Annotated in this window: 48 protein-coding genes (2 of these 48 cut by a window edge); 11 read left to right on the top strand and 37 right to left on the bottom strand. The window is 36.2% G+C overall.

Annotated elements, in window-relative coordinates; genetic code table 11:
• Positions 1–244 carry the 3' portion of a GTP-binding protein gene (locus DS745_RS08115; RefSeq protein ID WP_129077771.1) on the top strand. 944 nt of this gene lie to the left of the window's left edge, so 244 of the gene's 1,188 nt are visible here — the last part of the coding sequence; the start codon falls outside the window, past its left edge; it ends in the stop codon at positions 242–244.
• Positions 245–286: 42 nt separating this feature from the next.
• Here DS745_RS08115 and DS745_RS08120 read toward each other — a convergent pair whose 3' ends face one another.
• Positions 287–1,579: a globin-coupled sensor protein gene (locus tag DS745_RS08120; protein ID WP_129077772.1), complete on the bottom strand. Its 1,293-nt coding sequence runs from the start codon at positions 1,577–1,579 to the stop codon at positions 287–289.
• Between the two features lie 254 nt (positions 1,580–1,833).
• Here DS745_RS08120 and DS745_RS08125 point away from each other — a divergent pair, with 254 nt between their 5' ends.
• The 3 genes from DS745_RS08125 to DS745_RS08135 are packed head-to-tail and all read left to right on the top strand — an operon-like array spanning position 1,834 to position 6,942.
• Positions 1,834–4,539 (top strand): PAS domain S-box protein, encoded by a 2,706-nt coding sequence (locus DS745_RS08125; RefSeq protein WP_129077773.1) that lies wholly within the window; start codon positions 1,834–1,836, stop codon positions 4,537–4,539.
• Positions 4,529–4,831 (top strand): STAS domain-containing protein, encoded by a 303-nt coding sequence (locus DS745_RS08130; RefSeq protein WP_129077774.1) that lies wholly within the window; start codon positions 4,529–4,531, stop codon positions 4,829–4,831. The genes DS745_RS08125 and DS745_RS08130 overlap by 11 nt, the downstream gene beginning before the upstream one ends.
• 35 nt (positions 4,832–4,866) lie before the next feature.
• Positions 4,867–6,942 carry a methyl-accepting chemotaxis protein gene (locus DS745_RS08135; RefSeq protein WP_129077775.1) on the top strand — a complete coding sequence of 692 codons (2,076 nt, stop codon included), beginning with the start codon at positions 4,867–4,869 and terminating at the stop codon, positions 6,940–6,942.
• A gap of 124 nt (positions 6,943–7,066) precedes the next feature.
• Here the strand turns inward: DS745_RS08135 and DS745_RS08140 are convergent, their stop codons facing one another.
• From DS745_RS08140 to DS745_RS08225, 18 genes are all read right to left on the bottom strand, one after another.
• Entirely contained in the window at positions 7,067–9,184 is a 2,118-nt protein-coding gene (locus DS745_RS08140) for a methyl-accepting chemotaxis protein (RefSeq protein WP_129077776.1), read from the bottom strand.
• A gap of 100 nt (positions 9,185–9,284) precedes the next feature.
• Positions 9,285–10,268: an aldo/keto reductase gene (locus DS745_RS08145; RefSeq protein ID WP_129077777.1), complete on the bottom strand. Its 984-nt coding sequence runs from the start codon at positions 10,266–10,268 to the stop codon at positions 9,285–9,287.
• 12 nt (positions 10,269–10,280) lie between these two features.
• Entirely contained in the window at positions 10,281–11,324 is a 1,044-nt protein-coding gene (locus DS745_RS08150; protein ID WP_129077778.1) for an aldose epimerase family protein, read from the bottom strand.
• Between the two features lie 86 nt (positions 11,325–11,410).
• Positions 11,411–12,898 carry an arabinosylfuranosidase ArfA gene (arfA, locus tag DS745_RS08155; protein WP_129077837.1) on the bottom strand — a complete coding sequence of 496 codons (1,488 nt, stop codon included), beginning with the start codon at positions 12,896–12,898 and terminating at the stop codon, positions 11,411–11,413.
• Between the two features lie 38 nt (positions 12,899–12,936).
• The gene (uxaC, locus tag DS745_RS08160) at positions 12,937–14,343 is read right to left on the bottom strand and encodes a glucuronate isomerase (protein WP_129077779.1); all 1,407 of its coding nucleotides are present in this window, start codon (positions 14,341–14,343) and stop codon (positions 12,937–12,939) included.
• Between the two features lie 51 nt (positions 14,344–14,394).
• On the bottom strand, positions 14,395–15,039 hold the full coding sequence (locus tag DS745_RS08165; RefSeq protein WP_129077780.1) for a bifunctional 4-hydroxy-2-oxoglutarate aldolase/2-dehydro-3-deoxy-phosphogluconate aldolase: 645 nt from the start codon (positions 15,037–15,039) through the stop codon (positions 14,395–14,397).
• 17 nt (positions 15,040–15,056) lie between these two features.
• Positions 15,057–16,010, bottom strand: a complete 954-nt coding sequence (locus DS745_RS08170; RefSeq protein ID WP_129077781.1) for a sugar kinase — start codon at positions 16,008–16,010, stop codon at positions 15,057–15,059.
• 12 nt (positions 16,011–16,022) lie between these two features.
• The gene (locus tag DS745_RS08175) at positions 16,023–16,871 is read right to left on the bottom strand and encodes an SDR family oxidoreductase (protein ID WP_129077782.1); all 849 of its coding nucleotides are present in this window, start codon (positions 16,869–16,871) and stop codon (positions 16,023–16,025) included.
• Complete coding sequence (uxuA, locus tag DS745_RS08180) at positions 16,871–17,947, bottom strand: mannonate dehydratase (RefSeq protein WP_129077783.1); 1,077 nt, start codon at positions 17,945–17,947, stop codon at positions 16,871–16,873. The genes DS745_RS08175 and uxuA overlap by 1 nt, the downstream gene beginning before the upstream one ends.
• Positions 17,948–18,027: 80 nt before the next feature.
• On the bottom strand, positions 18,028–20,094 hold the full coding sequence (locus DS745_RS08185; RefSeq protein WP_129077784.1) for an alpha-glucuronidase family glycosyl hydrolase: 2,067 nt from the start codon (positions 20,092–20,094) through the stop codon (positions 18,028–18,030).
• 48 nt (positions 20,095–20,142) lie between these two features.
• Positions 20,143–21,144 (bottom strand): endo-1,4-beta-xylanase, encoded by a 1,002-nt coding sequence (locus DS745_RS08190; RefSeq protein WP_129077785.1) that lies wholly within the window; start codon positions 21,142–21,144, stop codon positions 20,143–20,145.
• 216 nt (positions 21,145–21,360) lie between these two features.
• Positions 21,361–22,287 carry a carbohydrate ABC transporter permease gene (locus DS745_RS08195; protein ID WP_129077786.1) on the bottom strand — a complete coding sequence of 309 codons (927 nt, stop codon included), beginning with the start codon at positions 22,285–22,287 and terminating at the stop codon, positions 21,361–21,363.
• Between the two features lie 15 nt (positions 22,288–22,302).
• On the bottom strand, positions 22,303–23,310 hold the full coding sequence (locus DS745_RS08200) for an ABC transporter permease (protein ID WP_129077838.1): 1,008 nt from the start codon (positions 23,308–23,310) through the stop codon (positions 22,303–22,305).
• A gap of 180 nt (positions 23,311–23,490) precedes the next feature.
• Entirely contained in the window at positions 23,491–25,188 is a 1,698-nt protein-coding gene (locus DS745_RS08205; RefSeq protein WP_129077787.1) for an ABC transporter substrate-binding protein, read from the bottom strand.
• A 194-nt stretch (positions 25,189–25,382) separates the two neighbouring features.
• The gene (locus DS745_RS08210) at positions 25,383–27,125 is read right to left on the bottom strand and encodes a sensor histidine kinase (protein ID WP_129077788.1); all 1,743 of its coding nucleotides are present in this window, start codon (positions 27,123–27,125) and stop codon (positions 25,383–25,385) included.
• Between the two features lie 9 nt (positions 27,126–27,134).
• A complete protein-coding gene (locus DS745_RS08215; RefSeq protein WP_129077789.1) occupies positions 27,135–28,715 on the bottom strand; it encodes a response regulator transcription factor in 1,581 nt (526 codons plus the stop codon).
• A 67-nt stretch (positions 28,716–28,782) separates the two neighbouring features.
• Positions 28,783–29,433 (bottom strand): YesL family protein, encoded by a 651-nt coding sequence (locus DS745_RS08220; protein WP_129077790.1) that lies wholly within the window; start codon positions 29,431–29,433, stop codon positions 28,783–28,785.
• A 42-nt stretch (positions 29,434–29,475) separates the two neighbouring features.
• The gene (locus DS745_RS08225; RefSeq protein ID WP_129077791.1) at positions 29,476–30,015 is read right to left on the bottom strand and encodes a hypothetical protein; all 540 of its coding nucleotides are present in this window, start codon (positions 30,013–30,015) and stop codon (positions 29,476–29,478) included.
• Between the two features lie 536 nt (positions 30,016–30,551).
• On the opposite strand from DS745_RS08225, the gene DS745_RS08230 reads away from it, so the two are divergent.
• Positions 30,552–31,694, top strand: a complete 1,143-nt coding sequence (locus DS745_RS08230; protein ID WP_129077792.1) for a family 8 glycosyl hydrolase — start codon at positions 30,552–30,554, stop codon at positions 31,692–31,694.
• Positions 31,695–31,822: 128 nt separating this feature from the next.
• Positions 31,823–32,011, top strand: a complete 189-nt coding sequence (locus DS745_RS08235; protein ID WP_129077793.1) for a hypothetical protein — start codon at positions 31,823–31,825, stop codon at positions 32,009–32,011.
• A gap of 273 nt (positions 32,012–32,284) precedes the next feature.
• Here the strand turns inward: DS745_RS08235 and tkt are convergent, their stop codons facing one another.
• The 5 genes from tkt to DS745_RS08260 all read right to left on the bottom strand — a co-directional run bounded on the left by tkt (position 32,285) and on the right by DS745_RS08260 (position 39,333).
• Positions 32,285–34,294, bottom strand: a complete 2,010-nt coding sequence (tkt, locus tag DS745_RS08240; protein WP_129077794.1) for a transketolase — start codon at positions 34,292–34,294, stop codon at positions 32,285–32,287.
• A gap of 23 nt (positions 34,295–34,317) precedes the next feature.
• Positions 34,318–35,199: a 6-phosphofructokinase gene (locus DS745_RS08245; protein WP_129077795.1), complete on the bottom strand. Its 882-nt coding sequence runs from the start codon at positions 35,197–35,199 to the stop codon at positions 34,318–34,320.
• Positions 35,200–35,266: 67 nt separating this feature from the next.
• On the bottom strand, positions 35,267–36,769 hold the full coding sequence (gene xylB, locus DS745_RS08250) for a xylulokinase (protein WP_129077796.1): 1,503 nt from the start codon (positions 36,767–36,769) through the stop codon (positions 35,267–35,269).
• 81 nt (positions 36,770–36,850) lie between these two features.
• Positions 36,851–38,182: a xylose isomerase gene (gene xylA / locus DS745_RS08255; protein WP_129077797.1), complete on the bottom strand. Its 1,332-nt coding sequence runs from the start codon at positions 38,180–38,182 to the stop codon at positions 36,851–36,853.
• A gap of 32 nt (positions 38,183–38,214) precedes the next feature.
• Complete coding sequence (locus DS745_RS08260) at positions 38,215–39,333, bottom strand: M24 family metallopeptidase (RefSeq protein WP_129077798.1); 1,119 nt, start codon at positions 39,331–39,333, stop codon at positions 38,215–38,217.
• 325 nt (positions 39,334–39,658) lie between these two features.
• Between DS745_RS08260 and DS745_RS08265 the strand changes: the two genes are divergently transcribed.
• Complete coding sequence (locus tag DS745_RS08265; RefSeq protein WP_129077799.1) at positions 39,659–40,828, top strand: ROK family transcriptional regulator; 1,170 nt, start codon at positions 39,659–39,661, stop codon at positions 40,826–40,828.
• A 336-nt stretch (positions 40,829–41,164) separates the two neighbouring features.
• Here the strand turns inward: DS745_RS08265 and DS745_RS08270 are convergent, their stop codons facing one another.
• Positions 41,165–41,818 carry an SGNH/GDSL hydrolase family protein gene (locus DS745_RS08270; protein ID WP_129077800.1) on the bottom strand — a complete coding sequence of 218 codons (654 nt, stop codon included), beginning with the start codon at positions 41,816–41,818 and terminating at the stop codon, positions 41,165–41,167.
• Positions 41,819–41,839: 21 nt separating this feature from the next.
• Positions 41,840–42,451, bottom strand: coding sequence for a polysaccharide deacetylase family protein (locus tag DS745_RS08275; protein ID WP_421721806.1), 612 nt, complete (start codon positions 42,449–42,451; stop codon positions 41,840–41,842).
• 194 nt (positions 42,452–42,645) lie between these two features.
• Between DS745_RS08275 and DS745_RS08280 the strand changes: the two genes are divergently transcribed.
• On the top strand, positions 42,646–44,007 hold the full coding sequence (locus tag DS745_RS08280) for an MATE family efflux transporter (protein WP_129077801.1): 1,362 nt from the start codon (positions 42,646–42,648) through the stop codon (positions 44,005–44,007).
• A 59-nt stretch (positions 44,008–44,066) separates the two neighbouring features.
• Here the strand turns inward: DS745_RS08280 and DS745_RS08285 are convergent, their stop codons facing one another.
• The 4 genes from DS745_RS08285 to DS745_RS08300 all read right to left on the bottom strand — a co-directional run bounded on the left by DS745_RS08285 (position 44,067) and on the right by DS745_RS08300 (position 47,787).
• Positions 44,067–44,321, bottom strand: a complete 255-nt coding sequence (locus DS745_RS08285; RefSeq protein ID WP_129077802.1) for a hypothetical protein — start codon at positions 44,319–44,321, stop codon at positions 44,067–44,069.
• Positions 44,322–44,346: 25 nt separating this feature from the next.
• Positions 44,347–45,960, bottom strand: a complete 1,614-nt coding sequence (locus tag DS745_RS08290; protein WP_129077803.1) for a glycoside hydrolase family 9 protein — start codon at positions 45,958–45,960, stop codon at positions 44,347–44,349.
• Positions 45,961–46,132: 172 nt separating this feature from the next.
• Entirely contained in the window at positions 46,133–47,122 is a 990-nt protein-coding gene (locus DS745_RS08295; protein WP_129077804.1) for a Gfo/Idh/MocA family protein, read from the bottom strand.
• Positions 47,123–47,130: 8 nt separating this feature from the next.
• Entirely contained in the window at positions 47,131–47,787 is a 657-nt protein-coding gene (locus DS745_RS08300) for a phosphatase PAP2 family protein (RefSeq protein WP_241657760.1), read from the bottom strand.
• A gap of 396 nt (positions 47,788–48,183) precedes the next feature.
• On the opposite strand from DS745_RS08300, the gene DS745_RS08305 reads away from it, so the two are divergent.
• Positions 48,184–49,251, top strand: coding sequence for a metallophosphoesterase (locus tag DS745_RS08305; RefSeq protein WP_241657763.1), 1,068 nt, complete (start codon positions 48,184–48,186; stop codon positions 49,249–49,251).
• A gap of 110 nt (positions 49,252–49,361) precedes the next feature.
• On the top strand, positions 49,362–50,651 hold the full coding sequence (locus DS745_RS08310; protein ID WP_129077806.1) for a hemolysin family protein: 1,290 nt from the start codon (positions 49,362–49,364) through the stop codon (positions 50,649–50,651).
• Positions 50,652–50,728: 77 nt separating this feature from the next.
• Here DS745_RS08310 and DS745_RS08315 read toward each other — a convergent pair whose 3' ends face one another.
• From DS745_RS08315 to DS745_RS08335, 5 genes are all read right to left on the bottom strand, one after another.
• Positions 50,729–51,541: an undecaprenyl-diphosphate phosphatase gene (locus DS745_RS08315; RefSeq protein ID WP_129077807.1), complete on the bottom strand. Its 813-nt coding sequence runs from the start codon at positions 51,539–51,541 to the stop codon at positions 50,729–50,731.
• 68 nt (positions 51,542–51,609) lie between these two features.
• Complete coding sequence (locus DS745_RS08320) at positions 51,610–52,845, bottom strand: hemolysin family protein (protein WP_129077808.1); 1,236 nt, start codon at positions 52,843–52,845, stop codon at positions 51,610–51,612.
• Between the two features lie 82 nt (positions 52,846–52,927).
• Positions 52,928–53,533: a lytic transglycosylase domain-containing protein gene (locus DS745_RS08325; protein ID WP_129077809.1), complete on the bottom strand. Its 606-nt coding sequence runs from the start codon at positions 53,531–53,533 to the stop codon at positions 52,928–52,930.
• A gap of 57 nt (positions 53,534–53,590) precedes the next feature.
• Positions 53,591–53,869: a YkvA family protein gene (locus tag DS745_RS08330; RefSeq protein ID WP_129077810.1), complete on the bottom strand. Its 279-nt coding sequence runs from the start codon at positions 53,867–53,869 to the stop codon at positions 53,591–53,593.
• Positions 53,870–53,890: 21 nt separating this feature from the next.
• On the bottom strand, positions 53,891–54,016 hold the full coding sequence (locus tag DS745_RS08335) for an FbpB family small basic protein (RefSeq protein ID WP_129077811.1): 126 nt from the start codon (positions 54,014–54,016) through the stop codon (positions 53,891–53,893).
• Positions 54,017–54,646: 630 nt separating this feature from the next.
• Between DS745_RS08335 and DS745_RS08340 the strand changes: the two genes are divergently transcribed.
• Complete coding sequence (locus DS745_RS08340; protein WP_129077812.1) at positions 54,647–55,456, top strand: DUF368 domain-containing protein; 810 nt, start codon at positions 54,647–54,649, stop codon at positions 55,454–55,456.
• A gap of 44 nt (positions 55,457–55,500) precedes the next feature.
• On the opposite strand, the gene DS745_RS08345 is transcribed toward DS745_RS08340, so the two are convergent.
• Entirely contained in the window at positions 55,501–57,363 is a 1,863-nt protein-coding gene (locus tag DS745_RS08345; protein ID WP_129077813.1) for an LTA synthase family protein, read from the bottom strand.
• A 157-nt stretch (positions 57,364–57,520) separates the two neighbouring features.
• Positions 57,521–57,671: the 3' end of a class I SAM-dependent methyltransferase gene (locus DS745_RS08350; protein WP_129077814.1), read on the bottom strand. 455 nt of this gene lie beyond the right edge of the window; only the last 151 of its 606 coding nucleotides appear in the window; its start codon lies beyond the right edge, outside the window; the stop codon is at positions 57,521–57,523.

A 57,671-nucleotide genomic window follows, 5' to 3' on the forward strand; every position in this document is an offset into this window, starting at 1 on the left:
ATGGGTAGCAGCTTATCCTGAGAAAGAAAAGGAACAAGCACTTCAAGAAGATCCTGAATTATTAGCCAAATGGGATCCAGAGTTTGGCGATCGATTAAATGAACTAGTGTTTATAGGCATCGATATGAACCAAAACAAAGTAAAATCTTCTTTAAATGATTGTTTATTAACAGAAGAAGAAATGACTCAAGATTGGACAAGCTTCACTGATCCACTTCCAGAGTTCGTTGAAGTCGTTAAGTAATTTTAGTAAGAGGATGTGGATTTCCACATCCTCTTATTCTTGCTATTTCTGCATTTCTTGTGTGATCGAGGTTAGATTATCTGCAGATGTTGCCACCTCTTCAAAGGCTTCTCCCAACTCGTTTATAACTCTAATGAATTTTGAAAGTTCCTGATTAATCTCATAATTTTGCTTTTTCGTTTGATTCATAGTAGTTAAAATTTCTTCAAAGTAATTATTGGTTTCTTTCATACTAATGCTACTTTGCTCTACCTCTATTTGAATAGTATCAAGTGAAAGTTTTAGCTTATCAACTTGAGTGTTCGTATTCAAAATCAAATTAGCAACATTACTGACCGATTTTTTTGTGTCATCTGACAGCTTTCTTACCTCATCAGCTACGATGGCAAAGCCGCGACCAGCTTCTCCAGCTCTAGCTGCCTCAATAGCTGCGTTTAAAGACAGGAGGTTTGTTTGGTCTGCTATTCCTGTAACAATATTAACAATTTCTTGCATCTGTGTCGAAATATCATGCAAGACCTTTACATCTTCAGTTATATCAGAAACTGATTGTTGAATGTTTGTTAGATTGATATCTTGATTATTAATTTGCTCTTTACCTTTTTGGGAACGTTCCTCGGCTAGAGTTGATAATTTATTTGCTCTATTAGCCAAACTAGTGATTTGTTCTGACTTATTAATAATTTCCTGAAATGAGGCATTCGTCTCTTCAGAAACAGCTGCAAGATTTTGAGACGATTCACTAATACTCTCTCTAATCATCTCTTTTTCTTTTTCAACCTCTTGTTTAAGTCTTTCGGTTTCAAGATCATACGCTTCTAAAACTAATTGTTGTTCTAGATTTAAAATCTTTGTTACCGACCTAACTGATTGAAAAATTTCTTCTCTATCAGTTAAACTTTCTTCAATAATTGTAATTAACGATAATAGTAAATCTTGAAATGCACACATGTACCACTTTGTTTGTAAACCGATCTTGACATGTACATGGGCAATACGTTTTCTCTTTTCAAAATAATGACTATTAATTACCCCAGCAAACATTTCGCTGATATGTACTGTAAGCGTTTGTTTCAATCTAGTTATCGAACTATGATCATTAATAATGTGTAGCAATGAAGGTTGATTTTCTAAGTTCTGATAAAACCTCTCCACTAATACAGCGAGATTTTTCTCAACAAAGGGTTGTAAGGCCTTTGCAATTTCCAGGTCTTCTTCTGTTAAATGGATCATCTTAATCTGCTTCTCGACTTCCAAATCCGTTCCTAAAACCAACGAAGCATTTCCACTCTGAACTAACTTTCTTGTGTCCTTAGCCTTATTTTTAAACAACATGCCTGCTTCCCCTTTTTGAAAAGAATATATACACTATTTAAATAGTATTATACCAGAAAAATTCCATTAAGAAATTTTTAAAAATACTAATTAGGGTATATATATATTTTACTTTTAATTACAATCTCTCCTTTTATTTGATTTGTATAATAAACTGTTTTCTATTGATGGCTTAAATGCTAAAATTAAATTGTAAACACACAAAAAAACATTATTAAAAAATAACAATATATACCTATTCCAAGGAGAGCATCATGTCTATACATACAGGTGACCTAGAAAAAAATCGCTTAGAAGAACTATATTCTCTAAATATACTTGATACAGAAAAAGAGATTGCTTTTGATCGAATTACAAAGATTGTAAGTAAGGCGTTTAACGTCCCTATATGTTTAATATCACTAGTTGAAAAAGATCGTCAATGGTTTAAAGCATGTGTGGGTTTAGAAGATATAACTGAAACCAGTCGTGAAGTTGCCTTTTGTCACTACGTAGTAGTGGAGGAAAAACCACTTGTTGTTGAAGACGCTACCTTAGACCATAGATTTGCTCAAAATCCGTTAGTAACAGGTGCATTACACTTAAGATTTTATGCAGGCGCGCCACTACGAACTAAACAAGGAAACATTTTAGGAACTCTTTGTCTTATAGATACAAAACCCCGAAAGTTTTCCTATGAGCAAATGAGTCTTTTGAAAGAATACGCTTCTCTTGTTATGTCAGAAATAGAGCTAAGAAGTATGTTAAGAAATAACCTCATACTTTCCACAGCTATCAACAAGACAGCAACAGGAGTAACGATTACAGACCCTACCCTTCCTAATAATCCACTTATTTTTGTAAACGAGGCTTTTACCAACATAACCGGATATTCTGAAGAAGATGTACTAGGAAAGAATTGCAAATTCCTTCAAGGTTCTAGTACGGATATAAAAACACTAAAAGAAATATCTGAAGCAATCAGAAACCGAAATAGCCTACATGTAGAACTACTAAATTATCGAAAAGATGGTAGTGAATTTTGGAATGAACTAAAAATTGATCCTATTTATGATGAAAACGCGAAGCTTACACATTTTGTTGGCTTTCAAACGGACATAACAAGTAAGAAGAACGCAGAGCTAGAAATATCATTAAGAAAACAACGCTACCAAGCATTATTCCACAGTAATAATGATGCTGTTTACATGATTGATACATTTGGATATTTTATTGAAGTAAATGAAGGTTGTGAAAAGCTTACTGGATACACTGCTTCCGAATTTGAGAAACTACATTTCATAGATTTAATTGTTGATAAACACAAAACAAAAACAATGGAACAATTTAACAGGATTATACATCAATTTGATCATGTCCAGTTTGAGACACAACTCAACCATAAGGATGGTACTGCCAAGTATATAAACATACAGGCTAGTCCCATTACTATTGAAGGAAGAGTTGTTGGTCTATATGGGATATCAAAAGACGTTACACTTATTAAAGAAAGCGAGAAGCAATTAAAAATTACAGCAAAACTATTTGAAAGCATGAAAGAGGCTATTCTTATTCTTGATGAAGAATTCAACATAATTTCTACTAATAATTCTTTTCAAGCCTTAATTGGTATTACCAAAGAAAAACTCATTAATCAAAATTTATTTTCCTTGTTAGATGATCAAATCATAAGTCCAACTATTAAAAAAGATATTCTCTCAAATATTAAGCATGGTAACATCCCTTGGGAAGGCCAGATAACCGTAAAATTACACCGTAATGAACTAAAGACTTTGTGGCTAAGTGTTGATACCATTTTAAATAATGATGATGGTACACCTTCCAACGTCGTTTGCATGCTCAGAGACATATCCGAAAAAGAACAAATACAAAATGATGTTAAACTTGCTGGCTTAATGCAAAAAAACTTCTTACCTCAAGATCTTAACAATGAATTTCTTAGTGTAACTTCTTTATTTAAACCAAATCAGTATGTGAGTGGTGATTTCTTTGAATACAATTGGATAGAAACCGATAATAGACTAGTAGGGATTTTATATGACGCTATGGGGCATGGAGTTACTACCGCTCTGCAGACAACAGGACTTAGAGTCTTATTTCAAGATATTTCAAAAAGAAACCTTCCTTTACCGGAAAAAGTTAAATGTCTTAATACTGAAATCCTAAATTATCTTTCCGAAGAAACATTTGTAGCTGCTTTGTACTTTGAGTTTAATCTTGATAATCAAACACTTTACTATGTCCCATGTGGCATTAATGAATTCTTCTTAGAAAGGAAAGGAGAAATTAGTAAATATACCACACCAGCCTTTGTGATAGGCATGTTTGAAGACGCAGAATTTGAATTATTCTCTTTAAAACTTGAGGAAGAAGATAGTCTCCATTTTATTACCGATGGTATTATGGATGTTCTTCCTCGGAATTTTTCTAATAAGGACTTAGCCTCTAAAGATTTCTTCTACTATATTGAGGAAGTCTGCCGTTCAAGAATGTTGGATGACGATGCAACAGCCATAAAGATAACAGTAAAACCACAAAACAAAAGGTTATTCAACGATACAGTGGCAAGTGTTAACACTAAAGATATTGATCAAATGAAACAAAAAATAGCGGTTATTCTCCAAGAGAAATATCTAACAGAGCATCTTTTTGTAGAGCTCGCTTTTAACGAAGCCCTTAATAATGCAATACGTGCTTCAACTAGTATAGAAGTGACTCTCTTCTTAAAAAGTGGTTATCTTGGGATTACAATTACAGATGATGGGCCAGGTTTTGATGTGAGAAGTAAGTTGTGTGAACTAATGGCCAAAAAGGATTCTATGATGGATGAATTAATCTGGTCGGAATCAGGAAGAGGAATTTATTTAATGCATAAGTTTATGGATAAAATTGAATACAATTTAGTGGGAAATCAAGTAACACTATTAAAAAAATTTGGAGGAACAAATAGTGAAAATTAATACAAAGGTACTTAATAATATTGTTCACCTTACCTTAGAAGGTAAGATGTATGTTCAAGAATCAATCATCGTTAGAGAAGAAGTACTTAGTCAGTTTGAAAAAGGTTACAAAGATTTTTACTTTAATATGAAAGACCTTGAATATATTGATAGTTCAGGTTTAGGTGTATTGGTCGGTTTGCATAAAAAAGCAATAGAACAAAATGGTAAAGTTTCGATAGAGAACTTACAGGGACCGGTAAAAGAGTTATTTGAACTTACAAGATTAAATCTTGTTTTTGATATTCGCTAAGTAAATCTAATCAGAAATTTGAGAGGTTGTGCATTATGAAGATTTCCAACATGAAAATTACTACCAAGTTAACAGCCCTTTTCTTATTATTAAGTTTAATCCCTATGGCCATCCTAAGCTTTATTAGTATTACAAGCTCGACAAAATCATTAGAGTTAGAAAAAGAAAGTAAACTTACGGCCATTAGAGATATTAAGAAAAATCAAATTGAGGCTTATTTTAATGAGCGTTTCGGAGATATTAACATACTCTCAAGAAGGAATACAGTTATTGATGCCATGATTGATTTAGAAAAAGCTTTTACTGAATTTGGTAAGGATAGTAGAGACTATCAAGTATTAAACTCACTATATCACAACGATTTTGAATACTTTATAGAGACATATGATTACTACGATATGTTTCTTATAAGTAATAAAGGTGACATTATTTATACTGTGACTAGAGAAGCTGACTTCGGTGAGAATGTTCTAACTGGCTCCCTTAGCGAATCAAATATAGCACATGCATTTACCGAGGCTCAAAAACAAGGACAAGCTGTTTTAGAAGATTATGCGTTTTATGAACCTTCTCAAGCGTATGCAGCATTTATAGCTGCACCGGTAAATAATAATGGTAGATTTATAGGGACAGTGGTTCTCCAACTATCTGATGAGGCGATTATGACCAAAATGTCAGAACGAAGTGGTATGGGAACAACGGGAGAAACATATCTTGTTGGTGCAGACATGACTATGCGTTCAAATTCGATTTTTACCGAAGAGTCAGATATTGGACTAACCAAAATTGATACAATAGCTACCCAAGAAGCTTTATCAGGGATTACAGCCAAAAACCTAATTAAAGATTATCGCGGTGAGTATGTTTACAGCGCATACGCCCCACTTTCCATACCTGGTTTAGATTGGGTGATAATTGCCGAGATTGACGAAGCAGAAGCAAAAAGGTCTATTAACGTCCTTATAAGAAACTTGCTACTATTGTTACTCGCTACTTCAATAGTTTGTGCAATGATTGGTATTTTCTTTGCTCGTAGAATGAGTAACCCGATTGTTGAAGCTAGTACACGTGTGAAGCAAATTGAAAGTGGAATTTTATCTAATAATCCTTTAAAAGTAACAAGTAATGATGAAGTAGGACAGTTAATAGTTGCACTTAACGGAATGAACGCTAAAATGCATGAGCTAGTTAGGGGAATCCGAAATTCCGCAGAGGAGTTAAGTGCAGGTTCTGAAGAAACTTCCGCTTCTGTTGAAGAAGTGACAGCTTCTGTTGAAGAACTAAATAAAGTAGTACAACAATTAGCAGAAGATGCCTCTAGTGGTAAAGACGCTACACTTGAAGCTTCGCAGTCACTTATTCAACTTTCATCTTTAATTCAATTAGCAAAAGAAAAAGCAACAAATGGTAATATTAGTTCAAAGAATACCATGAACTCTGCAACATTTGGTGTTAAAAAGGTTGATGAAACAATCGAAAAAATGGGAGAAATTGAATCAAAAACAGAAGAAACACAAAAGCTAATAAAAGAGTTAGAAATGTATTCCAGAGAAATTGGGAATATTACCGGAACAATAACTTCTATTGCCGAACAAACTAACTTATTGGCCTTAAATGCCTCTATTGAAGCTGCTCGCGCTGGAGAACATGGAAAAGGGTTTGCAGTAGTTGCCGATGAGGTTCGTAAGTTGGCGGAACAATCAAATCGTGGTGCTGCAGAAGTTTCAAAATTAACACAGAAAATAGCAGAACTCTCTCAAAAATCTGCTATTTCTATGGAGGATAGTCGAAGTATTGTCAGTGAAGGGACTAACGTTGCTAAAAATGCTGGAGAGGCACTAGATGAGATCCTTGATGCTGTAAATATTACGGTTAAATTAATCAATGAAATTAATGATATTACGAGCGACGAAGTAGCAACTTCAGATGCAATCGTTCAATTGATTAACAATCTTGCTTCAGTTGTTGAAACTACAGCTTCAAGTGCTGAAGAAATGATGGCTTCATTTGAAGAAACTACCGCTGCCATGCAGAATGTAAGTGCCGTATCCGAACAAACATCTGGAATGGCTAATGAGCTAACAAATTCGGTTGAAAAGTTTAAATTGTAAGATTAGATGTGGGCATCTAAAACAGTGGAACCTATTAAATTACCCTAAACGTCTTTAGTAGCCAATGTATAATTAACATAAGAAAGAGGTACTCAAATCCGAGTACCTCTTTCTTATATTTAATCTAGTTACTTTGTTCAGTTTTCGTGTTCTTTTCCACATCTTCGCTCGACTCAGTTTCTTCGATATCCTCGGTTACATTCGTTAGTTCATCCTCTACATCTTCCACTTCATCTGTAGCTTCAGAGGCCTGTAAAATAAACACCTTCATTTCTTCGGTTAAAGCTTGTGCCAATTCGTTAAGCTCTTTTGCTGACTCACTAACTTTCATCATCGTAGAAATTTGGTCATCACTTGAAGCTGCAACTTCCTCTGCTGTGGCTGCAAATTCTTCGGATGCTGCTGAGATGTTCTGAATTTTATCATTAATGTCTTGCGACGAGTTACTAAGCGTTGCTAACGTTCCATGAATTTGGCCTGTAAATGATGAAATTAACTCAATCTGTTTCATAATGGCATCAATTGATGTGACTGTTTGGTTAACTGCATCATTTTGTTTTTCACTGTATTCATCTAATGATTTTGCGCCGCTAGCTAACTGTTGCATCTGGTTGTTCATTTCAGAGATAACGTTATGAATGTGTTTCGCTTCTAGCTTTGACTTTTCAGCTAACACTTTTACTTCATTAGCTACAACTGCAAATCCTCTTCCATGTTCCCCAGCTCTTGCTGCCTCAATGCTAGCGTTTAATGCCAGTAAATTCGTACTATCGGATATTTGTTCAATGACACTGACAATCTTCCCAATTTGACTTGAATACTGAGTCACCTTTTCAACGTTTTCTACTAAAATTTCCGCTAGATTAATAAATTCAACTGATGTTTGTCCTAAATCTTGTGCAGCCTTTAGACCATCCTTTCCGGTGCGTAAAGAATTATCGACTTGTTCATTTATTCTTTGTGCTGAAAGATTTGCATCCGTTACTTGTTCTAGCATGGTTGTTATCGTTTGTGCACTAAAATCCACATCCTGCGCTTGACCATGCGCGCCACTAGCAATTTGTTCAATTGCTTCACTCACTTCTTCTGTTTGAGCAAGTGTTTCAGCTGAGATATCCTCTAGTACTGAGGACGAGCTAGCGAGACGTTTGGATACATTGTCAACAATAGAAAACGAGCTTTGAACCTTTGCTGACATTTGATTAAAGACTTTTGCAAGCTCACCCATTTCATCTTTAGAGCTTTCGTCTACTCGATGAGTCAAATTACCGTCGCCGATAATCTTTGCACCCGCCTGAAGACGCTGAACAGAACTTACAATTGATCGATTTAATAAGAAGCTAGAAATAACTAACGTAAGTAAAATAATACTACTAATAATTGCAAGAGTTATATAAAGATTTTTTGTAAAACTACTTTTCTCAGCTTCGATAGCAAGAAAGTCATTTGTAAGCTCTTGGTCAATTCTTGTAACTACTCCTTGAATATCTACAACGATTGTATTAAAGGATAGATTTAAATTCTGTTGCTCAAAGTACAAAGCCGCCACCTTCTCAAGATTGTTACTATATGTGGACAACGTCATATTAAACATACCTTTTAAACCGGTTGTATCCTCAATCTTATTTAGTTCTTGTTGAACCAGATCTAATTGACGGACAAATTTTGTATAATAATTTTGATATGGGAGCATCACAAATTCGTTCTCATATGCCAACATATCCATGTAATCCTTGTGAAACTTTGCTTTATCTGCTTCATTATCGAACAATCCTTGTAGAAAGTCATATCTCGTATGAAGATTTTGCCTAGATGAGTTTATATTATAAATTAGTCCTCTTAGCGGTGAACCTATTTCATCATTAATTTCTACCATCTGATCATATAACTCAATATATTGAGCAGAAAGACTTAATAATTCCTCCGTGGACCCTTGGATAGTAGGATTGCTTGTAAGTAAAGCTAACTCCTCAATCTTAGCATTTACCAACCCAATTTGTTCCCGTGCACTGTCACTACTGCTTCCTCTGCTATTGACATAAATGTAATCCAATTCATAGGTACGAGCATTAGAAAAAAGATAAATAATTTCGGTACCTACCTTTGCAGCCAGTGATGTTCGATCAGCTCGTTCATTCATACCTTCTAAACTGTTAAGCGATACAACAAAAGCGAAGACAGAGATGACGATACCTACAATTGAAATGATTGTTAGTAATCTAATCTTTGTTTTTATTAACAAGATGAGTACCTCCCCCGATGTGAAACCTTATAAGAACATTTACCAATTTTAAACAGTGAACCTAGAGGACAGTTGCCTGTCCTCTTGCTCATAGATAATCCTAGTATACACCACGAATATGCGGATGAACGCTTTCTTGATAAAATTTTTGTAACCTTTCTAACTCTTCTTTAGTAAATGATGGTGTATGAAGCGCTGCTAAGTTTTGAGTTACTTGATGAACATTCTTAAAACCAGGAATGATACAACTAATCTCTTCCTGATCTAAAATCCAACGAAGGGCTGCTTGAGCCATCGTCTCTCTACCTTCAGCAATCCATTGTAACTCCCTGCTTAGCTCTACACCCTTAGCAAATTCTAACCCTGCGAAAGTTTCCCCTACATTGAATGCATCACCATTCCGGTTAAACGAGCGGTGGTCATCTTGAGCAAATGTCGAAGTTTCAGTGAATTTCCCTGTCAATAAACCACTAGCTAATGGCAATCGCGCTAAGATCCCAACACCTTTTTGCTTTGCAGCTGGGAAAAGCTCCTTCAACGGTTTCTGTCTAAAAATATTAAAAATCACTTGTAAAGCTCGTACATTTTCATTTTGAAGACAAAGTAGTCCTTGCTCTGCTGACTCTACACTCACACCGTAGTAGCGAATTTTCCCCTCGGCCTGTAGTTTATCTAACACCTCATAAACCCTTCCATCCTTAAGAACTTCGGTTGGTGGGCAGTGGATTTGATAAAGGTCAATATAGTCTCTTTGCAATCTTCGTAAACTGTCTTCACAATATTGGCGAACCATTTCTTCTGAATAGGTTTTAGGATCGTGAATATCTCCCTGGCGACAAAATTTTGTGGCGATATGGATATCAGCCTCTTTACCTTTTGTTGCCTTTGCCAACAATTCCTCGCTATGACCATTGCCGTAAACATCAGCTGTATCAAAAAAGTTTACACCTTCGTCCATGGCAACCTGAAGTGCTCGGAGGGATTCATCATCATGAACCTCTCCCCATGTGCCACCAATTGCCCACGTACCAAAGCTTACCTCACTAACTTTAATATCCGTATTTCCAAGCTGCCTATATTTCATCTACTCTTCCTCCTACTCAATTGTGCTGAATGTATATTTAGTTGACCTTACATACTCTTCACCTTTTTTAAGGGTCATTGTAGGAAATTGCTCATGGTGGATCGCATCTGGTGGTCCTTGTGTTTCAAGACAAATACCCAAGTGTTTACGTGATTGAACACCGTATACCTGTGTGTTTTCTTGAAGCATATTTCCTGAGTAAACGACAACAGATGGCTCGTCTGTTTCAATAATCAGTTTACGGCCACTCATAGGTTCAGTTAAGACGATCTCTTGTTGATTATTGTGACTCAACATGAACGGATGATCATAACCATTTCCTACTAAGATATTTTGGTGGTCGCTCGAGTTGACACCATCCAAAATTTTTCTACCTTTTCGGAAGTCAAACGGTGTATCATCTACATCTAGAATTTGGCCCGTTGGAATTAGATCATCACCAAGCTCTATAAATGCATTACTCTTTAATTGAAGCTCATGATGTAACACATCATCCTTCAAATCACCGCTTAAATTAAAATAAGAATGATTCGTGACATTTACTAGTGTATCCTCATCACTAGTACCATGATATGTAATGATTAGTTCATTTTCGTTTGTTAATTGGTAAGTTACTTTCATCTCCAAATTTCCAGGATAGCCTTCTTCACCATCAGGACTAGTCCTTGAAAATTGAACCGTTAACTCTTCGTCTTTCACTTTAGCATCCCAGAGAACCTTGTCAAAGCCATGGATTCCACCATGAAGATGGTTTTCGCCATCATTCTTGGCAAGAGTATAGATTTTCCCGTTCAGGTCAAATTCTCCCTTGCCAATTCTTCCTGCCACACGTCCACAAATAGCTCCAAAGAATGGTGAATGTTCAATATAATCCTCTAGTTTGTCAAATCCTAAAACAACGTTTTCGAAGCTACCTTTGTTATCAGGTACGATAATTTTGGTAATGATACATCCGTAATTCAAAACCGATACTATCATACCTTGATTGTTAGTTAATGTGTATAAGGTCACTTCTTGATTATTAATAAAACCGAATGGTGCTCTTGTTACATTCATGTACGTTCACCTTTCCTTTTAAAGAGGGACTCAAATATATCTGGCATTAACTTATCTAATATATTTGAGTCACCTATTATTTTACTTTATTTTTTTGCTAAGCGAATTACATTCCATGACGCTTTTGTTAATAAAGTTTCAATTACACCATTGTTTATTGATGAAACTCCTTTGTTGTGAGGAGCAACCCTCTCATCACCTAGACTATTTACCGCTTTTAAGTTTTCATTCTCCATAACAATGTGTTCAACAATTTGGTACCCTTCAAAACTTCTAACATCACACGATAAATCTAGACTTTCTTCAAGGTGACGGTTAAGAGCAAAAATTGTTAGCTCTTCTTTTTCTTCGTTAAATACGATCGCCGTATCTAAATATGGTACATCTGTAAAGTCCTTTGTATCATAGACTGGTGAAGATACCACTGGTTTTAAAGAAACTCCTCGCCCATAAGTTGAAACATGTTGGTATGGATAGAAGATGGTTTGCTTCCATGCTTTTCCGCCATTTTCAGTCATGATCGGTGCAATTACATTGACAAGTTGCGCCATACAAGCAATCTTCACGCGATCCGAATGACGTAATAACGTCATTAACATTGAGCCTACTAATAAAGCATCCTCAAAGTTATAGTTGTCTTCTAATTGTGGCGGAGCAATTGACCATGGTTCAATCTTCGCATCAGCATCATTGGAATGGAACCAAACATTCCACTCATCGAAGCTTAGGTTCATTGTTTTCTTGCTACGTTTTTTTGCTTTGATGAAATCACATGTTGAGATTACCGTTTTAATAAATTGTTCCATCTCTAAACCATTAGCCAAGAAGTTGGCCGAATCGTTATCGCGATTACCGAAATATTGATGAAGTGAAATATAGTCGGCAACATCATACGTATGCTCAAGAGTTGTCGCTTCCCATTGTGGGAATGTTGGCATCCCTGACCCTGAACTTCCACAAGCAACCAAGTCAATAGAAGGATCCACTTGCTTCATTGCTTTTCCAGTTTCCGCCGCTAACTTCCCATACTCCTCTGCGGTCTTTTGACCGATTTGCCACGGACCATCCATTTCATTTCCTAAGCACCAAGTTTTAATTTTATGTGGAGCTTCATACCCATGGCTTCGACGAAGATCACTCCAATAGGTACCACTAGGATGATTACAATACTCAATAAAGTTTCTTGCTTCATCTATTCCTCGAGTCCCTAAGTTAACTGCCATCATCACTTCTGCATTTACTCGTTTCGTCCAATCCATAAACTCATTGGTTCCAATTTCATTTGTTTCGATTGTTCGCCAAGCTAATTCCAGTCTGCGTGGACGTTGCTCTCTTGGACCAACACCATCTTCCCAGTTATAAGCTGAAACCATATTTCCACCAGGGTACCTGAGAATAGGAACCTGTAATTCTTTTACGAGACTAATAACATCTTTGCGAAAGCCTAGTTCATCAGCTTCAGGATGGCCCGGTTCATAAATCCCTCCATATACAGCTCTTCCTAAGTGTTCAATAAAGGAACCATAAATTCTATCATCGATCGTTGCAATTCTAAATTCTTTATCTATCACCATTTTTGCTTTTTTTATGTTTGTCAAAACAACTCATCTCCTTAGTCTATATTTACCTGAAAATACTCTTTCGCATTGTTAAAACATATATCTTGGACTATTTGTCCTAAATGCTTATAGTCTTCTGGTGCCTCTCCTTTTTCTACCCAATCTCCTATTAGCTGACAGAGTAGTCTCCGGAAATACTCATGCCTTGTATAAGATAAGAAGCTTCTTGAATCGGTTAGCATTCCGATAAACGTGCTAAGTAAACCGAGATTAGAAAGGTCTGTCATCTGGCGGAGCATGCCATCTTTTTGATCGTTAAACCACCAACCTGATCCAAATTGAACTTTCCCTTTTACCTCTGACTGAAAGTTACCACAAGCAGTGGCAATGACATAATTGTGGACTGGGTTTAATGAATAAACAATTGTTTTCGGTAGCTCGTTCGATTTATCTAATTCATTTAAGAAACCATTTAATTGTCTAGCTAAAGAAAAATCATGAATTGAATCAAATCCTGTGTTCGCACCTAGTAACGAATGCATTCTAGAACTGTTATCCCTAATTGCTCCTACATGCAGTTGCATCGCCCATCCTAATGTGTGATAGAGTCTACCTAAGAATAATAAAATATGGGTTTTGTATTTCATTTCCTCTTGTAGTGTCACTGTTTCACCAAGTCTTGCTTGTAAGAAAATCTTTGAAGCGTCCTCAAAGGTACATTCTTCAAAAGGAAATGTTTCTAGTCCATGATCAGAAATTCTGCAGCCTACTTCGTGAAAATAGTGAGCACGACTATCCAATGTAGCAAGCAAATCCTCATACGTTTTAATCGGTATTTCACTAACATCAGATAACGTATCAATATAGTCGTTAAAGCTAGACTTTGTAAGTTCAACGGCTTGATCCGGTCGGAAGGTTGGAATAACTTTTGTATTAAACTCCGGGATTCCTCTCAGTTGTTTGTGATAATGTAAATCATCAACGGGATCGTCTGTCGTACCAACGACTTTTACATTTGATTTCTCAATTAACTTTTGAGTAGTAAAATCAGCTGCTTGTAACTGTTTATTACAATGGATCCAGATCTCTTCACTTGTTTCTTCATTAAGCAATATGTCTGTATTGAAATATCTTTGAAGTTCTAAATGGCTCCAATGAAATAACGGGTTTCCTATTGTATAAGGAACTGTTTTCGACCATGCCTGAAATTTTTCGAAATCAGTTTTCTCCCCAGTGATGAACTCTTCAGAAATACCTAAACTTCTCATAGCTCGCCATTTATAATGATCACCATGTAGCCATATTTCTGCTAAGTTACTAAACGACTTATTTTCAGCAATCTCCTTTGGGCTTAAGTGACAGTGGTAATCATAGATAGGCATGTCTTTTGCGTAGTCATGGTATAAAATTTTTGCAGCTTTATTATGTAATAGAAAATCCTCAGTAATAAAAGGTGTCATAACATCCTCCTTAGTAGAGGCAATTCATAGAAGGAATTGCCTCATAATGACTTACTTATTACCTCTAGCCAATCTCACTTCATTTACAAATTGCTGTGCTCGTTCTGTTAGCTTTGCACAATATTCTTCATCAATAGTTTCTTTCGTATTAACAAGAGTACTACCAACTCCCGCAGCAACTGCACCTGCTTTTATATAAGATCCTACGTTTGTTAGGTCGATACCACCTGTTGGCATCATCGGAATGTGTGGTAGTGGTCCGCGCACATCTTTAAAGTAACCTGGCCCCATGATATTAGCTGGAAAAACCTTAATGATATCTGCGCCATGCTCGTAGGCAGTAAGAATTTCTGTTGGTGTCAATGCACCTGGTACACTTAACACGCCATATCGTTTCGTCATTTTAATTGTCTCTACATTAACAACCGGCGAAAACACAAACCTAGCCCCTGCCATTATTGCCGCTCGAGCCGTCTCAGGATCTAATACAGTGCCAACACCAACAATTGCTTCATCCTTTAACTCATCAGCGACCATTTCAACCAATGAAAGGATCTTTGGAGTTTCAACAGTTAATTCTAATGCCGTTACTCCACCTTTACTTAAAGCTTTTGCAATTGGAATGATATTGTCTTTGTTAGCCCCTCGAATAACCGCAACAATACCACTGTCTTTAATTTGTTTAATTAAATTCATATATCCTCCTTGACCTACTATCTACTAATATCTTCCCCAGTAGGTTCACACATAAATTGTCGTAACTCTTCTCGATCAGGTAACCCCTCAAAATCTCCGACTACTTGTGTCGCAAGAGCACCGACTGCATTTGCTCTCTTTACTACTTCTTCTAATGGCAGCTCATCTAAAAGACCAGAAATCACACCTGCTGCAAAGCCATCTCCTGCACCAACAGGATCGATAACTGTCTTTACTTTAAAGCCTGGGACAAATTGCATTTCGTCTTTTGTAAAATAGTACGCACCTTTTGCACCTGTCTTTAAAATGACTACTTGAGCCCCTTGGTCTAAAAATAATTGTCCTAATGTTTCTGGATCCGTTTCCCCGAACATGAATGTTCCCTCATCAACACCTGGAAGAATGATGTCTGCTAAAGCAGCTATTTCGAGCAATACCTTTCTTGCTTGTTCTTCAGACCATAATTTTTTTCGGAGATTAGGGTCAAAGACTATCTTTAATCCGTTTGCTTTTGCTATTTCGATCACACGAATAATCGTCTCGTAACAACTCTCACTTAACGCAGGAGTAATGCCTGTAATGTGTAGATATTTTGCTTTCGCAATATAGGCTTCGTTTAGGTCACTTGGGGACATCGTACTTGCAGCTGAGCCTTTTCGATAATATTGGACGCGAACGTTATCGCCGCTTCGAACTTCCTTAAAATACAGTCCAGTTTGAGCTGTTTTTTCAAGCTTTACCTCGCTAACATCTACACCTTCACCACGGACGAATGAGAGAAGTGACTTCCCGAATTCATCGTCTCCTACTTTACTAATCCAACCTACCTGGTGACCTAACCTTGTTAATCCGAAAGCTACATTCGTTTCTGCTCCACCAAACTTTCGTGAATAAGAATGTGCATATCTCATTAACGGAGAGGACTCAGGTGTTAGCACTACCATCGTTTCGCCAATCGTCACAACATCCATATTTATGTCTCCTTACACACCAGAGTAAGCCATGAACCCACCGTCAACAGGAACCGAAATACCAGTGACAAAGCCTGAAAGGTTTTCATCAGCTAACCAAAGTAAAGTACCAAACAGGTCTTCAGGTGAACCAAAACGTCTCATTGGAGTATGTGAAATAATTTTTTCCGACCTTGGCGTAAGACTGCCATCTTCATTTTGCAATAATTTTCTGTTTTGCTCTGTTAAGAAAAATCCAGGTGCAATGGCATTTACACGTACTCCAACTGGTGCCATATGAACAGCTAACCATTGCGTAAAGTTATCAATACCGGCTTTTGCAGCACTATATGCAGGTACTTTTGTCATCGGACAAGGCGCACTCATCGATGAAATATTGATTACAATTGCACCTTTTCGATTGAGCATTTTTTTCGTGAAAATTTGTGTCGGAATTACCGTGCCAATAATATTTAAATTAAATACATGGTTGAAACCTTCAAAGCTAAGGTCAAAAAAGCTTTTAACCGCAGGATTTTCGATATCTTCTATTGCTAATGTTTCGTTTGTTGTAGAACCATCAGGGTGGTTTCCACCAGCTCCATTTATTAGGATGTCGCAAGCTCCAAATTCTGATGCTACAATTTCTTCTGCTTGTCTTACACTCTCGATATCAACAACATTACAAGCAATGGCGATTGCCTCGCCACCCGCTTCTCTAATTTCTGCAGCTACCTTTTCTCCTTTTTCCACAGTGCGGTTCAGGATCGCTACCTTGACGCCATGTCTAGCAAGTTCTTTTGCCATGGCTCCACAAAGTACGCCACCTCCACCAGTAATAACCGCTACTTTTCCTTGTAAGTTACTATTTATTGTGATCATTATTTCGTCTCCTGTTCCTTCATTCTCGTTAAGCTATCCCAGATTCCCCACATATACATGATCCCTAAGCCACGATCATACAATCCGTATCCTGGGCGACATTTTTCATCCCAAATATGTCTGCCGTGGTCTGGTCTTGCATAGCCTGTATATCCTACTTCATGGTAGGCTTTTACAATTTCAAGGATATCGACTGTTCCATCTTGACTACGATGTGAAGTTTCAATAAAATCACCGTTTTCAAACACTTTTACATTTCTAATATGAGCAAACGGGATGCGATCAGCAAATTCGTGTACCATGTCGGCAACGTTGTTTTCTGGATTGGCACCTAACGAACCACTACATAAAGTTAGACCGTTGGATGGACTGTCTACGAGCTGAAGCAATCTTCTTAAATTCTCCTTGCAAGTCATAATTCTCGGTAAACCGAAGATTGGCCATGGTGGATCATCCGGATGGATCGCCATTTTAATATCATTTTCCTCAGCAACTGGAATGATCTCTTCTAAGAAATATTTCAGATTATCCCAAAGATTTTCTTCAGATACATGTTTATAGGCTTCAAATAAACCTGATAAATGCTTTAGACGTTCTGGCTCCCAACCTGGCATTGTAAAATCAGGATTGTCTGAAATCATTTCTACTAATTTCAGTGGGTCCATGTCATCAACGATAGCTTTTTCGTAAAATAATGCTGTAGATCCATCCTCTAACTCTTTAAAAAGATCAGTTCTCGTCCAATCAAAGACAGGCATAAAGTTGTAGCAGATAACCTTTACTCCTACTTCTCCTAACTTTTTAATTGTCTTTTTGAAGTTTTCAATATACTCATCTCTGGTAGGCAGACCTAGTTTAATATCTTCATGAATGTTGACACTTTCCACAACATCAATGTTTAAACCGGCTGCTTCTGCTTGCTTTTTCACTTCTAAAATTCGATCCATTGGCCACTCTACTCCAGCGGCTAAATCATGTAGAGACCAGACAATCCCTTCAACACCTGGGATATGTTTGATATGCTTTAAACTTACCGTATCATTTCCTTCACCAAACCAGCGAAACGTCATTTTCATCCAAGACACCTCCAAAAATAGTAAAAAAGAAAACTTGGCTATTCACCAAGTTTTCTCGTTATGGCGTAAGCCCCATTATGTTAATAAATTGTGCGGTTTAACTCGTCCGCAATCCCTGATTTACGATAGAAGTACGTATTAATAATGTCACGCCATTCCTTAGAATGCTCCGCTTGTTCTTCTTGTCTTGCTAGAACATGACGAAATCTTACATCATCCACTTTTCCTTCTAATGCTAACCAGCGATTTTTTAATTCTTCAGCTTCTTCAACACCTTCAAAATGAGTGTTATAAATATGTTGAATTACGGACACACCTGATTTTAATTGATGTGTATAGGGAACGTGATGGAAGAACAATAACAACTCATCTGGGCAAGTTTCAATTGACTCGTAAAAACTCGTATTTTCAGGGAAGTATTGCCCTGTATAGCCTGTTCCTGTTGCGACTGTACGATCAACACCAATCCCTTGTAAGTCCGCAAAGTGATACGTACCCCATCTGTCATACTCATAACCATCAACGTTTGGACCGTAATGATGATTTGGATTTACCATCCAACCTACTCCAAGTGGCGATGTATATTTTTCATAAATGCTCCATGATTTTAGAAGCATCTCAGTAACAGTTTCAACAACCTGAGGATCGACTCCAAACGTTGCTTTTACCCACTCATTCGTAATTTCCTCTGTAGATAAATCTGGGTTCCAGATTAAACGGCCATAACCGTAAAGATTAGCTTGTGCTAATGTATGTCCAGTCCAGTTCATATCGTTACCTACATTGACAACAGCTGTAATTCCTGAGTACTTATACTCGTACATACTGCCATCAACGACAGACTTTACTGGTGACCCTTCACCTTTTGCATACGTTTCAAAATCAAGAATTTCCTTCCACTGTGGAATCAGGTAACATAAATGTCTTTGCTGACCTGTGTATTCTTGAGTGATCTGGAATTCTAGTATTTGATTGGTACTTGGCATTGCGCCAAATAACGGTGATACGCCTTCACGTACTTGGAAGTCCATTGGACCGTTTTTAATTTGTAAAAGGACATTGTCTTTAAACTGTCCATCTAACGGTTTAAAATGATCATAAGCTGCTCTCGCTCTATCAATCGAACGGTCGCGCCAATCTTGTAAGCAATTGTAGACAAAGCATCTCCAAAGCACAATACCATCAAATGGTTCTAATGCTTCTGCCAACATATTTGATCCATCTGCATGATTCCTGCCATAGGTGAACGGACCAGGGCGATGTTCCGAGTCAGCTTTTACGACAACTCCACCGAAATCAGGAATATAGCTATAAATCTCTTTTGCTTTTTCTTTCCACCAATGACGAACATTCTCATCAAGTGGATCAGCTGTTCCTAATCCGCCTAATTGAATTGTACTAGCATAGTTAACGCTCAAAAATAGTTTAATTCCGTAAGCACGGAATATATCTGCTACTCTTGCTACGTCAGGTAGGAACTCTTCAGTTATCAGGTTTGTTTCTACCTCATGAACATTTACGTTATTAATTGTTGTCCCATTAATTCCAATCGAAGCTAATAATCTTGCATAGTCTTTAATTCTTGAGAAATCCTCCACAAATCGATTATCTTCAAAAAAGATAGACTTACCAGCATAGCCACGTTCAATGCTCCCGTCCATATTGTCCCAATGATTTAGCATCCGTAACTGGTTTTTTGGATTTTCTACAATTTCGATATCTACTAAACTCACTTCAGTTTGCACTAATCTTAGTAAGTGGAAAACACCGTATAAGACACCTTTATCTGTTTTCCCATAAACCAATACTGAGTGAGTTTCTTTATCTGTCTTAAGTATATAACCTTCTTCATTTAGCTGTGAAGAATGGTCACCTACCAATGTAGTAACTAGATCAATTTTAGTGTTTTGAGTAGCAAGAATTATATTTGATGCTTGGCCAGCTTGATCTGAACATTCCAAGCTAGTATCTAAAATTGCCTGAATACCTTTAACCAACTCTTCTTTTGCTGTCCCTAAAATTTCACTTTCTTCAGACATGACAAGTCTCTTGAAGAAAGTTCTATATTCCGCTTCTAAATTAGCATTTGTAAGTTTACTAAAACGTAACCAACCTTCATATCCTGTGTTTTCTTTAAGGGCGTTCATAGGATACCTCCAACATTCGTTTCGAAACTACTTTGAGAATGAAACGATTTATTTTATATCAGTAATTTTCCAAAAAGAATTCTTTGGTTCACCTTTTTCGTCTAAGACGAATGGCCAATTTTTTCTTCCTACTACCGGGAAATTACTTAACCACGTATAGCGATCGTTTGCTCCCCAGAATGTTACGTTCGTTATGACATCACGGTATTCTCTAAATAGTTGGAAGAATTGATCATAGCGCGTAGCTTGCAATTCTAACATTTCTTCCGTTGGTGCTGTTAAGTCAGCACGTTGGTCATCCCATTTAAATACCGATACATCCATTTCCGTTATTTGTAACTGTAAACCTAACGACGCATAGCGTTCGATGGCTGCACGGATATCATCCAAATTAGGTTCAAATATATTCCAATGAGCTTGCAAGCCAATCCCGTGGATCGGAACATCTTTTTCTAGTAAAGATTTTGCAAGGCGATAAATTCGTTCACGTTTCTCAGGATTTGATTCATTATAATCATTGTAAAATAGGGCTGCATTAGGGTCTGCTTGATGAGCAAATTCAAACGCTTTAGCTATAAAGTCTTCACCAATGATATCTAACCACTTAGACGGCCGTAAATATTCTGCATTATCATCTGAGATCGCTTCATTGACTACATCCCAGCTATAGAAACGCCCTTTATATCGTCCCATAACTGTTGAAATATGCGTTTCCATTCTCTTCAATAACGTTTCGCGATCTACTTGTGAGCCATCTTTATTTGTAAACACCCAATCTGACGTTTGGTTGTGCCAGACTAGGGTATGACCACGTAATTTCATTTCATTTGCATCAGCAAAAGCAACTAACTTATCAGCATTATCAAAAGTAAAGTTACCTTCCTGTGGTTGAAGGAGTCCGAATTTCATTTCATTTTCTGCAGTTAAACTATTAAAGTGTTTTATTAAACTTTTTTCCTCAGAAGTTAATGTATAAGTATTTACCGCTGCACCAATTGAAAAATAATCTTTATACACTTCATGAAGTGCAGGTATGTTTTTTTGTTCCATGTTTACCTCCCATTTCTACATAAAGTTTCACCCGTCTACGAGTATGGTAAGCAGACGGGTGATATTTATGATTCTTGTTCTTTTAAGATGCTAGAGATAGATAGATTCCTTTTTTAAAACAAATTAGAAATCTCTTCTTGTACACCTATCAATATAGTGATATACTTTTTACAGTTATACATAAAGTTTTTAGGATTGACAAAGCTAGGGCGATTATTATCCTTTTACTCCACCTAAAGTTAAACCTTTAACAAAGTATTTTTGTAAGAATGGGTACACACAAATAATAGGAATACTTACAATCATCGTCATCGCTGCGCGAATAGATGTTGGTGTCACTGTGTTTGCACTTACATTACCCGCATTGGCAAAGGCGTCTGCGGCCGTCCTGGAAGAAGTATTGGCACTTGACGTTTGTAAGATTTTCATTAGTTCGTATTGAAGGGTGCTTAATTCTGGTTTTGATGAGTTATATAGGAACACGTCAAACCAAGAATTCCACTGACCTACAGCAACGAATAAAGAAATTGTTGCAATTACTGGTAAACTTAATGGCAATGCGATTTTGAAGAACATTGTAAACTCGCCCGCACCATCAATCTTCGCTGATTCAAAGATTGTATCAGGTAAACCTTCAATAAATGAACGAACAACAATTAAGTTAAATACCCCGATAATCCCAGGAATGATATAGATCCAGAACGTTCCGATCAATGAAAGTTCTCTCATTAATAAATACGTTGGAATTAAACCACCACTGAAATACATAGTTAATACGAAAGCGATTGTTACAAATTTACGTAGTACAAAGTACTGACGACTAATTGTGTAAGCAACCATCGCTGTACAAAAAACTGAGATTGCAGTTCCAACTACTGTTCTTAAAACTGAAATGAGCCCTGCATGTAATAATTGAGATTCACCAAATACATGTTGATAGCTATAAAACGTAAATTCTCTCGGCCAAAGGTATATTCCTCCTCTGATTGAGTCTGTAGCGTCATTCAGTGATACTGCTAACGTATTTAACATTGGGTATAACATTACAATACATAATAAGATTAAAAATACCGTATTCACTGAGTCAAAGATGATATCATCTATAGAACGTTTACGACCTGTTAATTTAGGTAAAAATTTCATGATGCCCCTCCTCTTCTAGAATAGTCTCGCTTGTCCTAGTTTCTTAGCAATATGATTTGCTGAGAATAAGAAAATAAAGCTGACTACAGTTTTAAAGATACCTGCTGCTGTTGCTAAAGAGAAATTCCCCATGGAAATACCGTATCTTAATACGAAAATATCTAAGTTTTCAGCATAATCCATATTCATTGGGTTCATTAACAAGTATTGTGCTTCAAACCCTGAATCTAAGATATAACCCATGTTCATAATTAAAAGAATAATAATTACTGGTTTCATAGCTGGTAGAGTAATATACCAGATTTTTTGGATCCTAGTTGCTCCATCAATTTCAGCTGCTTCGTACTGCTCAGTATCAATCATAGCAATTGCCGCTAGATAAATAATTGAGTTCCAACCAACGTTTTTCCATACATCTGAAGCACCAATAATACCCCAGAAATATTCTCCTACTCCTAACCATAAAATAGGCTCTTTTAAAATTCCTAAGTTTACTAGTAAAATGTTAACAATTCCGTTTTCCATAGATAGTGAGTAAGATACGATACTTGCTGCTACTACCCATGATAAGAAGTGTGGCATGTAACTAATTGTTTGTACAACACGTTTGAACGTCAAATTCTTTAATTCATTTAATAGAATAGCCAATCCAATCGCTGTTACAAATCCTAGCACTAAGTTGATAAAACTCATCGCAATTGTGTTTCGCATTACTTCTAAAAATCTCGGATTTGAAAATAAAAATTCAAAGTGCTTAAATCCAACATACGTTTGTTCTAATATTGGTCTAGCTGGTTTAAAATCTTGAAACGCCATTGTCCAACCGTATAGCGGTACATATCTAAAGATAAATAACCAGATTAAAAACGGAAGACTCATGAGTAATAATGCTCTTTGTTCTTTACATTTGTACAAGAATAACTTAAAGCCTTTTGGTCTTTCTTTTGGCTTTAACGGACTTTGTCCGATTGATGGTTGTGGTGATGTTTGTAATGACAATGGTACTCCCTCCTTGTTGTACATCGTTGAATGGTTTAGTAAAACTAAGGCTTGCCGCCCTTTTAGTGCAAGCCTTAATTTTACTAAGAGTTGGATTTTCACATTCCACAAGGAACATTTGTTCCAAATGGGAAAAAGTGAAGCTGTGACAATCCAAGTATTCGGTTTGTCACAGCCTCGACCTTTACAGCCAGAATGTAAAGATTACCATTCTCCTCTAATTCTTTGCTTTACAACCTCAGTATAGAAGTTCTCATAAGATGCTACATCTAATTTTCTATAATTTGTTTGGAACTCATTCCATTGAGCTTCAAACTCAGCTTCATTAGCTGCAAGTACGATTCTTGGGTAGTATCTTCTTACTAACTCATCTGCTTGTTGGTTAAAGATTTGTTGAGGAGAACCTTGCTCCATGTTTGCACTCCAAACTGGGTACCAAGGACGATCGTCTGGATCAGAGAATAATTGAGCGAATGTTTCAATTCCATAAGCATTTAAATATTCTTTATCACCTTCTGTGTAAGAAGCTAGAGCAACTTCTGGTTGTCTACGCGGTTCAACAGCATTACCGTCAGAGAATGAACCGTTGATACGAGGCCAGCTCCACTCGAAGTAAGTCATACCTAATGCATCTCTCTCTTCTTGTTTTTGCGTTAAAGCAATTTGTTCTTCTGTACGGTAGAAACGACCGTTTGCATCTACTGAGTAATGTTCGCCTTCAAAGCCCCACATTACTAACTTTTGCGTTTCTTCTTTAACTAACTCATTCCAGAATTGGATGATACGCTCTGGATTTTTAGCATTAACTGTAATCCCTACTCCACGGTTGTTTGTAAACGCTGGTGGATCTAAATATTGGTCTTTAATATTTTCATCAAATACGATTGGTAATGCCATGAACTCACGATCAGGATTTCCAGCAGTTCTTAACGCGTCACGAGCTTGACCCCATTGCCAGCCGTAATCGAAGAAACCAAGTACACGTCCTGAAGTTAATTTTGCTAAATACTCATCATAGTTAGCAACGAACATTTCTCTGTCTAACATACCTTTTGCATTTACTTCATTTAACTTTTGTAAATAACGTTTTGCATAATCAGAGTCAGCATAAACACTTGCTACGTTAGTATTCATGTCGATCATTACGCCACCGTCGTTTGGATAACCAGCTAAATGGTTAGGTACGTTAGAGAAAGCGAAAAATCTCCAGTCATACGTTAAACCTGTGAAAGGAATTGCATTCATACCGTCAATTTGCGGATTAGCTTTTGCATAACTTTCGATTAACTCAAAGTATTGATCTAAAGTTTTGATTTCCGGGAAACCAGCGTCTTTAAGAATTCCACGTTGGATCCAGAAAGCACCTTGGTCAATGTTTGGATTTGGAATATATTCGTTAACAGTTGCACCAAATGGAATATAGTAGATGTTTCCGTCTGGTTGTGTCATGTGTTGAATATAGTCTCCATAAGCTGCCATAAGATCAGGAGCGTGCTCTTCTAGTAAAGCATTAAGCGGAATTAAAGCACCTGCATCTAATAATGTATCGATTGCAGCATCTGGAACAATTACGTCAGGATAATCGCCACTAGCGACCATAACCCCAATACGAGTGTTCATGTCACCAACAAGATGTTCTACTTTAAAATTAACCCCTGTTTTTTCTTCAAGGATTTTACCAATTCTTGTTGTGTTTGTATCAATGTCTTTTAGTGATGTAGCTGCATTGAAATACGAATAAGTTACTGGTGTTGTATCAATTGTAGCTGTTTCACCATCTGTAGTTGTTTCTGTGTTTGTGTTAGTTTCTTTGTTGTTTGTTGCTTCTTCTTTATTCGAACAAGCAGCAAAGATTAGGACAAATGACAACATTAATAATAACAAATAACTTCTTTTTAACATTTTGCAACCCCTCTCTTTTTTAGGTGCTCACTTCTTGTAAGCACTTTCATTATAGCGCTTTCAACGCACCAACATGACCCACTAAACTATAGTTTAAACCCTGAAAAATTTAGTTCATTTGTTCTGCTATTTTTGACCTAAAAAGGAAAAGGCTAACTCTCATTCACTAAAGAACTAGCCTCACAATTTTATTATTACTTTTCACTTTTTAACTTAATTATAATTGTCGTTCCTACATTGGGTTCACTATCAATAGTAAAATCAAAGCTATCTTTGTAATAAAGCTTTAAGCGATAGTAAACATTTTTAATTCCAACACTCTCACCCATACTATTTTCATTCTTTAATCCATTAATTAGTTGCTGTAACTTCTCTTTTGTCATACCAGCCCCATTGTCTCGAAGAGTATAGACAATGTCGCCTTCGATCAATTCGATTTTCACATGAATTTTCCCCTTGTCTTTAACGGCTTCAATCCCATGAATACTCGCATTTTCGACAAAAGGTAAGAAGGCTAGATTTGGTATAATACAATCATAAGCATCATCATCAACTTCAATTTCGTATTCCAACTTATCTCCAAAGCGATACTTTTGAATTTCTAAGAAGCATATCATTAACTTCATTTCCTCACGAACAGTTACCCATTCTTTCCCCCATGTTAGGGAATTCCTGAATATCTTGGCCATGTTTTGAATAATCTTCGCTGTCTCTTTCTCATCTTTCATAAGACTGCGCATCCTAATCGTTTCTAAAGCATTAAATAAAAAGTGTGGATTTATTTGACTTTGCAAGGCACTAAGTTGCGCTTGTTTTTCTTTTAGTTCTAAATCTTTCTTTTCAATCTTGGCTACATACACTTCATTTATTAGTTTATTTATCGTCCTTGACATTCTGTTGAATTCTTTTGTTAGTTCACCGATCTCATCCAAATCGTCTGAAGCCTTAATGATGGCAAAATCCTGATTTTTCATTTTCCTCATATGTCTAAGAACACGTGATAAACGAACATGCAGGGATCTTGAAATAAGGATAATAATTAGTGTAGGAACAATAAATGTAATACTTGCTAAAAGAAAGATAAAACGTCTCGAATTATACAGTTCTTGCAGGATTTCCTGTTGAGTAATCGTCCCAACAACTTTCCAGCCTTTAAAATAATTAGTTTGTAATAATTTTTCCTCTAAGAATATCGTGTCATTTGAAAATGACAGAGTATCCAAATTTACTATACTAGTCCTCCAGTCGATACTCATATCGTTAGAGAACTCAATGTCACCATGTTCATTTAATAAATAAATATTACCTGGAAACGAGATGTTTTCGAAGATCCTTTTAACAGTCAATTGATTAATATCAATTTTAATAATCTTCTGCATGTCCCTTTTCGTTATATAATAATCCAATTCACTGAACACACTAAATAAGTGACTTTCTACAGTGGGATTTGGTCTCATCACAACTGGGTACTTTGAATTGCTAACGCGATTGTACCAGGTTGTCTCTTTCGTTTGTTCTGATATAGGACGAACTCCTCCTGCAAAGATTACTGTAGGATTATCTGTGTAGAAGGTAATCGACTGGATTGAATAATAAAGCGGACTAAATCGATTATAATTTCTAAGGTAGACGTCATAAGCGTCAATATATTCAATAGTAGTCCCATATTCTTTTTCAAAGAAATCATAAACAGTTGAGTCTGTATAAAATCTCGTAGCAACCCCTACAGCCTGATCAATTGTCGTGATAAATTCACTTGTTACCTGATCTAGGACTAATTGAACATCGTGCATTTTTTGATTTTTTATATTGGTCATAGTCACTTGATAAAATGCAATATTGGTAAGCACTATTGGTAGGAAAACGCATGAGATATACAGGATTAACAGTTTATTTCTTAATTTAATATTGTTTAATCTGTATTTAGTTGAAAACATTTTTTATTCCTACTCTACATTATTTTTTAACAGTTGATTTCGGTATTCTGTAGGCGTTAATTTATTTATCTTTTCGAACTGAGTAACAAAGTAATCAGTACTACCGAATCCTACTTTGTCCGCTACTTCGTAGACACGCATATCCGTTTGCCTAAGCAACTTTTTTGCTTCATCAATTCTTATCTTTAGTAAAAATTCCTTAAAGTACACACCAAAAGTTTTCTTAAATAATTGTCCCATATACACAGGATTCATATAAAATTTATTGGCAATGCTTTTCAGGCTAATATTTTGGTGATAATTATTTTCAATGTACGACTTAATCTTGTGAATATCGCCTTTCATATTCTCTTTTCTCAAAGATTGAATGATTGTTGAACCTTCAATGATAAAAGAGTAAAGCCTTTGTTTTAGCTCATGTAGTGTTAAATTATCATCTTCCCAATCAAGCATTGCTTTTAGTGTACTAAAACTATCTTTGTCACCATCCATGTCGTTCACGGTTTGAATGATTCCATGAACACAGCGATCGATCGAAGTCTTTACTGATTTAGGAGTGAAAATCTTGGTTTGAAATTCAAGGAAAATTTGATCAACAGTTTTTTTAATAGCTTCAATATTATTTTCTTCAACCTGCTCCATTAGAGAAATATAAATTTTTGCATCTAATTCATTATATTTCACTTCAATATCTTTAACAGTCTCGTAATTAATCGATTGTTCCTTTGCATTTTCAAGAATATATTTATAATGACGAATTTGATTTGCAGTTTCGTATGATTTCTTAAGTTCGGAGATATTCTTAGCTTTTGCTCCAATACAAACAGTCATTTCTTTGTTAGACTTTTGCTTTAGTATTTTTTTAAACTCACTTGAAAAAACAGCAATATCCCCTTTATATGTCTTCAAGTACGATTCTGGTAGCAAGATCCCTACAGCATAGTCTGGTTGCTGTTGCACTAGCATTTGATTTTTTTGATCAGTTAACTTTAAAATGATTTCTGGGACTTCTGTGACTAACGTTTTTATAGTAGCTTCGTCATCTACATGGGTAAGATTATTTAACTCGACTAAGAGATAATAGTAGGCTTCTTTCTCAAGATTTAGATATCTCGTCCATTCAGCCTCTTCGTTTTCTTCAAAGGTACCTTCTAAAATTTGAGTAATGATTTGTTCAGCTATTACCTTTTGTTGTTTCTCACTTTCAATCTCCTCTAGTTTTAACCTTTGTGAAAGCTTATAAAGCGTTTCTTCGAGTTCGTCTTGATCCACCGGTTTTAGTACAAAATCAAGTACATTATACCTAACTGCCTGCTGCGCATACGAAAAATCATTATATCCACTAATTATAATGAACTTTGTTTCATTCTCAATTTCTCTAACTTTCTTAATCAATGTTAACCCATCAACAACTGGCATTCTGACATCGGTAATAACGAGATCCGGCTTTTCCTCGAGAATTATTTTAAAAGCATCTTCTCCATTGTCAGCCTCCCAGGAAATTTCAAAGCCATACTGCTCCCAATTAATTAAGCTACTTAAACCCTTCCGAACAAATACTTCATCATCAACTAATAACACTCTATTCATTTTATCAACCCTTCTCATTCTTGAAGAAATTCATAAAACAATTTACTAACTACAAGCAACAATTTTTTTAAGCTAGTAAACCTTCTTTATTAATAATTTTCTCTTGTTTTCTTTCCGCTCTAGAGAATGCCATTGAAGCACACCACATGATCGCCGCACCTAGCATACTTGTTCCAAAGAAAGGGATAAGCCCTGGAACTAAGTAAAATAGGTATAAAACTAGCCCTAGACTTAAGATTAGGGTTATTAACGCTAACGGATTTACAAACCCTATTATAAGGGCTACTTTAATATTTTGAAGTAATTTCAAATCATAATGAACAAATACTGGTAATACAAATAGCACTGAAATTCCATATAAAATAGTGGCAATAATTAAACCAATCATTAAAATAAGGTGCATAAGTCCATCTAATGTTCCCAAGAACAAAAAGTTAAAATAAAGCATATAGCCAAAACCAGCATAAATTAGTCCCAATACATTACTCCTAATAAATTCTTTCTTGTAAGTACTAACAAACGTAGAAAAAATCGCCACATCTGGATCTTTCATGAACCATTTTCGAATAACAGCGAACATGGCTGCTGTTGCAGGAATGATCCCAAAAACAATTAGACCAAGCAATGTAGCAAACAGCCACAGTAAATTTACGTAGGCAAATCGCCAGACCCATTCGCATACACGGTAAAACCAACTTGACATAAAACTTACTTGCATTCCATACACCCCTTTATAGTGTTTTATCTAAGTTAAATATTATTAAAGTAATTTTTCTAAAATCTCCAATGCAATTTCCGGATGGTCACTATGACTTACTATTACGGCTAACATTGGCGAAGGTACAACGAGACCTAGATCTTCTAAGAATTTGGAGTCGTTCGTGATTGGTAAAGCGTAAAGATGAACTTGACCGCTCGCATCATCTTCTAAAGTAAACTCCTCAACTAGAGAATTATTAGGCAGGAGCTCATTAAACTGATCTAGTGGAGTTAACCCATAAGGATCTAGTAAAATGTGTCTAAGCGAATAATCGACGACGAAAATGTCTGTCTGTTTGGCCACAATCTCAATCGTTAGTTTTTCGTGAGATGCTGGGTAAAGAACAAGATTAAGATCTAAATTGGCCTCATCAATTGCTGGAGTTGAAATTAGATTTACTATAGACTCTTCATAAGCTTTTGGAATTTCAGAAAGAAACATCACATTAATGTTATTGTTCTTTTCAGGCGTCTTAAAGCCACAGGAAGTGATCAAAAGAAGTACTGATAAGGTAAAAAGCATACGGATAACTTTCTTCATATACATTCTCCTCTTTTCATTTTCATTATTGAAAACGCTTTAATTTTTCGTAACTATCAAATAAAATGAGTATCAATCTTAAATTTTACATCATGTTCCACATCAGTTAAAGTAACAAAACTATACTTTATCCCCTAAAAAATTTAGATCTTAAAGAGGATGTTTTTCTAGTATAACATTTTAATCTTAACATAATTGGATGAATAGTGTTCCTACTTATTTTTCCCAATGGACAACCATAGCTATTGAGTTTCCTCAACTGAAATTTTTTCGATTTTTCTTTATTTTGTCTAGTAGATCCTTTATTTTAGGTCATTCCTCCATAAACAACAGTTTGGTAATGTAGATTTGTAATATGAAAAGGTGGGACATGTGTCGCTGATGAATCAATTACAGATTTCTTACTTTTCGCAAAAATGTAAGCGCTCCCGTAGTTCTTGTTTCCAGGAATGCTTATACATCTGAAAAGCCCACAAATCAGAACTACGAGACTTGCTAGGGAAATTAATCGTAAACATTTAGGAGGAAAATCGATAATGAAAAAATCTGAAGGCGCATTTTATACAGGTGAATACCTCAATTTATTTAAGGAATATGGATATTCTGAGGCTGAAATCGCTTCTAGAGTAGAAGAAACCTGGCAAGAGCTATTCTTCGGCAGCGGGGATATGAAAATCTACTTTGAAGTTGGCGACGATTTAGGCTATATGCTTGATACTGGGAATATTGATGTACGTACAGAAGGAATGTCCTATGGCATGATGATGGCGGTACAGATGGATAACAAAGACGTTTTTGATCGTCTCTGGAAATGGACGTATAAATACATGTATATGACTGAAGGTGAAAACGCAGGATATTTCGCTTGGTCTTGTAGTCCCGATGGTAAGAAAAATTCCTATGGTCCTGCTCCGGACGGGGAAGAATATTTTGCGTTAGCCTTATTCTTCGCCTCTCACCGTTGGGGCGATGGTGAAGCACCATTCAACTACAGTAATCAAGCAAAAGACCTACTTCGTACATGTCTTCATAAAGGTGAAGACGGCGTTGGATATCCGATGTGGAATCCAGAGAACAAGCTAATTAAGTTTATCCCTAACTGTGAATATTCAGATCCATCATACCATTTGCCGCATTTCTATGAATTGTTTAGCTTGTGGGCGTATGAAGAGGATCAATCGTTTTGGAAGGACGCTGCAAAAGCTAGTCGTGAATACTTAAAAATAGCTTGTCATCCTGAAACAGGCCTTGCACCTGAATATGCCCATTATGATGGAACACCGAACGACGAGCGGGGATTTGGTCACTTCTTTAGCGATTCATATCGTGTAGCAGCAAACATTGGACTCGATTATGAATGGTTCCGCGGCGATGAGTGGGAAACCGAGCTAGCAAATAAATTGCAAGCGTTCTTTGCAGACAAAGCCCCTGAGGATTACCGTCGTTATAAAATCAATGGTGAACCGTTTGAAGAAAAGTCACTCCACCCAGTTGGTCTACTTGCAACAAACGCAATGGCATCATTAGCAACTGTTAATGGCCCATACGCAAAAGCGAATGTCGATCTATTCTGGAACACACCGCTCCGCACTGGTGTTAGACGTTACTATGATAATTGTTTATATCTATTTGCTATGCTTGCATTAAGTGGAAATTTTAAGATTTATATGCCAAAATAACCGAAAGTTAAGAGCGTTCATCCTACTGAACGCTCTTTTCCACTTTGTTTTTTGAAATGCAAAGTTCTAGAGTACCTACAAAAGAGTACTATATAGTGTAAGCAACCTACACTATAGGAGGCGGTATTATGTCAGGTTCATTAATGATCATTCTGGCTGTCCTAATTATTTTTGTGGTGACTGCTTTAGCATTAAGAGGCTCTAAAAATCCACCGGAAGATCTGAAGGTAGAAAAAACGTGTAAGAGTTGTATGAACACTATCCCAGAAGGTTATACGAAAGCATTATGCCCCCATTGTTCAAAATTTCTAATGTAGAAACATTTTTTAAACTACAAAGGCTTTTTTCGCAAAGTTTGTTGCTTTCGTAAAAATCCCAAAAGCCGGATTTTTACACAAATTACTAATATTCTACTACTAATTTAGTAAGTACTGCTCTTTTCTTACAAAATTTATTGGCTGATATCTTCATCTTGGGTATTTTTCCGATTATTTTAGGATAAAAAGCCACAATGACTACGAAAAGAGCCTAAACAAAAAATAGCTCTTCCTTAGGAACATCCTAAGTAGGAGCTATCTTTTATTCCTTTATTATTTTGCAAGAAGTTGCTTATACTTAGATACTACATTCTCTACTGTAAAGCCATACTCAACTAGAATTTTCTCCATTGGAGCAGATGCACCGAACTGGTCAATGGCGATAACTCCACCTGCATCACCAACATACTTATGCCAACCAAGTGATGAGCCCATCTCCACTCCAAGACGTGCTTTCAAATGTTTTGGTAAAACACTTTCTTTATATTCCTGTGATTGTTGTTCAAAGCGACTCCAGCTCGGCATGCTTACAACCGAAACCAAGATCCCCTCTTTTTCAAGCTCTTTTTGTGCTTCAACAGCTAAAGGAACCTCAGATCCACTAGCAAGTAACAATCCAGTAGCTTCACCATTTGCTGGTGAAATCACATATGCCCCTTTTCGTACTCCTTCATATGCTGCCTCAACACTTGGCACTACAGTCATTAAGTCTTGACGACTTAATAAAAGAAGTGTCGGCTCATCCGTACTTTCTACAGCAATTTTCCAAGCAGCAACAGCTTCATTGCTATCAGCAGGACGAATGACATTAATTCCAGGCATCGCACGGTAAGAAGCTAACTGTTCTACTGGTTCATGGGTTGGTCCATCTTCACCAACAGCGATACTATCATGTGTAAATACAAATGTTACAGGTAACTTCATTAAAGCCGATAAACGAATGGATGCACGTAAATAATCAGAAAAAACAAAGAACGTAGCTCCAAATGGTTTTACTCCACCATGTAATGCCATCCCGTTAACGATTGCGCCCATTGCAAACTCACGTACACCATACCAAACATTTCTTCCTTGGTAATTTGTCGCACTAAAGTTGGTTTCACCTTTTAATAATGTTTTATTTGAGGAGGCTAGGTCAGCTGAACCACCAAAAACGGATGTCACTCGTTTAGCTAATGCATTTAATGCATCGCCACCCGAAGACCTTGTTGCCACTTTATCTATTCCTGCCTTATAATTAGGGACATCTGCATCCCAATCTACTGGCAATTGACCATTTATCGCTTGTTCTAATCTCTTACCTAGTTCTGGGAACTCCTGCTTATAAGTCTCAAACAATTGACTCCACTGCTTTTCATCCATATCGCCACGAGTTTTCACTTCTTCAAAGTAAGTAGCTACTTCTTCTGGCACATGAAACTCTTCTTCGTATTGCCAACCGTACACTTCTTTTGTTTGCACAATCTCACTAGCTCCTAGTGGCGCGCCGTGAGAAGCTGATTTACCTGACTTATTTGGAGAACCATAACCAATGGTTGTCTTTACTTCAATTAATGTAGGACGATCGTCTGTTTTTGAACTTTCAATTGCCTGATTAATTGCTACTAAGTCATTACCATCTTCTACACGAAGATAGTGCCAACCGTATGCTTTAAATCTTTCTGCAACATTTTCAGAAAATGACATATGCAAATCGCCATCTAATGAAATATCGTTTGAATCGTATAGAACTACCAATTTTCCTAATTTCAAATGCCCTGCAAGTGAAGCAGCTTCAGCAGAGACACCTTCCATTAAATCACCATCTCCACAAATACAATAAGTATAATGATCAACTACATTGAATTGATCTTGATTAAACGTTGCTGCTAAATGACGTTCTGTCATTGCCATTCCAACTGCCATCGCAAAACCTTGACCGAGTGGGCCAGTTGTAGCATCAACACCTGGTGTATGACCAAACTCAGGATGTCCTGGAGTTCTACTTCCCCATTGGCGAAAGTTCTTTAAGTCATCAATGGTTACACCATATCCTGTTAAATGTAAGATGCTATACAATAGCATAGAGCCATGACCTGCAGACAAAACAAAACGGTCACGGTTAAACCAGTTTGGATTACTTGGACTATGCTTCATTTGTTCGCCATACAACGAAAAAGCCATAGGTGCTGCTCCCATTGGCATTCCTGGATGACCAGAGTTTGCTTTTTCAATACTATCAATAGATAATGTTCTAATTGTGTTAATCGCTAGTTGTTGCACAGTTAACTGTTCAGTAGTCAAAAAAAATCACTCCCCATGTTATGTTAGATTAATTGTTTTGCTAATACCCTATTGTTTCTGTATAGAAAAATACCGGATTCCTTTTTTTCTTTTACCCAGTCTATTGTTTCGATAACAAATTTTTGAGCTAGGACACGATCAAGCGCACTCGGATATGGCCCCATACATTGAGCTTCATCAATTTTTATTACTTTAAAATCAAGGGGCTCAAGCGCTGAGAGGTTTTCTCTTATGTGGGTAGGATCAACCTCATGATGCATTAGTAAAAATACATAAGTGTCGCCACGCTCTACCCTTTTTATGATTTGGTTATGAACATCAGTCAATTCAACACTTGAAGTATCTATAACTTGAATTCCATCTACAGCAATCGTAACTTCGTGCAGTAAAGGTCCCGGAGTACTCCCAGGAATTTGGATGCAAAAAACTCTTGTTTCTTTTAGGACCAACGAGCTTGCTGTGTCCTTAATTTGGAGGATTGATTTAACAATGGAATTTAAAGCAGTATCATACCCTAACGTACTATCAGATTCTGGTACATCATTATAGATCGAGGAAGGAATAGAAAGGATCTTTGTTACACCATGTAACAATTTTTGAATATAACGAGCTTCTTCTACAGGCCCAACAACAATAATATGACTAAAGGCCATTTTAGCAATTGCATGGATAAATAAATTAGCTAAATCTCCCTTGTAATGAATACTTTTTAGCTCTGGAAAAGTTTGCTTACTACTATATGATGTAGTTTCACTACTCAACGGCTTAAATACGTATTGTGAGGTGTCAAAATCAAATTCAATTCCTATTAACGATGCTTCACTAGATATATTTTCCGTTAGGCTTTTTAGAAATTGCTTAAGTCCCCCATGATAAGACCCAACATTAATTACACCGACTTCCATTTTTTCACCTCATTTTATCAAAATTTTAGCGCCCACCCTCTTGAAATGAGCGCTACATAACTAAACATTAATTTTTACGAAAGCTCTTTAAACCTTCATTTAATAACTTTGTTTGTTGATAAACCTCTTTATATAATTTAAACAGCGTTTTGTACTTTTCAACATTTTCAGGAATTGGTTCATATACCTTGTCCTCCGCAGTAAATACATTTGCACATTCTTGTAAAGACGTAAACCAACCTGAACCGTAAGCCGCTAACATAGAAGCCCCAACAGCTGGTCCTTGTTCGCTTGATAATTTTACAATCTTAGCATTAAAAACATCTGCTTGGATTTGTAGCCAAGTCTCATTTTTTGCACCACCACCGATTGAAATGATCGTATCAATCGTTTTACCACTTTCTCTGAAGATCTCGATTGACTCATTTAAAGAAAAGGTAATACCTTCAATAACAGAACGAGCAAAATCAATTCGTTCATGAGATCCATCCATACCGATAAAGCTAGCACGAATAGTAGCATCAGCATAAGGAGTTCTCTCACCAACCAAATAAGGCGTAAATAATAATCCGTTCGCGCCAATTGGAACTTCATTTAGTCCTGCTAGTAGGTCCTCAAAGGCAACATCTTTTGCAAATGTATCCCTAAACCAACTTAAGCTGTAGCCAGCTGCTAATGTAACCCCCATAGTGTAAAAGGCATTTTCCTCACCATGATTAAAGTAGTGAACTTTCCCTCCAAAATCACGATCTTTTGTTTCTTCATACGAAAGAACAACACCAGATGTTCCGATACTGCACAGTGTTTTACCTTCGGATAAAATGGCAGAACCAATTGCACCACAAGCGTTATCTGCTCCACCAGCAAAAACCTTTGTTGTTTTTGCAAGGCCTGTTTCATTTGCAAAGCTTTCAGTGATCTCTCCTACAAACTCATGAGGTGCAACTAAAGGCGGACATAACTCAAAATCAATGCCAACAAGCTCACAAATGTCCTGACTCCACTTTTTCTCTGCTACATTTAAGAGAAGAGTACCTGCAGCGTCAGAATATTCACTATGAATTTGGTCTGTCATTTTGTAACGTAAATAGTCTTTAGGCAACATAAATACAGAAGCCTTCGCTAATACCTCTGGCTCATACTGTTTTACCCAAAGTAGCTTAGGAAGTGTAAATCCTTCTAAAGCTGGGTTTTTCGTAATTTGTAAAAGTTGGTCTTCTCCAACAAGATCATAAATTTGGCGACACTGCTCAGTTGTTCTTGTATCATTCCAAAGAATCGCATTACGTAAAACCTGATGATCTTTATTTAAGAGTACTAGACCATGCATTTGCCCTGAAAAACTAATGCCTTCAATATCAGAAACATCACCATCAAACTTTGCCACTAGTTCTTTTAAAGCAGCTGTTGTTTTATCGACCCACTCAACTGGCTCTTGCTCACTATAGCCTGATTTTTCTTGGAATAACGGATAAGATTTTGATACTTCATCACAAACTTTGCCTTCTTGATTCATTAAAAGCACTTTTACAGCACTTGTACCAAGATCAACACCAATTACATATTTCATCTATTGTCCACCCTTTTCTTTAAAAAAATGCTGGAAAACGAAGTGTCATCCAGCATTTTTCTGTTCATTATTTTTTTACAATTACTTCAAAACTGTTGCGTAAGCTTCAAGGATATATTTGTTTAACGTAGCTTTTAAGAATTCTTGTCTGCCTGACTTGTTCGTAATTTCACCAAGACCTAATGCATGTTTCTCTAATGAGTGGAAGTTTGCTTTTCCTTCTACGATGTCAAGACCAATACCGCTTGTGAAACTGCTGTAGCGATCTGCAATAAAGTCTTCTAACACTCGATCTTCAAGTAAACGTTGCGCTACTTTTGTTCCAATCGCAAATGCATCCATTCCAGCAATATGAGCATGGAATAAATCTTCTGGATCAAATGAACCACGACGAACTTTTGCGTCAAAGTTTAATCCACCAGTTCCTAATCCATCATTTTTGATGATTTCATACATTGCTAATGTTGTTGAATAAAGATCAGTTGGGAATTCATCTGTATCCCAGCCAAGTAATGGATCACCTTGGTTAGCGTCAACAGAACCTAACATACCGTTAATACGTGCTACATGTAATTCGTGCTCGAACGTATGACCAGCTAATGTTGCATGGTTCGCTTCGATGTTAAATTTAAATACATCTTGTAAACCGTATTGTTGTAAGAATGCCATACCAGTTGCTACATCGAAGTCATATTGATGCTTCGTTGGCTCTTTTGGTTTTGGCTCAATTAGGAATTGTGCATCAAAGCCAATTTCGTTCGCATAATCTTTTGCCATATGGAAGAAACGCGCTAGGTTGTCTAATTCAAGCTTCATGTTTGTATTAAGTAATGTTTCGTATCCTTCACGACCACCCCAGAATACATAGTTTTCAGAACCTAATTCTTTACCAACTTCTAAGCCCTTCTTTACTTTTGCAGCAGCATAAGCAAATACATCTGCGTTTGGAGCAGTAGCAGCGCCATGTAACCAGCGTGGGTGGGAGAACATGTTCGCTGTATTCCATAATAATTTTGTTTTGCTTGTTTTCATGTAGTCTTTAATCATTGCTACAATCGCATCAAGGTTTTTGAATGTTTCACTTAAGTTATCTGTTTCAGGCGCAATATCATAGTCATGGAAACAGAAATATGGCACATCTAGTTTTTCAAAGAACTCAAATGAAGCTTCTACACGAGCCTTTGCTAAGTCAAGACCTGATAACTTGTTGTAAGGACGAACCATTGTTGCCTGACCAAAAGGATCTGTACCTTCGCCAGTAAACGTGTGCCAATAAGAAACGGCAAAGCGCATAAAGTCTTCCATTCTCTTACCATTAATCGTTTCTTCAGGGTTATAATATTTATACGCAAGTGGGTTATTTGAGCTAGGACCTTCAAATGTAATTTTATTAATGTTTTTGAAATACGTCATTTTTTATTCCTCCATTAAGTTTAAAATTAGATTTATATTTCTAAAATGCCAGGGCGTTTTATGGTGAGTCCATTAGTTACTTTAAGACTCAATTGCGGCCAGTCACTTTTTGATACTGTAATGATTTCAGGGGATTTCTCACCAACTATAATAGTATCCTCCGATTTAGTTCCTTTTATAGATGGATTCCAAGCAAAAGCTTGGTCAGCTTGAATGATTTTGGCATCTGTTGGTGTTAGTAGATAGTCCCTATTTTGGTAGCCGATGGCTCCTCCTTGATGATGGAATTTCCATTCACCATAATAGCCTGCTTCCTCGTACAATCTTTTCATTTCCTCAAAAATTTGTAAGGTCGACGCCCCTACGGTTGATTTTGAGATTAATTCAGCCTCTATTCTAGCAGTAAGAGAAAACTTATCGTGCAACGGATCAGGTATTTTTCCTGAATAGACCATTCTCGTCATGGCAACTGTTAGCCCTTTGAACGAAACACAAGATACAACCATGCATTTTTTGTGAAAGGCCTTCGATGTTGCTACTGGATGACGAAACAAATCAATGCGGTCATCGCATCCGACTAATGTTACTGTCGGTAGCAAACCATTTGAAAAGTAGATCTGATTAAGACCGGCAGCAATTTCTAACTCTGTTTGACCAGTTTTAATCGTCTTACAATAATCCTCAAGAAGGGTTGCCGCTTTTTCTCCCAAATACTTATATCTTGAAATTTCTAACTCAGTCAGCGAGTATCGCAATTTACTCAGTTCTTCTGTTTTAAGATCCATTCCTTCTAAAGGGGTGTCAGAGGCAACTCTTCCTTTTCTCACAGTTTTCCAAACAGTGGAACTGATGCTTTCATACCAAGGGTAATCAATGACTTGAATTGGCAATGAAGATATTTCTTCGTTGACTACACGTGGTTTTTCACTGGAATTGGTGATTAAGTACACCACTTGCTTTGTAACTAGTAAACCGCATTGACCGTTCTCACTGTTATAAAGAATTCCATTGTGTCCACCACTAGTTAACCAAGCGAAATTATCTTGACGCTGGTAAAATACAGCATCATAATCGTACTCTTCCAAGAAACCCCTTACATTTTCAAGCTTTCTATTCATGTCCTCTTTTTGTGATATGACTTCTTTAAGCATTCTTCACCTCGTTCATCAGAAGCTAATAAAAGCATTTGTTACTTATTCAAATCTTATCACGGGTAACTTAGTTTGTATATTGAATGAACTAAGTTTTTACTTAAAAAAGTATAGATTTAATTTCCTTTGTCTATCCAAGAGTTGGATATAAAATAATCATTTTTCTTCTAATTCGCTTCTATTTCATGTGTTTCCCTTACTTTTTCATTACAAGTTAGGTAGTTTGTTTACAAATTAAACTAAGTTTCCTTTTTTAAAATACCGTGTTATAACTAACTATAAACACATCACTATCTAAAATAGATTTTTGGGAGAAGAGAGAAATATGAGCTGGAATCAACAACTTGTCAAACTCAATAACAAATCACTTGTACTAAAAACTATTAAAGATCATGGTCCGTTGTCTCGAGCTGATATTTCACAACGGCTAGGTTTAACCAAAGGTACCGTTTCTTCTTTAGTAAATGAATTACTAACAGACCACTTTTGTTACGAAACCGGACCAGGCGAGTCTAGTGGTGGGAGACGTCCTGTCATGTTGTTATTTAATCAAACATCAGGATATTCAATCGGGATTGATCTAGGAGTTAATTATATTCTCGGAGTGCTAACTGACCTAAATGGCAACATCGTCAACGAACAAACTATTTTTTCTCAAACGAGTACGTTTGAACATACAATAGTAACTATAAAAAAAATCATTAGCAATCTCATCTCCCGAGCACCAGTAAGCAACTACGGTGTCGTGGGCATTGGTATTGGTGTACCAGGTATTGTCAATAAAGAAGGTGAAATTCTACTTGCACCTAACTTAGGTTGGAAGAGCGTTAACCTCCAGGCTGAAATAGAAAAAGAGTTTCAATTACCTGTAATTATTGAAAACGAGGCTAACGCTGGAGCCTATGGTGAGAAATGTTTTGGAGCAGGCCGTCCATTTGAAGACATCATCTATATCAGTGCCGGTATTGGGATCGGTGTAGGATTTATCTTAAACAATGAACTATATCGTGGAAGAAATGGCTTTTCAGGTGAAATGGGGCATATGATAATCCAAGCAGACGGAAAAGAATGTAGCTGTGGTAGCAGAGGATGCTGGGAGCTTTATGCCTCTGAAAAGGTAATTTTAAGTGAAGCTAACTTGTTAAAAGCCATAACACCCGAGCATACGTTAGAAGACTTACTTGAGTTTGCTACTTCTAATAATGAAATAGCTAATCTTTTTGAAAAAGTGGGGTTCCATTTAGGGATTGGCATTAATAACATTATTAACACGTTTAATCCTGAGCAAATCATTATCGGAAATCGTCTCGCTATGGCAAGAGAATGGCTGGAAGATCCATTAAAACAGGTGGTTCAAAACTTTACTTTAAAACAACATCAAAGCGATTTAAGAATAACATTCGCTGAGTTATCTATTTATTCAGCTGCACTCGGTGTTTCTGCGTATGTTACAGAAGACTTTCTTAGGTCTGACATTCATACACAGTCCAGCTAAATAAGAAGAAGCATATCATCCAACGGGAATTACTTTGTTGGATGATTTTTTCACGGGGAAGAATAAACACTTATCCCCAATTGTACTAATTTATTGCCCATCCAACATATCAACCTTATTTATCAACAGCTATTGTGGGTAAACCTGTTGATATTCTTATTATTACTGTTAATATACTGTGTATAAACTGTTAATATGTTAATAAGTCTGTGGATATTGTAAACTTAAGCTAAAAAAAGAGAGTAATAGAACTCTCTTAAGAATACTTTTTATTTTACCTTATATCTCACACGATCAAAACATGCTGGGGTACTTACTTTGCCTCCTGCTTCCTTGTTATTTTGACCAATCAAAACCTATTTCGGTGAGAAATTCTCTTGCTAGGAGCATATGTCCAGTTGGTGTTGGGTGGACTCGATCCCATGCAAGTGCAGATGAATGTAGATCCCCCAGAATTTTATTAAACACAGCTTGGGTATTAACGAAAATACAATTAAATTCGTCGGAAATCTGTTTTACAATATCTCCATACTGGTCCATCATCTGACGCATTGGATCTTGCTCGTTATTCTCAATAAAATAAGGAGTCATCAATACCATACCTTCTACCAGCGGTCTTGTTTCCTGAACTAGAATTCTAAGAGTCTCTTTGTATTCATCTAGATACACATGCTTCTCTTTTATATGAGGAACGTCAAACTGGCGCCATACATCATTAATCCCAATCATCACTGATAGCCATTCTGGTTTATAGGCCAGAACATCTTCCTGCCATCTATTTTTTAAGTCCCGAACGGTGTTACCGCTAATTCCTTTATTCACCACTCGAATTCTTAAGTTTGGGTACGTCGCCTGCAAAAATGCTTGAACAAGTGAAACATAGCCATTTCCATAGGCACCAAACAACCCTTCTCCATGAGGTTTTGCACGGTCACAATCTGTAATTGAGTCTCCAATAAACAATAATGTTTGTCCTTCTTTAAGCTTCATAAAATCAGTCCTTCATAATTTCTAGTTATCATTAGCGTTTTGCAATAATTCGCTCACTGTTACAAGCTGATAGCCTTCTTCTGTCAACTCATTTACTAGTTTCCTTACAGCTTCTATCGTTTCTGAACGATCTCCGAACCCATCATGGAATAACAGGATGCTACCATTTCTACAATGGTTCTTACTTTTTTCAAAAATATGATTAACTCCTGGTTGCTCCCAATCGAGTGCATCTGGATTTAGTGCACCGATCGTACTGTAACCTAAAGACGAACTAAAAGAGAGAATTTCATCATTAAAATCAAAGTACGGTGGGCGAAAGGTTGTTGGTTTTCCCCCCGTCATAGCAAAAATAATTTCGTCCGCTTGTTTCAATTCAGCTTCACTTTCAGCTAAGCTTAACTTTGTTAACATCGGATGTGTAAACGTATGGTTACCAATTTCATGGCCTTGATCGATAACCAATCGGACAATTTCAGGGTGCTTTTGCATCTGTTCCCCTATCATATAAAATGTCGCTTTGCCTTCGACCGCTTGGAAAATCTCTAAAACCTGAGGGGTGTAAACCGGGTTAGGTCCATCATCAAATGTAAACGCTATCATTTTTTGTTCCGTATTTACTTCATGAATAATAAGACTCAAAATAATCGCTCCTTAGATTTATAAATATATACGATTACTATTAGTTTATCGACATCAAATTTTCGCGTCATTGAACTTTGTTTACAATTTACTTCAAGAAGTAAAGGGATTTGCTAACTTTTCTTGATTTTCAGAAAAACTGGGTTGATCATTAGTAAGATATAGTACTTCAAAGGAGAGTCCCCATGGAAAAAAGTAATGTCAAAAAGCTCACGCTATTTGCAATCACCTGGCCAATATTTATTGAATCTATGTTACACATGATGTTAAGAACGGCAGATACTTTTATGTTAAGTAAAGTATCTGATGAGGCAGTAGCTGCAGTTGGAGTTGCCAATCAAATTGTCATGTTTATGTTCTTTCTTTTCAATTTTGTTTCCGTAGGTGCTGCTGTTGTTATTGCTCAATACCTTGGGGCAAAAAAGTATGGGGAGATCCATAAGTTTTCAGCAAATGCTATATCCCTAAATTTCTTGTTTGGGATAATTATTAGTATAGTAATCACAGTTTTTAGTACTCCTTATTTAAACCTATTTAATTTAGAGCCCGAGTTATTTTCCGAAGCAAAGATATATATGTTAATAGTTGGAGGGGCATTATTCTTACAGGCTTTGATGCTGACGGTGTCCGCGATTATTCAAGCCCACGGACATACAAAATACACGATGTATGTATCAGTAGGAATGAATGTCCTAAATATCACCGGAAACTACTTATTTATCTTTGGAGCATTAGGATTTCCACAGTTAGGGGTAACTGGTGTAGCAATCTCTACGGTAGTAAGTCAGTTTTTAGGACTGATTGTAAACTTTCTCATCCTCTTTAAGAAAGTAAACATTCAAATATCGTTGAAAGAGTTAGTCACCTGGCAAAAACATCGTGTGAAACAACTACTTAGTATTGGTGTTCCGTCTGCGATTGGCCAAATTACTTACGCAGCTAGTCAGGTTGTCACTACAGGTTTTATCGCAATCCTTGGGGCACAAATATTATCAACAAGGATCTATACATTAAATATCTTATACTTTGTCATGGTTCTGTCGATCTCACTTGGAAGAGGTACGCAAATTATTGTCGGGCATATGATTGGTGCAGGTGAGAAAGAAAAAGCCTACCAAGAAGCATTCAAGAGTTTAAAGTTAAGTATGTTGCTCACACTTGGGGTTACAACAATCATCTTTTTCTTTAGAGAACAACTATTAGGGCTATTTACCTCTAATCCTGAAATTATAATGACTGGTGCCGTTCTGCTAGTTATGGGTTTTATGTTAGAGCCAGGACGATGTCTAAACATCGTCCTTGGGCAAGCGCTTCAAGCAGCGGGAGATGCGAAGTTCTTAATGATGACAACAATAATCGTGATCTGGGGGTTCATTGTTCCTCTTTATTACTTTACTGGAATTTACTTAGGCTACGGATTGATTGGTATTTGGATCATATTTATTTTAGACGAATGGATTCGAGGTGTCCTACTTTGGGCACGTTGGCGCTCAAAGAAATGGGAGTCAAAAGCTTTAGTTGGCAAGGAGAAACAACAGGCAGGGTAACCACAAATGAAAAATAAAAGGATAGAAAATGGCAAAACGCCATCTTCTATCCTTTTTCCTTATGAAAATACCGGTACTACATACCAAGCGACAAGCGTAGCTAATACCACAAGAGCGATAAACAACGCAATCATTGCCTGCATTTTCTTCCTAGGTTCTTTTGCAATTGTCTGATAACGATAAATCATGACACCAATAATTGTCGCACCTAATAAAAAGTGGACCACTGAATGTTGTATTTCGAAAAAGTAGAGTCGTAATACATAAATCCACCCTACTAAAAAGAGGAACATTAATAAACGATTTTGATACATTTTTATACTTCCTTTCTAACTATCTTTAAACCCATCTTGAAACAACAAAGACGGCTGGCGAATTCCAGTAAATCGTCACTTCATTCGTTGAATAACTGTCCTGATGATCAATAAAGCAACGGGCCGGTGGCATTCCTTTTAAATGCTCTTTGGCACATTCATCCTGCAAACCACTGTTTGGACCTCCAATGACAAGTCCAGGTATTGGATCAGCAACATGATCACCAACTGAAGGACGATGATGTGGATGAAGAACTCGTTTTGACCCATGTCCTGTAACATAGCTAATATCAAGAACGTTTCGTCCTAATAGATAATGCACATGATCTAAAGCACATGATGAATAACTGCTCTTTCCACTAACAAGTTCGGCAATTAACAAGATCATACCATTATTCATTACTTCCATATTACTTCCCCAAATATACTCGTTTTCTTGTAGGGAAATGAAATAACCGTCATTATTACTCTTTTTAACTAACTCATCAGCGTGTTTTAGCAACCCTTCTGCCAATTCCTGATAAACCTCACAATTCCCATTTTCTATTTCATGTAAAAGGTAGGCAATCGTTCCATACCCACCTACGTCAGCCCAACCAAGAGAATACTTCGGAAAATTCTCTTTAGCTAACATGAGAAATTCCTGATGAAACTGATCTTGACCAGTTGTACGATACAATTCAGCTGCTGCCCAGTACCTCTCATCAATATCTACCTCATCGCCATATTCTCCAGTTACGATCTCTTTTGGATTATTAAAGCCAGACACTTTCGGATTTGCTTGAAGCCACCCCCAGCTCAGTAGGGCTGCTTCTAAGCAACGGTTTGCAAAAACCTGATCATATGATTGGTATACGCGAGCTGCGTGAGCCATAATTGCTGCAAAACACCCCGTGGCTGTTGCAGAGATTGGTGATAGGTATAAATCTCCTAAATCATTTTCTGGCATGACATCTAACCCAGGAAACTCTAACGTTGTGAGTTTATGAAACACACCTCCCGTGTGAGTATCCTGCATCTTTAGTAACCACTCAAGTTCATAGCGACACTCAAGTAAGACATCCGGGGTTTTGTTATCGGTTTCTGGTATCGGGATAGCGTTTTGAAATGCAGTAGGAAATAGTTCATAGGCTAAGAATAAATCAGCAACCGCCTTGGCACCCGGCACTACATATTTTCCATAATCTCCAGCATCATGCCACCCACCATTACAATCTAGTTTTCTTGACGGTTCAGAATAAACAATCCCAGGTTTTGTATGGCATGCCTTATGTGTCCACTCACCCGCAAATTCTTCTGGTAAGTCAGCTCCACAACGATAAAAATAAAACGCTTTCAACAAACTCTGATGAAGCTCATCAAATGGCTTTTCCTTGACCTCAAAACGACTAGAAAATTCCTCATTGGCTCTAATATAGTAACGGCCTGTTTGAGTAAGCCGAGAAAACTCACCGTAACTAACGGTACTTCCACTTATCCTATCTGATACTAGTGGTCCAGTTTCAAAAGAATAAACAACCTTCCCCGATTCCTCTTCAATCACTTCAAAGCTTCCCTGATAATTAACAAAAACAGCAGCTTTTCTTTCATGTAATGGATATCCAACTTGATTAACTTTAATTGATATCTTTTCAATCATGGTCTCTACTCCTTTGCTAGAATAAAATTGGTATGTAAGAGATATTCAAAATAGTATACATTTTCTCTACTTCTACTTCATTAGAAGAACTAAAGAATAATTTGAAAAAAACTTACTATTTTTTTCTATTGTTGTAGCACAAAAGAAAAAACAAAGCCAAGTAGCTTTGTTTCTACAAAGTTATCTTACCACCGGTTTTAAGCGATTGGTAACACGCATCTAGCACGCGCATATTTTGAATGGTGTTCTCTGGTGAATAAGATGGTTCATTATTTTCAAGTATCGTTTGTGAGAAATGTTCCACTTGTAAGCGGTAAATATCACCTGATATTATTTCTTCTTTTACTCCATGTTCATTTTGAACAATGACTAATCCTATGCCATCGTCAATATCTGGTCGAAAGGCTCGTGGAACCTTTATCGATCCCTTGGTTCCAATAACTTCATATTCCGCTCGATAGGTCATTTCAAAGCTAGCGTCAAACGTAGCAACAATTCCACTTTCCATTTTCATGTATCCTACCGCAGATGTGTCTACCTGATGCTCAGAATTTATATTTGCATGTATCTGTAATTCTTTTGGTTCCTCCTGTAGCACATATCTGATCGCATGGATTCCATAACAACCAACATCATAAATACTTCCCCCACCCATCGCTGGGTTCATTCTAATATTTTCCTTAAAGTCTGCTAAGTAAAATGAGAAACTGGCACGCATTAGCTTTACACTTCCTATTTCACCGTTCTTAATCAGCTCTCGAACTCGTTCGTGCTGAGGGTGAAATTGGTACATAAAAGCCTCCATAAATCTTACACCGTGCTCCTGACAAGCAGATATCATCTCCTCTGTTTCCTCTGCTGTCAGTGAAGCAGGCTTTTCACATAAGACATGCTTACCAGACTTTGCAGCTTCGATCGTCCATACCTTATGTAAGTGATTTGGTAAAGGAATATAAACTGCGTCAATAGTAGGATCTTTGAGCAGCTCTTCATAGGTGTCATATGCTTTTGGAATATGATATTGACTTGCAACTTCTTTGGCTCTATTACTTAAACTGGCAATAGCAACTACTTCAGCATTTGTTGCCCGTTGCAGTGCTGGAATTACTTCTTTCTGTGCTATATTTGCTGTACTCAATACTCCCCAACGAATTTTCCTCATATCTTCCCTCATTCCTTAGTTTTTGTACTTTCATTTGCCCTTCTCTCCATAATGAGCTGGTAGATCCAAATCGTCAAATATAACCATATCCCGCTTAAGAGATATGCCCCCAAAATGTCTGTCGGATAATGAACCCCTAAATAAATCCGACTAAATCCCATAATCATTATCATGATCACTGAAAAGAAAATCAGGGAAACTCTTCCTTGCGTGGTCTCTAATTTTCTCCAAAACAAAAAGGTTATAATTCCATAGAGTGACACGGCTCCTACTGTATGTCCACTAGGATAACTATATCCTGATTCGATAATTAAATCTGAAATAGGACGTTTTCTCTTTATTAAGGTTTTCACTAAAACATTAAATGCTGTTGAGCCAAGTAACACAATGATAAATAAATAAACCTCACTGCGGTTTTTATGAAGGCGATATAGGATGATAAGAAGTATTATTGAAATAACAATAACTGGAAGTGTCGCACCGATAAATCCAAACCCTTTCATAATTGTCGTTACGAAAGGGGCCTCCATTGCTTTTACTTTTTTCAATAGTAGTTCATCAAAAGCAGTTGTATGCTTATTTCTAACAAAATAAGTAAGTAAAGCAAACGAAAGTATTAATAAAGTCAGGAAAGTTAAAAAACGCCAAATTGATTTATGTTTCATCGTTGGGACCTCCGATAGATCTGCATACATTGATTTTTTATTATTCCACTTACATCCAGTTTTAAATAATTTCTTTTTAGTTATTTTTTCTCGTTCATCTTGAGTTCATAAATCTATGTTATTTTTATTAAAGGCTCTTTTCGTAAACATTGTGGCTTTTTTATCCTAATTTAATCGGAAAAATACCCTAAATGAAGATATCAGCCAATAAATTATGTAAGAAAAGAGCAATGCTTACTAAATTAGTAGTAAATTCTTAGTAATTTGTGTAAAAATCCGGTTTTTGGGATTTTTACGAAAGCAACAAACTTTGCGAAAACAGCCTTATTAAGTAACTGAGTAAGGGCTAACCTTACATTCAAATCTATTTTTAAAGGAGTACAAATGGTGTCATTAATGATTATTGCTTTTCTGTTCATTTATTTTCTACTAGCTTTTTACGTTTCTTATAATGGATGGGTTTGGCTAAAAAATACGTATAGTTTCTCTTATAAGAAAACCTATTTTATCACGATGTTTTTTGTGTCGATCTCATTCTTTTTAAGTCAGTTTATCCATTTTCAATTACTCACTTGGATTGGATACCTTTGGCTTGTTATTTTTGGCTATGGGTTACTTTTATTTCCTATCCTCAATCTCATTTACTATTTAAATAAAAAAAGGGGCTTAAAATGGTTTGGGTACAGTATGGTTGCTTTCTATCTATTTGTGTTCAGCTATGGATCTTATAACATGTGGAGCCCTGTTGTTGTTAGTTACGACATTGAACTGAAAAAAGAGACAGACATTGATGAGTTAAAGATCTTGATGGTCTCTGATATTCATATAAGTGAAACCATCGGGAATCGGTTTATTAACCGTTTAATTAACCTCTCAAACCAAGTAGAACCAGATATTATTTTCTTGGCTGGTGATGTACTAGATAACAGTATCGACCCTTATTTAAAACATAATATTGGCGAAACTCTAGCTGGATTAACCGCACCAATGGGCGTTTATGCTGTCCTAGGAAATCATGAGTATTACGGAAATGACATTCCGATCTTTATCCGAGAAATGAATGAAATTAATGTAACTGTCTTAGTAGATGAGGTGTATAATTTTAACGATCTATTTTACATTGTTGGGCGAAAAGATTATTCTGACCTTGAAAGACAAGAGATTGCTTTATTGACAAATGATTTAGAAAAGGACAAGCCAATATTTTTAATTGATCATCAGCCAAGGGAGTTTGATGAAGTAAGTGCTGCTGGAGTCGATCTAATGGTTTCTGGCCACACACATAAAGGCCAGTTGTTTCCAGGCAACCTAATCACAAATGCAATCTATGAAAACCATCATGGATATTTATTAAAAGATGAACTACACACTATAGTTTCATCAGGCTATGGCATATGGGGACCACCGTTTCGCATTGGTAGTAGATCAGAGGTAATTGAGATAAATATTAGCTTTGTAGAATAATTGAAAAATTTATCAGTAATATCCAAATCTTTTTAATATATAATTCTTGATAAGACATAAATATATAGAGTATATTTAGAATAACTACATTTTTGGAGAGTGATGAAACTTTGGACAGTATACCCTATGATTCGATACTCATATTAGGGGCACTATTATTATTATCAGGTTATTTTTCAGCATCAGAAACGGCGATTACAAGTGTGAATAAGGTGAGATTGCGAAATCAAGCCGAAGGTAATAACGTAAAAGCCAAACGTTCGCTAAAAATGGCAGAAAATTTCGACCAAAGCCTATCTACAATATTAATAGGGAACAATGTTGTTAATATTGCAATGGCAACAATTGCAACTAAGATTGCTACTGATCTATTTGGAAATAACGGTAGTACACTATTCGTTACAACTTTAGTGATTACAATCCTAGTTCTAATTTTTGGAGAAATTCTCCCAAAATCTTTAGCAAAACAATTTGCGGAAAAATATTTACTGGCAATATCCTCTTCTTTAGGTATCGTCATGAGAGTCTTTTACCCTATTACTTGGCTTTTTGTAAAATTAAGAGTCGGTGTTTCAAAAATCCTTGGGTCAACGAATGATGAACCAACTGTTACTGATGAGGACGTAAAAGCACTAGTTGAAATAGGTGAAGAGGAAGGGACTTTTCTCACTCAAGAAAAAGAATTACTTCATAACGCAATTGAATTCGATGATATTGTTGTGAAAGACATTTTAACACCAAGACCTGATGTTATTGCTGTGTCTGCTGATTTAACAATAGATCAAATTAAAGATATATTTATCCAAGAGAAATACTCACGAATGCCAGTGTATGAAGGCACGATTGACAACGTTATTGGGATAATTTCTCACAGAGAATTCTTTGAACGTTATGTTGAAGAACAAGGAAGGTTTGATTTATCTGTCATTCTAAGAAAGCCTTATTTTGTCATCTCATCTGTGAAAATATCAAATTTACTCAAAGAATTGCAAAAGAACAAGGTACACCTTGCTGTAGTTTTAGATGAGTATGGCGGTACTTCTGGGATCATTTCAATTGAAGACATTTTAGAAGAAATTGTCGGTGAAATTTGGGATGAACATGATGAAAATGAAATTTTTTACGAAACGATGAGTGATGGGAAAATACGCTTAAACGGAAGAACACCAATTGAAACTTTCTGTGAAGTGTTAAATATTTCTGAAATTGAAACTTCAGCGAACACCTTAAGTGGTTGGGTTTCTGAAAACTTAGGTTACTTGCCTAAAAAAGGAGAAACCATGTTTTTTGGAAACTTACAAATCTACATTGAAGATGTTCGAAATCGTAGAATACAGAAGTTAACTGTAGAAATCCAGGAAAGTAGTGTGGATCAAGAAAATTACCAAAACGCGATCTAACTACTAAATATATTATAGAAAAAAGGAACCATGGGTTTTGTTAATTATCCCATGATTCCTTTTTTGTTTTAGCTTTACTATAAAAACATGATAACAAGCCCACCTGTAACAAAGCAATATAATGAAAAGTAAACTAAATTACCTCTAGCCATAATCCCAATAAACCACTTTAATGAGAAGTAAGATGCAACCAACGAACCTAGAAAAGCGATGAAATAAGGAATTAGTAAATCAGTTACATTAGGCATCATCATAAGTTCTGTAACAGCTAAAGCTATTCCTCCGATGCTCACAGGTATATATAATAAAAACGAAAATTTAAGAGCGGTTTCTTGTTTCATGCCTAATCCCATTGCAGCTACAATTGTAGCACCTGAACGGCTAATACCTGGAATTAAAGCAATTGCTTGAGCAAGACCAACAATTAATGCATCTCTTAAGGTAAGCTCCGAATCGCTTTTTCTTCCCCGTAAATTTCGAATTAGCCATAAAGCTCCTCCTGTAACTAACAAGGTGATACCAATTACTCGAACAGATGTCAGATGTTGTGCAATCAAGTCACCAAATAACACTCCGACCAAACCCGCTGGAATTGTCCCTATGACCAAATATAAAACAAAACGAAAATCTGCAACATCTTCTCGTCTCTTATTTATGAGATAGTTAGTAGCCCCTAAAAAAAGTTTTGAAATTGATTCACGGTAAATAAGCAGCACAGCAATTAATGATGCGAAATTGACAATTACCTCAAATGTTAATCCCTCAAAATTTACCCCAATTATTTCTTGCAAAAGGATCAGATGCCCACTTGATGAGATTGGGATTGGTTCTGTTATCCCCTGAAAAATGCCTAATAATAAATATTTTAATAATAAAAGTAAGTCTTCCATTTTTCCTCTCCACTAAACTATATATATTTTTTAAAAAAATTCAATCTTACTGATAGAAAGCACCATTATTAATCAATATCAATTACTTTAACTAATACTTTCTTTACTCTTCGATTTTCTATTTCACTAACATTTATTAGTAAATGTTCATATTTAAATTCTTCACCCATACTAGGCACTTGTCCAAAAACCTCAATAATCCAACCACCTAACGTATGGTAGGAACTATTAGGTATAGAAACCTTCAAAGTTTCAGCAAATTCTCTTAATGAGAGTTCAGACAGAAATTCATAATTTCCTTTGTCTATTTTGTTCATTGTAACAATATTTTCATCATGTTCATCCCAAATCTCTCCTACTAGCTCTTCCAAAATATCCTCCATTGTTATTACCCCAGCAGTCCCGCCAAATTCATCAATAACAATAGCCATGTGTGTCTTATTTCTTTGTAACTCAGGGAGAAGTTCGGATATTTTTAATGTTTCAATTACATAGCTTGGCTTACGCAATAGTTCTCGAACTTTAATTTCACCATTTTGAACAAGTTTACCTAGGAACTCACGCTCGGATAATATGCCAATAATATTATCTATATTTCCCTCGTAGATAGGAATTCTTGAATATCGCTCTTTCAAAAAAATTTGCTTGATTTCCTCGATTGGATGATCTATATCAATTGCTACTACATTAATTCTTGGGATTAGAATTTGGTTAACACTAATGTTGTTAAAATTTAAAGACCTGTGAACTAGTTCATTTTCTTTTTTATCGATTACACCCTCGGCTTCACTAAGGTTTAATAATTCCTTAATCTCTTCTTCTGTGTATGTAGGTGAGTCCTCTTTTGGTTTTACCATCTTGGCTAATAATAATTTTAACTTTACAAAAAACCATGTAATAGGACTTATCATTTTCATCAAGAACAACAACAATCCAGATATTTTTAGTGTCAGTTCTTCTGCGTACTCTTTAGCAAATGATTTTGGGATTATCTCACCGAATATAAGAATAATTACGGTCATAGCAAATGTACTAATCGGTAAACCAAGACTAGCACCAAAAATATCAGTAGCTAAACTTGCCGAAATTGTGGCAGCACTGATGTTTACAATGTTATTTCCCACTAGTATCGTTGATAGTGCATGATCAAAATTTTCAGCAATATACAGAGCTTTCACACTACCGCTCCGCTTTTGTTCAACGTAGTTTTTTAACCTAATTCGATTTACACTAGAAAACGCAGTTTCCGCTGAAGAGAAAAATGCAGATAAAATAATGAGAACTATTAGTAAAACTACTAACATACACTCACGCTCCAACCTAAAAGTAATAATCAATCTCTTTTAGGTTGTGACATAAAGTATCTTCTCATCCATAAAAAGCCTATTAACTATAACAATAGAAATCTAATTTCCCTTCTTTAAACCCTTGTTTGTATAAATCATAATAATAAAGTACAGAGTCTACGTATTCATCGCTTCTGTTATAAGCGAATAATGCCTTTTCAATATCATGACTAGCAGCACCATAATCAGCTAGATACTTGGCGGCAGTAAAGGTAGCATCCAATAAATCAAAGGGATCTGCTTTCCCATCACCAGAAGCATCGACACCATAACCGCCATACTTTTTAATAATGTCTATATCAGTAATATCTAGCCCATCATTTATATCGCCTAACTCCGTTCCTGGGTATTCCCAACCTACCCAAGTTCTAGGCATAAATTGATAGTGTCCAACTGCCCCCAAATAACTAATCATAGGATCTTTGTTGGAAAAAACTGTTTCTACCCGATGAATTGCAGCTAAAATCTCCCATGGAATTTCATATTCACTTGCGGCTTCTTTATATACTGAGATGTAGCACCGTGGTATAGACTGATCCGAAAGCAATAATTCTATAGCTCCTCTTTTAATTTCTGATTTGAATTGTGCACTTAGAAGAATAATTAGAAGAAAGGAAATAATCCCTATAAACATTCGTTTTTTCATAAATTATGCCCTTTCATAAAACATAATAGATAACTGCGGAGTAACCAAATTCGTATATTAATCAATTAATCTGTACTTATCTTTTAGATGCTGTGGAGCTAATTTTACCATTCTCTCTAAGACAAACGTCGCAACTACTATATCGTCGATCACTCCAAAAAACAAGATGAAATCTGGGATTAAATCAAACGGGAATAATACATAAATTACGATAAGTACTATTCCAATAACTTTTTTTCGTAGCGGTATTTCATTTGATAGGAAAAAATCTTTTAAAAACGGAATAAAGTTCTTAAACCTAAAAATAAACTTTAGTCTATTCATATATTTATACATGTTATACCCCCTTTTAATTGTTTACTTCTCTTTACTATATTTATCTTCAATTCGTTTTTCAATTTTCTCAATTTGCCCTTTATCTTTTAAGATCTCTTCTTTATTTGCTGTTACAAGATCTTTTAACGAGAGTTTCGTTTTTCTCATAGCGTCATTCCACCTTCACAATTTTCAAGGCTCTGTTCCAACTAATGTATCTTATTCAAAGAAAAAACCTCTACCACTTGTGGTAAAGGTTTTTGAAAAGTAAAGACCTTCACCAATAGGTAAAGGTCTTGCTAACAACGATATCGTCGCCAACAAAGCCGAGAGTGTTTACTCCGAAATGACGACTTTGCTGTAAAAGCTACTCCCCTTTAGGAGAACTATTAACTTGTATGGAATTACTATAAGACAAATAATAGGTTTGTGTCAATCGAATTTTTTACCACTCTTTTAGACTTCTAATTTTATACAATGAAATAAATTTGCTAACGTTAATTTAGTACTGTATATTTTTATCTAGCACCATAACCATAACACACTAAATGGTAATTCTTTATTATAGGCTCTTTTCGTAAACATTGTTGCTTTTTACCTTAAAATAATTTGAAAAATCCCCTAGGTGAAGATATCAGCCAATAAATTATGTAAGAAAAGAGCAATATTTACTAAATTAGTTGTGAATTCTTAGTTTTTTGTGTAAAAATCCGGCTTTTGGGATTTTTACGAAAGCAACAAACTTTGAGAAAACAGCCTTATTATAAAATTAATGCTAGAGGAGACATGTAAGAACATATGAGAAATATTATTCGTGGAGTTGTCATGGGGATTACCGATTTAATCCCAGGAATTAGCGGGGGAACCATTGCAATGGTACTAGGTTTTTATCATGAACTCGTTGAAGCCATTAATGGTTTATTTAGTAAGAATTGGCGGAAGCATGTGTTATTTTTAGCGCCACTATTACTTGGGATTGGAATTGCATTACTAGCATTTAGTCGTATCATTGAATGGCTAATTGCCAATCACTCACTACCTTTGTTTTTCTTTTTCAATGGGTTAATTCTAGGAATAATCCCTTTTTTATTGCGAGAGGCAAACTTTAAGAAGACATTTCGCCTTACCCATTATAGCCTAATGGTACTAGCAGCATTATTAGTCGTTGCTACCGGCTTTCTCCGAGAGGAAGATATGGAAGTAATTTGGACAAACTTAAGTTTTGTACAATATATTTACCTCTTTTTCGCTGGTTGGCTGGCAAGTTCCGCCATGATCTTACCTGGAATTAGTGGCTCATTGATCTTTTTACTACTTGGGGTCTATCCTACTGTCATCAATTCCATATCTAATTTAAACATTTCGGTTCTTGCTATCATTGGGATAGGAATTGTCATTGGATTAGTACTTACAAGTAGACTCATCCAATTTTTGTTCCTCAGATTTAGTACATCTACCTTTGCAGCGATGATAGGGTTAGTATTAGGCTCACTCATTATCATCTTTCCAGGCATACCTCAGACCATTCCCTATGGTATATTATGTGTTGTTTTGTTTTTTATCGGTGCATTCCTAGCCTATATGCTAGGAAAGTCCGAACATAGTTAAATAGAGAAAAAGGAAGCAAGGGATATTCCTTGCTTCCTTTTTCTCTATTCTTCTAAATCAAACCTTAATAGGTCACCATAAATGACTTTATCTGAGTAATAGAGATCTAACTTTGCTTTTTGAGAGAATGGTTCACAATCTGTTATATCAACTTCCTCTCCAGTACTCTTTAGATAACATTTATCTTTTGTAAAAACATGAGTATCAGTAACAAAACTGCCATCCCGCAAGACGACGTAGGAATTACGATAAGGTGACAAAAGATCTGTTCCAAACTGAATTTTGTTTCGATTTTCAATCCCTAGTAAATGCAAAATCGTTGGCCTAACATCAATTTGACCAGCAACAGTTTGTAAGGTTTCGTGGTTTCTATGACCGGGTATATGAATATACATAGGTACACGTTGCAACTGTACACTATCAAAAGGAGTAATTTCATCCTTTTCTAAAAACTGACTCATGGCACGATTGTGATAATCTGATATACCATAATGGTCACCATAGAGAACAAAGATTGAATTTTCATATAACCCTTCAGCTTTCAATCTCTCAAAGAATACCTCTATTGCGTGATCCATATAGCGAACGGTTGTTACATATTGATTAAGAGTTCGGCTGTTTGTCTCTAACTCATTAATCAGTTGGTCTTCCTCATAAAGTTCAAATGGGAAGTGATTCGTTAACGTTATAAACTTCGTGTAAAAAGGTTCTGGCTGTAATTTTAAATGGGCGATTGATTGCTCAAAAAAGTCAGCATCCTTTAAACCCCAACCAACTGAGTTCTCTTCAGTTACCTCATAAGAATCGATATCAAAAAAGTAATCATAACCGAAAGCCTCATACATTAAATCTCGGTTCCAGAAGCTTTTATTATTTGCATGCATCACAGAAGTATAATACCCTTCCTTTTTGAGGATTTCAGGGAGTGCTTCATATTCGTTCCCTGAATGGGTAAAGAAAACCGCACCACTATTCTTACCAAATAGGGAATTAGCAATAATAAATTCAGAATCTGACGTTTTCCCTTGAGAAGTTTGATGATAGAAATTCTCAAAATAATAACTATCATTGATTAGGCTATTTAAAAACGGTGTAATTTCTTCCCCATCTACTTGGTTATTAATAACAAAACTTTGGATAGATTCCATTGATATTAAGATGATGTTTTTATCTTGAGCAATTCCATACAAATCACTATCAGGCTTTTTAAAATTGCTCATTGTATAGTTTCTCACTTCAACAATATCAGAACTACTCGCAAACACTCGTTGTGTTTTAGCTTTAGACTGAATAAAGCCATCATAAATGTGGTAGTTAACCATACCTATATTTTTGACCAACATTTCACGGTCAAATGCACGAGTTAATAACTGTGGGCGCTCTATTTGGGCGATTGCTAAATTGACCAAGAAAATCAACAGTGCAAGTGAAAATACTCTAACCTTATCAAATCTATGAGGTTCAATTTGAGGTAGCTTATTCTTTACTAGGATAATTAGCAGAATGAAAAAATCTGCGAATATGATAAGATCAAACAAGCTCATTAATTCAAACGCACTACCCTGTAAATCTTTAGCATTGCTTGTTTGAAACAATACTGGCCAAGTAAGAAAATCTGCAAAAAAGCGATAGTATACTAAATTACCATATAGAATGACTGACCCTATAAGGCTTAATAAAATAATCGCTATACTTTTAAACTTCCCTTTAAAGAACAAGCAAAATCCTATTAGTAAAACTGCCGAACTTAAAGGGTTAATCAATAATAAAAATTCTTGTAATACATTTTCAGTTGGTATTTTGAAGCCTATTTTATAGATAAAATACGTTTTTATCCATAATAAAAAAATCGCTATTGACATAAACTTATTTCTAGCTAGTAATTCTTTTATCTTCTCAAAGGCCATAATCTTTCTCCTCTCTATCGTGTAACAGAATAAAGGAACCTAAAATAGGCTCCTCATCCAACAGAGTAAACTGATGTAAAGCATTTATCTTACAATAATAATGTATTATATTCGATAAAGGGAAAAAAATCTAGATATCTATATATCTATTTCATCATTACTTTGAAACAATAATTTTCCGGTACATTCCTTGAAACATGACATCTTGGTCCTCTATTATATTTAATGGGTGACTATTTGCTAGAGCTAGCTCCTCAAAATTAATCCCTATATCCGTCCCTAACAGACGTATAAGCGGTCTAACTATC

The sequence above is a fragment of the Anaerobacillus alkaliphilus genome (genome assembly GCF_004116265.1).
In the GTDB taxonomy this organism is placed as follows: domain Bacteria; phylum Bacillota; class Bacilli; order Bacillales; family Anaerobacillaceae; genus Anaerobacillus; species Anaerobacillus alkaliphilus.

What these genes read in the sequence shown, in the direction of transcription:
- DS745_RS08230 (WP_129077792.1), top strand. Translation starts at nt 30,552, where the DNA reads ATGAAAAAATCTGAAGGCGCATTTTATACAGGTGAATACCTCAATTTA.
- DS745_RS08215 (WP_129077789.1), bottom strand. Translation starts at nt 28,715, where the DNA reads ATGAATAGAGTGTTATTAGTTGATGATGAAGTATTTGTTCGGAAGGGT.
- DS745_RS08325 (WP_129077809.1), bottom strand. Translation starts at nt 53,533, where the DNA reads ATGAAAAAACGAATGTTTATAGGGATTATTTCCTTTCTTCTAATTATT.
- DS745_RS08295 (WP_129077804.1), bottom strand. Translation starts at nt 47,122, where the DNA reads ATGAGGAAAATTCGTTGGGGAGTATTGAGTACAGCAAATATAGCACAG.
- xylB (WP_129077796.1), bottom strand. Translation starts at nt 36,769, where the DNA reads ATGAAATATGTAATTGGTGTTGATCTTGGTACAAGTGCTGTAAAAGTG.
- arfA (WP_129077837.1), bottom strand. Translation starts at nt 12,898, where the DNA reads ATGGTGATAGATAAAGAATTTAGAATTGCAACGATCGATGATAGAATT.
- DS745_RS08270 (WP_129077800.1), bottom strand. Translation starts at nt 41,818, where the DNA reads ATGAAGCTTAAAGAAGGACAAACATTATTGTTTATTGGAGACTCAATT.
- DS745_RS08165 (WP_129077780.1), bottom strand. Translation starts at nt 15,039, where the DNA reads ATGAATTTAATTAAACAAATTAAAGACAGTGGTATTGTTGCGGTTATT.
- DS745_RS08145 (WP_129077777.1), bottom strand. Translation starts at nt 10,268, where the DNA reads ATGAAATATAGGCAGCTTGGAAATACGGATATTAAAGTTAGTGAGGTA.
- DS745_RS08335 (WP_129077811.1), bottom strand. Translation starts at nt 54,016, where the DNA reads ATGAGAAAAACGAAACTCTCGTTAAAAGATCTTGTAACAGCAAATAAA.
- DS745_RS08120 (WP_129077772.1), bottom strand. Translation starts at nt 1,579, where the DNA reads ATGTTGTTTAAAAATAAGGCTAAGGACACAAGAAAGTTAGTTCAGAGT.
- DS745_RS08290 (WP_129077803.1), bottom strand. Translation starts at nt 45,960, where the DNA reads ATGATTGAAAAGATATCAATTAAAGTTAATCAAGTTGGATATCCATTA.
- DS745_RS08150 (WP_129077778.1), bottom strand. Translation starts at nt 11,324, where the DNA reads ATGAATGTAACAAGAGCACCATTCGGTTTTATTAATAATCAAGAAGTG.
- DS745_RS08200 (WP_129077838.1), bottom strand. Translation starts at nt 23,310, where the DNA reads ATGTACAACAAGGAGGGAGTACCATTGTCATTACAAACATCACCACAA.
- DS745_RS08170 (WP_129077781.1), bottom strand. Translation starts at nt 16,010, where the DNA reads ATGGATGTTGTGACGATTGGCGAAACGATGGTAGTGCTAACACCTGAG.
- DS745_RS08330 (WP_129077810.1), bottom strand. Translation starts at nt 53,869, where the DNA reads ATGTATAAATATATGAATAGACTAAAGTTTATTTTTAGGTTTAAGAAC.
- DS745_RS08125 (WP_129077773.1), top strand. Translation starts at nt 1,834, where the DNA reads ATGTCTATACATACAGGTGACCTAGAAAAAAATCGCTTAGAAGAACTA.
- DS745_RS08245 (WP_129077795.1), bottom strand. Translation starts at nt 35,199, where the DNA reads ATGGAAGTCGGTGTAATTAATGTTGGGTCTTATCATGGGGGACTTAAG.
- DS745_RS08210 (WP_129077788.1), bottom strand. Translation starts at nt 27,125, where the DNA reads ATGTTTTCAACTAAATACAGATTAAACAATATTAAATTAAGAAATAAA.
- DS745_RS08320 (WP_129077808.1), bottom strand. Translation starts at nt 52,845, where the DNA reads ATGTTAGTAGTTTTACTAATAGTTCTCATTATTTTATCTGCATTTTTC.
- xylA (WP_129077797.1), bottom strand. Translation starts at nt 38,182, where the DNA reads ATGACGTATTTCAAAAACATTAATAAAATTACATTTGAAGGTCCTAGC.
- DS745_RS08235 (WP_129077793.1), top strand. Translation starts at nt 31,823, where the DNA reads ATGTCAGGTTCATTAATGATCATTCTGGCTGTCCTAATTATTTTTGTG.
- uxuA (WP_129077783.1), bottom strand. Translation starts at nt 17,947, where the DNA reads ATGAAAATGACGTTTCGCTGGTTTGGTGAAGGAAATGATACGGTAAGT.
- DS745_RS08315 (WP_129077807.1), bottom strand. Translation starts at nt 51,541, where the DNA reads ATGGAAGACTTACTTTTATTATTAAAATATTTATTATTAGGCATTTTT.
- DS745_RS08285 (WP_129077802.1), bottom strand. Translation starts at nt 44,321, where the DNA reads ATGTATCAAAATCGTTTATTAATGTTCCTCTTTTTAGTAGGGTGGATT.
- DS745_RS08345 (WP_129077813.1), bottom strand. Translation starts at nt 57,363, where the DNA reads ATGGCCTTTGAGAAGATAAAAGAATTACTAGCTAGAAATAAGTTTATG.
- DS745_RS08175 (WP_129077782.1), bottom strand. Translation starts at nt 16,871, where the DNA reads ATGATCACAATAAATAGTAACTTACAAGGAAAAGTAGCGGTTATTACT.
- uxaC (WP_129077779.1), bottom strand. Translation starts at nt 14,343, where the DNA reads ATGACACCTTTTATTACTGAGGATTTTCTATTACATAATAAAGCTGCA.
- DS745_RS08185 (WP_129077784.1), bottom strand. Translation starts at nt 20,094, where the DNA reads ATGAACGCCCTTAAAGAAAACACAGGATATGAAGGTTGGTTACGTTTT.
- DS745_RS08225 (WP_129077791.1), bottom strand. Translation starts at nt 30,015, where the DNA reads ATGAAGAAAGTTATCCGTATGCTTTTTACCTTATCAGTACTTCTTTTG.
- DS745_RS08305 (WP_241657763.1), top strand. Translation starts at nt 48,184, where the DNA reads ATGATTATTGCTTTTCTGTTCATTTATTTTCTACTAGCTTTTTACGTT.
- DS745_RS08205 (WP_129077787.1), bottom strand. Translation starts at nt 25,188, where the DNA reads ATGTTAAAAAGAAGTTATTTGTTATTATTAATGTTGTCATTTGTCCTA.
- DS745_RS08300 (WP_241657760.1), bottom strand. Translation starts at nt 47,787, where the DNA reads ATGAAACATAAATCAATTTGGCGTTTTTTAACTTTCCTGACTTTATTA.
- DS745_RS08135 (WP_129077775.1), top strand. Translation starts at nt 4,867, where the DNA reads ATGAAGATTTCCAACATGAAAATTACTACCAAGTTAACAGCCCTTTTC.
- DS745_RS08280 (WP_129077801.1), top strand. Translation starts at nt 42,646, where the DNA reads ATGGAAAAAAGTAATGTCAAAAAGCTCACGCTATTTGCAATCACCTGG.
- DS745_RS08220 (WP_129077790.1), bottom strand. Translation starts at nt 29,433, where the DNA reads ATGCAAGTAAGTTTTATGTCAAGTTGGTTTTACCGTGTATGCGAATGG.
- DS745_RS08195 (WP_129077786.1), bottom strand. Translation starts at nt 22,287, where the DNA reads ATGAAATTTTTACCTAAATTAACAGGTCGTAAACGTTCTATAGATGAT.
- DS745_RS08340 (WP_129077812.1), top strand. Translation starts at nt 54,647, where the DNA reads ATGAGAAATATTATTCGTGGAGTTGTCATGGGGATTACCGATTTAATC.
- DS745_RS08265 (WP_129077799.1), top strand. Translation starts at nt 39,659, where the DNA reads ATGAGCTGGAATCAACAACTTGTCAAACTCAATAACAAATCACTTGTA.
- DS745_RS08260 (WP_129077798.1), bottom strand. Translation starts at nt 39,333, where the DNA reads ATGCTTAAAGAAGTCATATCACAAAAAGAGGACATGAATAGAAAGCTT.
- DS745_RS08190 (WP_129077785.1), bottom strand. Translation starts at nt 21,144, where the DNA reads ATGGAACAAAAAAACATACCTGCACTTCATGAAGTGTATAAAGATTAT.